Below are 56,307 nucleotides of genomic sequence, written 5' to 3' on the forward strand. Positions count from 1 at the left end.
CAACAACTGGCACATCCAGAACCACGCCCGCTAAGCGCGAGCCTCTCACCCAACATAAAGGATACGAATCATGAAAAAACTCACTCTTCTCGCCGCCGCCGCCCTCGGCCTCTCCTCGCTGACCATGGCCGCCGACAACCAGGACCAGTTCGAGAGCAATAACAACTGGCATATCCAGAACCACGTCGTGGTCGGCCAAGCCGTCGATGCGACCGTCAAGACCGCCGCCCCGGCTGCACAGGCGACCGAAAACGTCGGCGCGGGCGGCCAGGATCTGTTCGAACAGAACAGCAACGGGCGTCACCAGAACAACTCGCGCTGAACAACGCAGGCAGTATCGGCAGGTAAACGGCAGTAGAAACTGTGGACAGGATATAGAGATGAAACACCCGAAAGCCATGGTATTGGCCACGACCCTTCTGCTCTGTTGCGGGGTGGCCGTAGCGGCCGAAAACGTGCGCCCAAGCCATGCCTCGTTCCAGTCCCTGGACGACGGGTCGGCGAGAACGCGCAGCGTTCCGCAAGCAGTACGGCAATTTCTGGATAACGGAGACGATGCATCAATGCACCGCGGGGAGCAAAGCCCGCCGGACCGGAAGCGCTAATTCACCCGACACCGGATTTCGATGCGCGCAGGACAAACCAGAAGGTCGCCACAGGCGGCCTTTTTGCCGCCCAGCTCAAAAAAAAGGATACAGTCTAGACTGTATCCTTTAAAACACACACATCTAACACACGCAATACCGGCGTGTCCCCCACTTGTATATCCAGAGGACAGACTACCGGTTATCTCGGTGCGGATGCTGCGTTGCCGGGCCCCCTGCGTGGGTCCGGACGCTCCGTCGAATGTTACCTGTCATAGATACTATCCATAAGCGCACGATCAGTATTGACATGCATCAAATCGGGGCATCGCCGCCGCTGACATCAGCGATCAGGGCTTGGTGCCATCTTTGGACAGGTAGAAGGCATCGGAAAAGAAAGCGTCGCCCGGCAAGGCACGGCCGGTGGTCAACTCGCGATGGGCCGCTTCCACCATCAGCGGCGAACCGCAAGCATAGACCTCGTAAGCGGACAAATCCGCAAAGTCGTCCAGCACGGCCTGGTGCACAAACCCCGTGCGTCCTTGCCACCCGTCGTCCGGCAAGGCATCGGACAGAACAGGGATGAACCGGAAGCCCGGCACGGCTTCGAGCCATGACTCGGCGAGCTCGCGCAAATAAAGGTCGGCCGGACGCCGCGCTCCCCAGTACAAGGTCATCGGTCGCGTCAGGCCGCTATGAATGGCGTGTTCGATGATGCCCTTGATCGGGGCAAAGCCGGTGCCGCTGGCAAGAAAAACAATGGGTTTGACCGAATTTTCCTGCAGATGGAAACTGCCGAGCGGCCCTTTGAAGCGCATGATTTCGCGCTCCTTCATCGTATTGAAGACGTAGTCTGAAAAATGACCGCCCGGCTGGTGGCGAACATGCAGTTCGATAAAGGCATCGTCGTGCGGCGCATTGGCGATGGAAAAGCTGCGCGCCTTGCCATCCTTCATCAGGATATCGATGTATTGCCCGGCCAGGAACTGCAGGCGCTCGGCCACAGGCAGCTTGAGCTTGAGAATGGCCACATCGTGGATACGCTCGATTTTTTCCACCCGACAGGGCAGGGTCTTGATCGGGATATCCCGGCTGCCGCTCATCTCGTTGGCCTCGAGGACAAGATCGCCCCTGGCCTGCGCCCGACACAGCAAGGCATAGCCCTGAGCCTTATCCTGCTCCGTCAGCGCCTTGCTCGAATAACCATCCAACTGGGCAAAATCCCCGGAGACGACTTTGCAGCGACACGCGCCGCAGGCTCCGTTGCGACAACCGTAGGGCATGCCTATCCCCTGGCGCAAGGCGGCGTCGAGAATGGTTTCCTGTGCCCCGGCGCTGAAGGTGTGTCCGCTGGGAAGGACTTTGACCTGGCTCGTCATGTCGATGTTATACCTTGAATGAGATCGCTAAAATGAAGGCCATGATGCCAACACTACTGATTGTCGGCTGCGGCGATGTCGCTCGCCGCGCCCTGCCCGCGCTGAGTCGCCACTGGCGAATCCTAGCGCTGGTGCGCAAGGAGGCCGAGGCTGCCGATCTACGCACCCGCGGCGTGCTCCCGCTGCGTGGCGATCTCGATTGCCGCGCAAGCCTGGTGCGTCTGGCCGGGCTGGCCGACGCGCTGCTCTACACCGCCCCGCCCAACGGCCATGGGGAGCGCGACACCCGCTTGCGGCGTTTATTATCCGCGCTGGCAAAGGCGAAAAGCATACCACAGCGTTTGATCTATATCAGCACATCCGGCGTTTACGGCGATGCGCACGGGCGTCTCATCGACGAATCCTGCATCGCCCGTCCGGCCAGCGCGCGCGCCGTCAGGCGGCTGGACGCGGAGCATAGCCTGCGCGCTTTTGCCATTCGCCATGGCGTGAGCCTGACGATTCTGCGGGCACCGGGAATCTATGCCATCGACCGCCTGCCGCTGGATGCTGTCGCGGCCCGACGCGGTCTCATCGTCGCCGCACAAGACAGTTACAGCAATCACATTCACGCTGACGATCTCGCCCGCTTATGCGTGCACGCACTGCGCAGGCGCGGCGCAATCCGCATCTTCAATGCCTGCGACAACGAGCCGATGGCGGTAGGCGACTGGTACGATTTGCTGGCCGACGCCTGCGGAGTCGAACGCGCTCCGCGCTTTAGCCGCGCCGAACTGCAAGGCCGCGTTTCGGCTCTGCAATGGTCGTTTCTATCGGAATCGCGCCGCTTGGACAATAGCCGGCTACACAGGGAACTGGGGATGCGGCTAGACTGGCCCTCCGTACGCGACTTCATTGCTGCAGAAGGTGGCCGGCTCGCTAAAGCGATCAAGATTCGGTAAAATCGACGGTTTTGACTTTCCGGCGCAAGCACTCATGGAAAACCCGGCATTTCAACGACATATCCGCAGCTTCGTGTTGCGTCAAGGCCACCTGTCGGCGGCGCAAAAACGCGCGATCGACGACGGGATGCCAAGTTGGGGGCTGGAATACAGCCCGGCCTTGCTCGATCTGGAAGCAAGCTTCGGGCGGAACGCGCCCAAAATACTCGAAATCGGTTTCGGGATGGGCGGAGCCAGCGCCGAGATCGCCGAGCAGAACCCGGAACGGGACTATCTGGGCATCGAAGTCCATAGCCCGGGCGTCGGCAATCTGCTGAAGCTGATTTCCGAAAAGGCGCTGTCCAATATGCGGCTGATCCAGCATGACGCGGTCGAAGTCATCGACAACATGCTACCGCTGGCCAGCCTCGATGGCATTCATATCTTTTTCCCGGACCCCTGGCCCAAAAAGCGCCACCACAAGCGCCGCCTGATTCAGCCGGAATTGATCGCGCGCCTGGCCGCCCGCCTCAAGCCCGGCGCCTATCTGCATGCGGCCACCGACTGGGAGGAATACGCCGTACAGATACTCGACGTCTTCAGCCAGGAAACCTTGCTCGCCAACAGCGTCGCAGAAGGCTTCGCCCCACGCCCGGACTACCGCCCGCTGACCAAGTTCGAACAGCGCGGCATCCGCCTCGGACACGGCGTCTGGGACATCATCTTCAAACGCGTCTGACACGCCTCATGCCAGCCGGAGCAAGCGGAGGATATCCTCCACCGCCTCCTCCGGCTGCAGCGCAGGCTCGTAGCGTCGCACGACCCGCCCCTGCTGATCGATGAGAAACTTGGTGAAATTCCACTTTACCGCCTGGGGATAGGGCGTGTCGCTGCGCGTCAGCCACTGCCATAGCGGCGGCGCGGCGGGACCGTTGACATCGACCTTGGCGAACAGGCGAAAACTCACCTCGTAGCGCTCGCGGCAGAAAGCGGCGATTGCTTCGCCATCCCCCGGCTCCTGCGCGCCGAACTGGTTGCAAGGGAAAGCCAGTACATCGAAGCCGGCCGCGCAAAAGCGGCGTTGCAAGGCTTCCAGACCGGCATATTGCGGCGTATAGCCACAGGCGCTGGCGGTATTGACCACCAGGACCACCCTGCCGCGATAGCGGGCCAGATCCTCGGCCAGCCCATCGATGCGCAAGGCGCTGAAATCGTGCAGCGTAAGCATGGAGAGCCTCCGTCGCGTATACTGTTCAGCCAGGCGCGACGGTCTTGCCGCCGGGCCCACCCATTCATTGCAACCTTACCTTTCCACCGTTCTCATGTTCAATCCTAGCCGACAAGATGCCCGCCGTTTCTTCTTTGACACCTGGGCACGGAGACAGCAGACGCTAAGCGGCCTGGAAGCGGTCGCTTTCGGCGTTATCCTGCAACATCCCGAATATCACGCACTGCTCGATCAAGCCGAGCGCTATCTGGAAAGCGACTGGGCGCCGGAAGACGGGCAGACCAATCCCTTTCTGCATCTTAGCCTGCACATGGCCATCGAGGAGCAGCGATCGATAGACCAACCCTTCGGCATCCGTTCCTTGTATGCGCAGTTGGCCCTGCGCCGCGGCGACGAACATGCGGCGCAGCACGAAATCATGGATTGCCTGGGAGAGATGATCTGGCATGCCCAGCGTTACGGCGGCGGCCCGGACGTCAACCGCTATATCGCCTGCATCCGCGGCAAACTGGGCATGGGTGAGGAAGAAACGCCGCGTGCCCAGCCGCACGATGCGCCCGGTGAGGCCGATTAATCGACGCGATTGACGCGGCGCCCGGCCATGAAGCCTTCGATGCCATCGATCAGGATGCGTGCGAGCCGCTGCATCGCCTCGCGGCTGGCCCAGCCGACGTGCGGCGTCACGATCAGATTCGGCAGATGGGCAGCGAGCAGGGGATTGCCCTTGACCGGCGGTTCCTCCGACAGGACATCGAAGCCGGCCCCGCCAAGCCGGCCGTATTTCAATGCCGCAACCAGTGCCGCCTCGTCAACCAGGCCGCCGCGTGCGGTATTGATCAGAATGGCGCCGCCCTTCATGCGCTGCAGTTCGGATTCACCTATCATGCCGCGCGTGGCGTCGTTCAGCGGACAGTGCAGCGAGATCACATCGCACTCGGACAACACGGTCTCGAAGTCGACATAGCCGCTGCGCGTAGCGGGCGCCCCCTTGCGTTCGCCGAAGCTCACCGTCATGCCAAACGCGCGTGCGCGCGCCGCCAGCGCCTGTCCGATGCCGCCATTGCCGATGATGCCCAGCCGGGCCCCGTTCAGGTCGCGGATCGGAGCGCCGAAATGACAGAACTGTGCCGCGTTCTGCCACACCCCTGCCGCCACGTCGCGCTGGTAGGCCGGCAGATTCCGCATCAAGGCCAGCAGCAGCATGAAGGCGTGTTCGGCAACGGTATCGTCGCCATAGTGCGCGACATTGCATACCGCGATGCCGCGTTCGCGGCAGGCCGCAAGATCGATATGGTTAACACCGGTCGCCGCGACGGCGATCAGCTTCAGTTGCGGCAAGTCCTGCAAGGTCGAGCGATCGAGAGCGACTTTGTTGCTCACGACGATTGAGGCATCGCGGCAGCGTGCGACGATTTCGTCGCGTGCCGTGGCCGCGTGATCCTGCCAGCAATGCTCAAAGCCGGGAACGGGAACCGGGACAGGCAAGCTGTCCCGGTCGAGAAAAACGATGCGTGTTGTCATTTGGCCACTCAGTAGTCGTAGGTAATGATGTCCCGATAAGCGTACCAGGTCGCCATCCCGATCAAGGGCATGAACACGAGCAGAGCGACAAAGTAACTGGCCAAGCCTAGCACGGTCAGTACCACGATCACAAAGGCCCACAGCGACATGGTCGCCAGATTTTGGTATACCGCCTGCACGCTGGTCACCATCGCCGTCACGGCATCGACTTCTTTATCGCGCAGCATCGGAAGCGCGATCACGCTGACGGCGAAGACAAGAAACGCGACGACAAAACCGCTGCCGAAATAGGCAAGCAGAAAGGCCCAGTGACTCAAGCTCAGCGCATTTTCGAGCAGCACATCGAGGCTGGGCACGGCATCGGTATCGTAGAACAGGGCAAAGATCAGCAGCGACAGACGGAACCAGCCGAACACGATGACCGTCAGCAAGACTCCGTACAGCGAGAAGCCGGAAAGATTGCTGCGCCAGGCGACCAGGCTTTTCAGCAACTTGACCTTGCCGCGTCCTTCAAACGCTTCCATCTGCCGCGACAGATCGTACAGCCCTGTGGCCAGAAAAGGGCCGCCGAGCAGGAATGTCATCACCAGGGCCAGTACGATTTCCGGATCATCGTTGTAATACAAGGTCAGCGAGAACCCCATCAGCACGAACAGCACCCCATAGAACAAGGCATCGGCGGGAACGCGGCGCAAATCCCGCTCCGCCAGACGGAACCAGCGCCGGATATGCGCCGGCCCCACCCGATGGATATGAACACGCTGGGGCAAGGGATGAACGATGTCCATGGCCGACTCCCGATATTGTGCGGCGCAGAAAAAGAGTCAAGGTACATTCCCGTTATAGCCATTCACTCGCGAATATTCCTTGAATCATCCGTTGCCAGACGCACGCACGCTGTTACAATCGGCACGTTTTCCCGTGGAGATACAACATGAGTTCGGAACTGATTATCGAAGATCTGGAAGTCGGCGCAGGAGCCGAAGCGGTGGCAGGACAGGACGTCACCGTTCACTACACCGGCTGGCTGACCGATGGCACCAAGTTCGACTCCAGCAAGGACCGTTCCCAACCGTTCAGCTTCCCGCTGGGCGCAGGGCACGTGATCAAGGGCTGGGACCAGGGCGTGCAAGGGATGAAAATCGGCGGCAAGCGCAAGCTGACCATTCCGGCGTCTCTCGGCTACGGTGCACGCGGTGCGGGTGGCGTGATTCCGCCCAATGCGACGCTGGTATTCGAAGTGGAGTTGTTGCAGGTCGGCTGATGCCGGAGACGGGCGGGCATACCGCCCGTCGCTTCAATCGCAGCGTGTCTTCTTGCGCCGCAGGCACAGAAACAGCACCATGCTCAGCAGGATGGCGCTGACGGCGAGCAGGCCGGCCTGACCGCGATGCACCCAGGTCATCAACCAGTCGCGGTTTTCCGCGCCGAGAAAGCCAAGGTAGACCCAGACCGGAACCGAAATGGCTGCCGCCATGCCATCGAGCAGCAGAAAGCGCAAAGGCGACACACGTCGGCTCATGCCGGCGCAAATAAAGATGGGGGATCTCAAGCCGGGCAGAAAGCGGGCGACAAACAGTACGCCGTTGCCATAGCGGGTGAATTTTTCCTGTACCGCGCAAAACCGCTGCGGCGTCAGGATGCGTGAGATGGGGCGAATCTGCATGACCTTGTGGCCAAGCAGGCGCCCGAGGGCGAACATGATGCCATCGCCGATCAGAACGCCGGCCATCCCGACGACAAACATCATCTCGACTTCGGTGTAGCCGAGTCCCGCGATGATGCCCCCGGCGACAAGCGTGATGTCTTCAGGAATCGGAACACCGAAACCGCACAACAGTAGCACCACGAATACGGCTTCGTAGCCATACCCGCTGAAAAAATCGATAAGTATTTGAAGAATATCCATTCTTGGCCAGCCCCCGCTGCCCCCGTTCCGGGTTCAGGTCAAAAGTCTTGTCAGACCGTTGTCCATCACCGTCTGTGCAAGACTATAATATACCACACCTCACGCGACCACTTTCCTGACATGACACGGCCCATAAGGGTAGAGATCGATCTATCCGCCATAAAACACAACTATATTCAATCCCGTAAGCAAACACAGAACCGGCGGGCTCTTGCCGTCATCAAAGCCAATGCCTATGGCCACGGCAGCACCGAAGTCGCGACCGCGCTGGCCGATGTTGCCGACGGTTTCGCCCTGTTGAATCTGGAGGACGCCATCGCCCTGCGCGATGCCGGCATCGAGCAGCCGCTGACTCTGCTCGAAGGTCCGTTCGACGAAGCCGAGACCCGGCTCATGGCCGTTCAGAAAATAGCGGGCGCCATCCATGGCGAACACCAGTTGGAATGGCTGCGACGGCTGGATGCCTCGCATCCGTTCGAAGCCTGGCTCAAGGTCAACAGCGGGATGAACCGGCTCGGTTTCGCCCCGGAGCGCGCAGTCGGGATCGCGCATGCGCTGGCCGCACTTCCGGGCGTCAGATTAAGCACGCTGATGACCCACTTCGCCACTGCCGACGACGAACGCGGCGTGGACGAACAATGGGCATGCTTCGAACCGCTGATCGCCCAGTGCGGGCTGAAAGTCAGCGCCGCCAATTCTGCCGCCATCTTCCGCCACCCGCGCACGCACGGCGATACGGTCCGGCCCGGCATCACTCTGTACGGCTGCTCGCCGTTCGAAGGAACGACAGGGACCGATCTCGGCCTGAAGCCGGCGATGACACTGTCGGCCGACGTGATTGCCGTCCAGTCGCTGCGGCCCGGGGACAAGGTCGGCTACGGCTGCCTGTTCCAGGCGAACGAACCCATGCGCATCGGGATCGTCGCCTGTGGTTATGCCGACGGCTACCCGCGTATCGCCATCGACGGCACGCCGGTCGCCGTGGACGGCAGGGCCTCGCGCACCGTCGGCCGTATCTCGATGGACATGCTCGCCGTCGATCTTAGCCATATCCCGCAAGCCGGCATCGGCAGCAGGGTCGAGTTGTGGGGCCCGGCCGTCCCGCTCGAGCATGTGGCCGCCTGCGCCGGCACGCTCAACTACGAATTGATGTGCGCGGTCGCCCTGCGCGTGCCACGGCTTTACCGTCATTGACAGCGGCGGCGCCCCGATGGGCGCCGCCGGACTCTCTCAGGTCGCCGCCCCTTCGATGGCGCCGGCGATGGTTCGCGCCCATCGCTCGGCCAGCGCCGACTCGTCTGCTTCGACCATCACGCGCACGACAGGTTCAGTGCCGCTCGGGCGCAATACCACGCGTCCGCGCCCGACCAGCGCCGCTTCCGCTTCGGCCAGCGCAGCGCTCGAGGCCGCCTTCCAATCCTGCCCCTGCAGGCGAACATTGATCAATGTCTGCGGGAACGGCTGCCAGTCGCGGCAAGCGCTCGCCAGGTCGCAACCGAGATACGTCAGGCAATTGAGCACCTGCAAGGCGGAGATGATGCCATCGCCCGTGCTGTGACAATCCATGCACAGCAAATGTCCAGACGATTCGCCACCGAGTATCCAGTTATTGGCCAGCAACATTTCCAGCACGTAGCGGTCGCCGACCTTGGCGCGGCCGAACGGGATGCCGAGCTTCTCCAGCGCCAGTTCCATCCCGAGATTGGTCATCACGGTGCCGACCACGCCCCCCTTGAATTCGCCGGACTGCGCGCGCGCCTTCGCGATCACGTACAGCAGCGAATCGCCGTCGTAGACCTGTCCTTTGGCATCGACCATGATCAGACGGTCTCCGTCGCCATCGAGCGCGACACCGTAATCGGCCTCATGCTGCAGCACAGCGGCCTGCAAGGTCTTCGGGTGGGTCGCCCCGGTTTTTTCATTGATATTGAAACCGTCGGGCTCACCACCGATCACCACGACCTCGGCGCCGAGTTCATGGAAGACTTTCGGCGCGATATGGTAGGTGGCGCCGTTTGCGCAATCGACGACCAGCTTCAGCCCCTTGAGATTGCGGTCATTGGGGAAGCTGCTCTTGCAAAATTCGATATAGCGCTCGGCAGCGCCTTCGATCCGGCGCGCCCGTCCGAGTTCGCGCGAGGGGCGGGTTTTCATTTCCGAATCGAGCATCGCTTCGATCTCAAGCTCGATCGCGTCATCCAGCTTGCGGCCGCCCTCGGCGAAAAACTTGATGCCGTTATCGTGAAACGGATTATGCGAGGCCGAAATCACGACCCCGGCCGACAGACGCAGGGCGCGGGTCAGATAGGCGATGCCCGGTGTCGGCAGGGGGCCGGTCAACAGCACGTTGACGCCGGCCGCGGTAAAGCCGGCCTGCAGCGCCGCCTCCAGCATATAGCCCGAGATGCGGGTGTCTTTGCCAATCAGTACCGTCGGTCGCTGGTCGCTATCGTGATCAACCAGAACACGGCCAGCCGCATAGCCTAGCCTCATCACAAAATCGGGAGTGATCGGAAACTGGCCGACTTCGCCGCGGACACCGTCGGTGCCAAAGTATTTTCTTGCCATGTTCTTTCCTGTCTTTTCCGTTATCCGGGGCCTGCGCTCAGGCCGATTTCACCGCATTCCACAGCTGCAGCGCCTGCCGCGTCGCCTTGACGTCGTGCACGCGCACTATATGCGCGCCGCGGCGGACAGCTTCCAACGCGGCGGCGACGCTGGCGCCCAGCCGCTCGGACGGCACGTCCTCATCGCACACGGCACCCAGCATCGTCTTGCGCGACAGCCCGACCAGAAGCGGAATGCCGCCGGCCGCCCGCGCGAGCTCGGGCAAGCCGCGCAGCAGTTGCAGATTATGCTCCAGCGTCTTGCCGAAGCCAAAGCCCGGGTCGATCAGCAAGCGCGCGCGCGCGATTCCGCCCTCTTCGCACAGGGCGACGCGACGCGCGAGGTAGGCGCCGACCTCGTCCACCACGTTGCGGTAGTCGGGGCGCAGCTGCATGGTATCCGGGTTGCCCTGCTTGTGCATCAGGCAGATCGCGGCCGTGGAACCGGCCAGCAGGGCCAGCGCCCCCTCGTCTTCCAGGGCCGAGACATCGTTGATGAGATCGACGCCGATGGGCAAGGCCGCCGCCATTACCGCCCGGCGCCGGGTGTCCAGCGACAGGGGCACGCCCAAGTCCTGCAAACGCTCCAGCAGCGGCAGAACGCGCTCCATCTCTTGCTCCGGGCTCACCAGCGGCGCGTTCGGCCGCGTCGACTCGCCACCGATGTCGATGATATCGGCCCCCTCTGCAACCATCTCGCGCGCATGCTGCAGTGCCTGCTCGATACCGGCGTGCCTGCCGCCATCGGAGAAAGAATCGGGGGTCATATTGAGAATACCCATGACCAGAGGGCGGGAGAGGTCGAGCCGGAAACGGCCGCAATGGAGAATCGTCATGGTTGGGGGGATGCAAATGTGAAACGGGGCGGGCGCCAGGCGCCCGCCCCCTCGACGGATGAAGGACGTGTTACACGGTTTCGTCCGGCGCCGCTGACGGCGCGGCATCCTCTGCGGCCGGCGCATCGGCAACGGGTTCGGCCGGTTTCGCCGCCGTGCGGGAACTGCCGAGCACATGCGCCGCGCGCGGCGGCAGACCGGCCATGATGTCGTTGATCTGATCGGCGTCGATCGTTTCGAGTTCGAGCAGGGCCGCCGTCATCGCCTCCACCTTGTCGCGGTTCTCTTCCAGCAGACGCCGCGCGAGACCGTACTGCTCGTCTATGATGCGGCGGATTTCGATATCGACCTGCTGCAGGGTCGCCTCGGACAGATTCTTATGCGTGGTGATGGAACGGCCGAGGAACACTTCGCCCTCGTTGTCGCCGTAGATCATCGGCCCCAGACGATCGGACATGCCATAGCGCGTCACCATGTCGCGGGCCATCTGCGTGGCACGCTCGAAGTCGTTGGAAGCGCCGGTGGTCATCTGCTGCATGAACAGTTCTTCCGCCACGCGTCCGCCAAACAGGATGGCGATGCGGTCAAGCAGGTAGCCGCGATCGTAGGCAAAGCGGTCCTGTTCCGGCAGTTGCATGGTCACGCCGAGTGCACGGCCGCGAGGAATGATGGTGACCTTGTGCACCGGATCGGACTTCGGCAGCATCTTGGCAACCACTGCGTGCCCCGACTCGTGATAGGCGGTATTGCGCTTTTCCTCTTCGCTCATCACCATCGACTTGCGTTCGGCCCCCATCATGATCTTGTCCTTGGCGGACTCGAAATCTTCCATATCGACCAGGCGCTTGGCACGGCGGGCGGCGAACAGCGCGGCTTCGTTGACCAGGTTCGCCAGATCGGCGCCCGAGAAGCCGGGCGTACCGCGGGCGATGATGCCAGCCTCGACGTCGGCGGCGATCGGGACGCGGCGCATATGCACGGACAAGATCTGCTCGCGGCCGCGGATATCGGGAAGCGGCACCACGACCTGCCGGTCGAAGCGGCCCGGGCGTTGCAGCGCGGGGTCTAGCACGTCGGGGCGGTTGGTCGCAGCGATGACGATCACCGTGGTATTGGTGTCGAAACCGTCCATTTCCACCAGAAGCTGGTTGAGCGTCTGTTCGCGCTCGTCGTTGCCGCCGCCGAGACCGGCTCCACGCTGGCGGCCGACCGCGTCGATTTCATCGATGAAGATGATGCAGGGCGAGCTCTTCTTCGCCTGCTCGAACATGTCGCGCACCCGTGCCGCGCCGACGCCGACGAACATCTCGACGAAGTCGGAACCGGAAATGCTGAAGAAGGGCACCTTGGCCTCGCCGGCGATGGCCTTGGCCAGCAAGGTCTTGCCGGTACCCGGACTGCCGCAGAGCAGAATCCCGCGCGGGATGCGACCGCCGAGGCTCTGGTAGCGGCTCGGGTCGCGCAGATAGTCGACGATCTCCTTCACCTCTTCCTTGGCCTCGTCGCAACCGGCGACGTCGGCAAAGGTGACGGTGTTGGTATCCTGGTCGAGCATGCGCGCCTTGCTCTTGCCGAACGAGAAGGCCCCGCCCTTGCCGCCGCCCTGCATCTGACGCATGAAGAACACCCACACGCCGATCAGCAGCAGCATCGGGAACCAGCTGATGAAAATATTCATCAACAGGCTCGGCTCTTCCTCGGGTTTCGCCGAGAAGCGCACATTATTCTTGATCAGGTCATCCACCAGCTGCGGGTCGTACGGCGCGTAGGTGGCGAAAGTCGAGCCGTCGGAGCGCTTGCCCTTCAGCCACTGGCCGCGCAGCGGATGTCCTTCGATCGTCAGGGATTGAACTTTGCCGGTCTCGACGTCGCTGATGAATTGCGAGTACTCGACCGTGTTCTGCGTCTCCTGACGCTTATTGAACTGATTGAACACCGTCATCAGCACAACCCCGATGATGACCCAGATGGCGATGTTTTTCCCGATATTGTTCACTCGAGCGGACTCCTCTGTGCCCTGACTTCTGGTTTCCCGATTACTTGCATGGATTGTAATACCCGCAGGGATTCATGTCAGCGTCGTCCCTTGCCAAGAAGATAAATTTCACTCGAACGGTCACGCGACGCTTTCGGCTTACGCGTGGCCACTTCAGTAAACAGCTCTCTCATCGCTTTGAGATATGACTGAAACTCACTGCCCTGAAAAACCTTGACGAGAAAATTCCCGCCGACTTTCAGGTGTTCGCGCGCAAAATCCAGCGCCAGTTCCGTCAGATGAAAGCTGCGCGCCTGATCAATAGCACTCATTCCGGAGATATTGGGTGCCATATCGGAAATTACAAGATCCAGTTCGCGCCCGCCGAGCAGTTCGACGAATCGGTCAAGCACCTCCTGCTCGCGAAAATCGCCTTCGATGAAGTCTACACCGGGTACGGGATCCATCGGAAGAATGTCAATGGCGTAGACGCGGCCATTGGAACCGACCAGGCGCGAGGCGACCTGCGACCAGCTGCCCGGGGTGCTGCCTAGATCCGCCAGAATCGTGCCCTGGCGTATCAGTTTGTCTTTATCGTTGATTTCCAGCAATTTATACGCGGCGCGGGCGCGATAGCCGTCCTTTTTCGCCATCTGCACCCAGTGATCGTTGACATGTTCCTGGAGCCAGGCGTTGCTGGATTTAGTGCGCTTCATAGTGATCCCGTGCGGTCGGCGCTGCCCTTGTCAGCATGAAGAGCGCCGGCCGGAATGGCAACCTTTGGGTAAAAGGCTAAAGTTTAGTAGAATCTGTTTTTACTCAGGAATCCGCAATCCCATGAAAATCGAACTCACTCCGGCCGAACGCCAGTATTTGAAGGGTCTCGCCCACGGACTCAAACCGGTCGTCATGATCGGCAACAACGGTCTGAGCGAATCGGTCGTACGCGAAATCGCGATCAGCCTGGACGCTCACGAACTGATCAAGGTCCGGGTGCAGGGCGACGATCGTGCCGTTCGCATCGCCCTGTACGAGCGTATCTGCGACGAACTCGGTGCCGCACCGGTACAGCATATCGGAAAACTGCTGGTACTGTGGCGTCCTTCGGACAAGCAGCGCGTCGTACTGCCCAAGTAAGCGCCGGGCGCGGGCTTTTCCGCCCGCCGCCTCACTCCTTGCGCAGGATGTAGGCCAGCCCGAGCAGGCTTTGCAGCAGGTAGATCAGGCTGGACAGCGTGTGCCAGGTCGCGAAACCGCCTCCGAACAGCCCTTCCGCGGCCTGGTTCATGTGCAGCTTGAGGTTGGCGATGATGGGGCTGACGGCAAAATGATTGATGATGGTGCAGGCCAGCATGGCGACCAGCAACCAGAAGCCGCCCCCCTTCATGCCGCGCACGCCGTCGCGCCACACGCAGGACACCAGCAAGATCACCCCGCAGACCAGACCGACCCAGGCGATCGCCTGAAACAGCCTGCCGGCGACCATGCCGGCGGAAACATGGTCGAGCGCGGAAAACAGGATAGGCGTCACCACGATCCCGATCACCCACAGGCCGCCTATCCACAACGTCCTGGCTACCGCACATAAATTTTCCATCGAGCGTCTCCGGCATGGAACGGGCCTGCGGCCCGCTCAGAGGTAATGGACGTCCAGGACTTCGAATTCGCGGATGCCGCCGGGGGCGAGCACTTCCGCCACATCGCCGGATGACTTGCCGATCAGCGCGCGCGCCACCGGCGAATTGACCGACACCCGCCCTTCCTTGATATTGGCTTCGTCGTCGCCGACGATCTGGTAGGTGACTTCGTCTTCCGTCTCCAGATCCATCAACTCGACCGTAGCGCCGAATACGACACGTCCGTCGGCATCCAGCTCGGCCGGATTGATGATCTGCGCGTTGGACAGCTTGCTTTCCAGATCGGCGATACGACCCTCGACGAACCCTTGCCGCTCCTTGGCGGCATCGTACTCGGCATTTTCGGACAGATCGCCGTGCGAACGGGCTTCGGCGATGGCCTCGATCACCGAAGGGCGCTCAACGCTCTTGAGGCGTTGCAGTTCTTCCCTCAGAAGCTCTGCGCCACGTACGGTCAACGGGACTTTGATCATTCGATATTCTCCACTGGCGGTAGGCCCGCCCTCATCAAAAACACAAGCCGCCGTACGGGACGGCGGCTTGGCTGTTGCTTGGCTCAATGACTGATTGTAACGGCAAATCCGCCCGTGTTCAAAGGGAAGGCAACGTCGCGTGCAGCTCTTGCAGACTGTACACATCGAATGCATCCCGATGCTGCATCCCCATGCACACCGCCTTGGCCCCGGCCAGAGTGGTGTATTGCGGGATGCGCGCCTGCAGCGCGCTACGCCGGATCGAGTGGCTGTCCTGCACCGCCTGGCGCTTCTCGTCGACGGTATTGACCACCAGCGCGATCTCGCCGTTCTTGATCATGTCGACGATGTGCGGACGTCCCTCCGCCACCTTGTTCACGCGCTGCACGACGATCCCGGCCTCAGCCAGATCGCGCGCCGTACCGCGCGTGGCACACAGACCGAAGCCGAGCTGCTGCAATTCGCGCGCCACGTCGATGGCTCCCTCCTTGTCGCTGTCACGCACCGACAGGAAGACCTTGCCGATCTTGGGCATCCGGTCGCCCGCCGCCAGCTGGCTCTTGACATAGGCTTCGCCGAAGCTTCGACCCACTCCCATCACTTCGCCGGTCGACTTCATCTCCGGGCCCAGGATCGTGTCGACGCCCGGGAATTTGATGAAGGGGAATACGGCTTCCTTGACCGAGAAATACGGCGGCACCACTTCCTTGCGATACCCCTGCTCGGCGAGCGAGATGCCGGCCATGGCCCGCGCCGCGATGCTGGCGAGCGAGGAGCCGGTTGCCTTCGACACGAAGGGCACGGTACGACTCGCGCGCGGATTCACCTCCAGCACGTAGATCACATCGCGCTGCACCGCGAACTGGACGTTCATCAGGCCGATCACCTTCAGCGCACGCGCCATGGCGATGGTCTGACGCCGTATCTCGTCCTGGATATCGGCGGCCAGGCTGTACGGCGGCAATGAGCAGGCAGAGTCGCCGGAATGCACGCCGGCCTGTTCGATATGCTGCATGATGCCGCCGATGATGACTTCGCTGCCATCCGATACGCAATCGACATCGACTTCGATCGCATCGTTGAGGAAGCGGTCCAGCAGGACCGGACTATCGTTGGAAACCTTGACCGCTTCACGCATATAGCGCTCGAGATCGGAAGGCTCATGCACGATTTCCATCGCACGTCCGCCCAGCACATACGACGGGCGCACCACCAGCGGATAACCGATCTCGCCAGCCAGAGTCATCGCCTCGCCCGGCGTGCGCGCGGTGCGGTTGGGCGGCTGGCGCAGGCCCAGGTCGTGCAGGACTTTCTGGAAGCGCTCGCGATCCTCGGCCGCATCGATCATGTCCGGGCTGGTGCCGATGATGGGCACACCGTTGGCCTCGAGCGCGCGCGCCAGCTTGAGGGGGGTCTGCCCGCCATACTGGACGATCACGCCGAACGGCTGTTCGACGTGTACGATTTCCAGCACGTCCTCTAGCGTCAACGGCTCGAAGTACAGGCGGTCGGAGGTATCGTAGTCGGTGGATACCGTCTCGGGGTTGCAGTTGACCATGATCGTCTCGAAACCCGACTCGCGCAGACTCAGCGCGGCATGGACGCAGCAATAGTCGAACTCGATGCCCTGCCCGATGCGGTTCGGTCCGCCGCCGAGCACCATGACCTTCTTGCGCGAGGTCGGCATGGCCTCGCACTCTTCGTCGTAGCTGGAATACAGATAGGCGGTCGAGGTGGCAAATTCGGCGGCGCAGGTGTCGACGCGCTTGTAGACAGGACGCACGTTCAACGCCCAGCGCCGCGCGCGCACCGCGGCCTGGTCGACCCCCATGAGCATGCCCAGGCGACGGTCGGAAAAACCCTTGCGCTTGAGCGCGAACATCTCGTCGCGCGAGAGCCCGTCCGGAGTGCGGCCGGCCAGTCGCGCCTCGTCCTGCAGCAGGTCTTCGATCTGGGCGAGGAACCAGGGGTCGATGCTGGAAATCTCGAAAATCTCCTGCAGCGACATACCGCTGCGGAAGGCATCCGCCACATACAGGATGCGCTGCGGCCCGGGGGTACCCAATTCGTGGCGGACCGTCCCGGCATCTCCATTCTGCGGATCCAGCCCGGACAGGCCGGTTTCCAGGCCGCGCAGCGCTTTCTGCAGCGACTCTTGCAGATTGCGGCCGATCGCCATCACTTCGCCGACCGACTTCATCTGCGTCGTCAACCGATCGTCGGCCTGCGGGAATTTCTCGAATGCGAAACGCGGAATCTTGGTAACGACGTAATCGATGGAAGGCTCGAACGAGGACGGCACCAGCCCGCCGGTGATTTCGTTGCGCAGTTCATCCAGCGTGTAGCCGACAGCCAGCTTGGCCGCCACCTTGGCGATGGGGAAGCCGGTTGCCTTGGAAGCCAGCGCCGACGAACGCGACACGCGCGGGTTCATCTCGATGACGATCATTTCGCCGTTCTCGGGGTTAACCGCGAACTGGACATTGGAACCGCCGGTATCGACGCCGATCTCGCGCAAGACCGCGATAGAGGCGTTGCGCATCAGCTGGTATTCCTTGTCGGTCAAGGTCTGCGCAGGCGCCATGGTGATCGAGTCGCCGGTATGCACCCCCATCGGATCGAAGTTCTCGATCGAACAGATGATGATGCAGTTGTCGTTGCGGTCGCGCACGACTTCCATCTCGAACTCTTTCCAGCCAAGCACCGATTGTTCGATCAGCAGCTCGTGCGTGGGAGAGGCTTCGAAACCGCGTTCGCAGATGGCGACGAATTCTTCGCGATTGTAGGCGATGCCGCCCCCCGAACCGCCCATGGTGAAGCTGGGACGAATCAGGGTCGGATACGCCACCTCCAACTGCGCCGACAGCGCTTCTTCCATGCTGTGCGCGATAAAGGATTTAGGGCAGTTCAAGCCGATCTTGGCCATGGCTTCTTTGAAGCGGCCGCGGTCTTCCGCCTTGTCGATGGCATCTTCACTGGCGCCGATCAGCTCTACGCCGTACTGCTCGAGCACGCCATGACGCGCGAGATCGAGCGCGCAATTCAGCGCAGTCTGCCCGCCCATCGTCGGCAGGATCGCATCCGGGCGTTCCTTGGCGATGATTTTTTCCAGCACCTGCCAGTTGATGGGCTCGATATAGGTTACATCGGCCATGTCCGGGTCGGTCATGATGGTCGCCGGATTGGAATTGACCAGCACGACCTTATAGCCTTCTTCGCGCAGGGCCTTGCAAGCCTGTGCGCCGGAGTAATCGAATTCGCACGCCTGGCCGATCACGATGGGACCGGCGCCGATAATCAGGATACTTTGTATGTCAGTACGTTTTGGCATCGTTCTGCCTCGATAATGTTCGCAATGATTTCATTTCAGACTGGCCAGCGCGAGTCTGGCTCCGAAGCCGAGAAACAGGGTGCCCACGCCGCCGCTCATCGCCGCCGCCAGCCGGCGCCGGCGCCTGAACGCGCTGGCGAGACGGTGGCCGCACAGAATCAGCAGGCTCAGGTACAGGGCGCTGAAAAACTGCAGGATCAGCCCCAGAGCGAGAAAAGTCACTCCGGGATGCGCATACGCCGGGTCGACGAACTGCACGAAAAACGACACGCAAAACAGAATCGCTTTCGGGTTCATCAAGCTGATCGAGAGTGCCCGCAGATATGGGCGGTCGCCGTTGCTGTCCGCCACCGCTTCCTCCGCACCATGCCTCCAGCGCCGCCAGGCCCCTTTGAGCATCGCAACGCCAAGCCAGGCCAGATAACCGCCCCCGGCGTACTTGATCACCGCAAACAGTGGCGGATACGACTTCAGCAGCGATGCCGCGCCGACAGCGGTCAGCGTCAGCAACACGAAGTCGCCGCTGAACACGCCGCAGGCGCCGGCAAATCCCTGGCGCACGCCACGCCGGGCCGCGACCGACAGCACGTACAGCGAATTCGGTCCCGGCAGCAGCACCACGATGATCACGCCCAACAGATAGGTCGGCAGATCGCTTATGCCCAACATGGCAGACTCCCCGTCAATGCCTACACCGCCATCGAGGCGATGAAGCGATCGAACAGATAGGCGACATCGTGCGGCCCCGGACTCGCCTCCGGGTGCCCCTGGAAGCTGAAGGCCGGACGGTCGGTCAAGGCAATGCCCTGTACCGTGCCATCGAACAGGCTGCGATGCGTCACGCGCGCCGTCGCGGGCAGGCTCGTCTCGTCCACCTGGAAGCCGTGGTTCTGGCTGGTGATCATCACCCGGCCGCTGTCCAGATCCTGCACCGGGTGATTCGCGCCGTGATGGCCGAATTTCATCTTGCTGGTCTTGCCGCCGGCGGCCAGACCGAGCAATTGATGACCGAGGCAAATGCCGAACAGGGGCACACGCGCCGCCAGCAGATCGCGGATTGCGGCAATGGCATAGTCGCACGGTTCCGGATCGCCAGGACCATTGGACAGGAATACGCCGTCGGGTTTGAGAGCAAGCACGTCGGCGGCCGGCGTGGTGGCGGGCACCACGGTCAGGCGGCAGCCGCGTTCGGCCAGCATGCGCAGGATATTGCGCTTGACGCCGAAATCGTAGGCAACGACATGAAAACGGGTCTCGACCTGGGTCCGGTACCCCTCGCCCAGTTTCCACTCGCGCTCGGTCCACGGGTAGGCGCTTTCGCAGCTCACCACGCGCGCGAGATCCTGCCCCGCCATCGAACCGAAACCGCGCGCCAGCTCCAGCGCACGGGACTCGTCGATGTCGCCGGCCATGATGCAACCGGCCTGGGCGCCTTTCTCGCGCAGCAGGCGGGTCAGCTTGCGGGTGTCGATGCCGGCGATGGCAACGACCTTGTTGGCGAGCAGGTACTCGGGCAGGGACTGTTCGGCGCGGAAATTGCTGTGCAGGACGGGCAGATCGCGAATCACCAGGCCAGATGCGAAAACGGCGCCGGATTCGGTATCTTCCGAATTCGCGCCGACGTTACCGATATGGGGATAGGTCAGGGTTACGATCTGACGGGTATAGGAGGGATCGGTCACTATTTCCTGATAGCCGGTCATGGCGGTATTGAATACCACCTCACCGACCGTATGGCCGCTGGCTCCAATGGAGAGCCCCCTGAAAAGGGTCCCGTCGGCCAAGACTAGAATCGCTGCTTCGGATGACACTGGCTTTGACTCCTGTTTACTTATTTTTGCTGGCGTAGATGCGAATAACGGGGCCTGCGCTTTCGCGCACGCCCCGTTTGGTTAAACCTTCGCATGATAACCCGTTTGTCGGATTACGGCAATAGTCGCACCCGATGACTTACACAAATGCGACATATGCATGCAATATGCGACATTACTCCCGCCCGGCCCGGGCGGTCAAGCGGCAGGAAAAAACACCTCGACCCGCAGGCCGCCCAAGTCCGCGGCGCCAGCCGCCTCGCCGAGGGTCACCGTGGCGCCGATGCGGCGCGCGATAGTGTCTACGATAGAAAGACCGAGGCCGCAGCCGGACTGCTCGCTGCCGAGCACGCGATAGAACGGGTCGCGCACGCGCTCGCGCTCATGCGGCGCAATCCCCGGCCCGCTGTCGTCGATGCGCAGAGTCACCCCGCTCTCGGTCACGGCCAGCGACAGATCGATGCGCCCGCGTTCCGGGGTATAACGGATCGCGTTATCGAGCAGATTCTTCAGCAAGGTATATAAATCGAGCGGGGTCGCGGCGACCTGTCCGTCCGCCTCGCCGCAGACGCCGAGATCGATCGATTTCTGCTGCGCCAGCGGCATCAGTTCTTCCAGCACAAGCCGGAAAGAGGATTGCAGGGAAACCGGGGCCACGGCCACGGTCGCCTGACCTTGGGCGCGTGCGAGCGCCAGCATCTGGTCGAGCAAGGTCCGCGTCCGCCCCAGACCCGCGCGCAACTCGCTCAGCCGCTCGCCGGCGACGGTCGGCAGCGGGGTGCCCGCCAGGTTTTCCGCCTGCAGCGACAGCGCAGTCAGCGGCGTGCGCAATTCATGCGCCGCATCGGCAACAAAGCGCCTCTGCTCGCCGACCGAGCGCTCGACACGAGCCAGCAGTCTGTTGATCGCCACCACGAAAGGCTGAACCTCACTCGGCAGACGCTCTGCGGCCACCGGCCCCAGATCCTGTTCCGAGCGGCGGTCGAGATCGGCCGCCAGTCGCCTCATAGGCCGGAACATGCGCCCGACCAAGCCACCGACCAGCAGCAACAACAGCGGAAACAGCACTCCCAGCGGCAGCAAGGTCCGCATGGCGCTATCGCGTGCGATCTCGTCACGGACGGTGGCCGGCTGCGCCACGGCGAGACGCGAGCCATCCACCGTGCCCACATAGACGCGCCAGGCTTCATGCCGGACCCGCACCGTGTGCAAGCCATCGGGCAAGTCGGCGGCAAGCGCCAGCCCCCCCTCTGCTGGGGTCGGCAGCGGCTGGACCACCAGCCGTGCATCGGCATCGCCGGAATCCGAGCGATAATGCAGACGGCTCGCAGAGGCCGGCAGATTCGACACCAGCTCCGCCACCTCGCGCAAGTGATCGTCCTGCATCTCGTTGGCTTCGCGCCACGCGGTGTGAAAGGAAATCGCGCCGGCCACGACGGCAATGACCAGAATCGTCAGCGACAGGTACAGGGACAAGCGAAATTGCAGCGAATGCCCTACCCTTCCCGATCGACCATCCATCCCACCCCCCTGACATTCTTTATCGCGTCGCTGCCCAGCTTCTTGCGCAGACCGTGAATCAGAAATTCGACCGCATTGCTCTCGACCTCCTCGTTCCAGCCGTAGATGCGCTCTTCAAGCTGGCTGCGGGACAGAATGGCTCCCGGCCGGATCAACAGCGCCTGCAGCAGGGCGAACTCGCGCCCGCTCAGCCTGACCGGACCGTGCGCGCCGCCCGCTTCACGCGTCGCCGGGTCCAGCGTCAGGGTCCCGTTGCCAAGCATCGCGCGTGCCACGCCGCCCTTGCGCCTCAGCAGAGCGCGCATCCTCGCCAGCAGCTCGCCCATATCGAAAGGCTTGAGCACATAGTCGTCGGCTCCCAGGTCGAGGCCGTTGATCCGGGCTTCAATCGCATCGCGCGCCGTAATCACCAGCACCGGCACCGGATCGTCCCCGGCGCGCATTGCGCCGAGCACCTCCATGCCATCCAGCCCTGGCAAGCCGAGATCCAGCAATACCAGGTCATAGCGCTGGGCACGGAAAGCCTGCAATGCGACGATGCCGTCTCGTGCGCGATCGACGGCGTAGGCCTCCATGCGCAGGGCCAGCTCGACCGCGTCGCCTATCATCGCGTCGTCTTCCACCAGCAATACCCGCATCAACATCTCCCTCTTGCACCCGGCACGCTTCAGCCCTTCTTCGCGATCGAACCATCCACCGGGTTGAAATAGAGCTCCGCCTCCCTGCCACGCCGATCCCGCGCGCAGACCTCATAGCAGACGCCGGTTTCACGGAACAGCTTGATCGTATAGCCGGCCTGGCGCAATGACAGCTTCATCCGGCTCTCCACCGGCGACGACTGTTCCGATTCGCGATCCGGCGCCGTGGACGCCAGGCTCAGGCCGGATGCTCCGAGCAGGACAAGTGAAGCAATGATGCGGCTTATCGAACGCATGATTTTCTTTCTCAGCGGAAAACATGACGCTCAGGATAAGGCAGCAGTCTTAGGCAAGACTTAGCGCCAGCCATCCGCCGCGACCGCAGATCACGACGGCAGCAAGCGCCAGCTCGCACCGGTCGGGCTGTCCGGCCGCCCCAGCATCAGCAGCAGGGGTTTGAGCGCCGGATAGCGCTCGGGCGGGCTGTCCGCACGCCCCGCCATCCGCACCGGCGCCCCCGGCTGCCAGCGCCCGTCGCCAGCGAGCGCCAGCGGACCCGCCAGCGTCCCCAGATGCAGCGCGAGTCCGGTTCCGTCTGCGCTGGCTTCCAGCGCATAGCGGCCGAAGGGCATCTCCGTGCTCAGCGCAGAACTGGCCGCCATCCACTCCAGATGGGCTCCGCCGTCGAAACGCCCCCCCTCCCACGCCAGGCGCCGTACATCCACGTCAAGGTCGCCGCCGAGACCCGCATTGCGCCAGGCCGGGTCAAGCCCGGCCAACGCGGCAACCGGCAGCTGCAACGACACCTTTTCCAGCAGCAGGGCATTACGCCCGAATTCGATGCGGGCGCCGTTGCCGGCTCCCGCGTTCAACTGCCACGCCAGCCGGCCGCGCCATAATGCGCGCCCCTGCCAAGACCAGGCGAGTCGAGCCAGAGGCAGCACCTGGCCATCCTCCCCCATGAAGGCCGGCGTGGCGCCCCCCTCCCAGACGCTTCCCTCCGCCGCCAGCAAGCGCCAGCGCCCGTGGCTCGCGCGAGCAAGAGAAGCATCCAGCCAACTCGCGGGCAGGTTCGCCAGCCCCGCCAGCGACAGCAGCAGCAGCCCCGGCAACAGCAGATAACCCGCCCTCACGCCTCGGCACCGCCATGGACGAAGACGGCGCGAACGCTGACCTGTCCGGGCGCGGCATCGGATTCGACATGAAATGCGGTCAGCCGCAAGTGGTAACGCTCCGACAGGATAGCCGCGCAGCGCAACCAGTCGTCAAAGACGACTTTTCCCTGCAGCACGACCCCATGTTCGCCCTCGGGGAGCAGTGTGGTCCGATCGAGCGCCAGTCCGGCATCGATGGCGCCTTGCCGCAGCAAGGCCATCAGTTCGGAAGCCGCCAGCGGAGGACGCAAGGGTTGCTCGCGCAAGGAGGCGGCTTCGCGCGTCAGCGACTGCAACCAGACGACTTGCGCCTGCCGCATCCGCACACTCTCGTCGAGACGACGCTCGGTGGCCGACAACGGCACCCAGACCAGATTGCAGAAGCCGGCAACGGCGAGCAGGACGGCCATGACCGTCAGCAAACCCCGCTCGCGCCGGCTGCGTTGCAGCCAGAACAGTCTCGCGGCCTGTTTCAAAGATGTACGCATTCAGGGCTCCCTGATGATCTGTATCTCCATCGCATCGGCACCCAGCGGACGCGTCTGCAGGACATAGCGGCGTTGCGCCAGACGCTCGCGCCATGCGGCAAGCTCGGAGACGGCCGGAGGTACGACGCGCAGCGTCAGACGTCCGTCATGGTAGTCGATGGTTTGCGCGCGCACGCCGCCGCCGGACGCGGCCAGGGCACCCATCGCTTCCAGCGCATCGTCCCTTGCCGGCAGGCCGCGAGCCAGGCGCAGCCGGTCGACCGCAAGCAGCGCACGGCGCGCGAGCTGATCCGTGGCCACCGCCCCCCCGACCAGCCCCCGGGCGAGCTCGCCCGCTTGCGAAGCCAGGCGCGCGCTCTGCCAGCCGAGCCAGGCCGTACGCACTCCGGCACCGGCCACCACGAGCAGCAGGGTCAGCGCCAGGATCCGCGCAGCGCGGCGCAACGGGGCATGCCACACGCCCCAGCCAGGTCGCGGCGCGAGCTCGCCACGCGCAAAATCGCCGCTTTGCGTCGCTGCCGCATGCCGCCAATCGCGCTCGGGCAACGGGCTCAGCGCCCCTTGCCAATCCGCAAGCGCGGCGGCTTCGCTCATGAGCTCCAGCGCCTCCGCCCCGCAGGCCCGTACGGCATGTGGGGCGTCGTTGCGCAGCAAGCGTGTCAACAAGGGTAAAGCCAGTTCGCCCGCCGGCACGAAATGCGCCGCCAGCTCGCCGCAACGGACGATGTAGCCATGACGCGTTGCGGCAACGGACCAGTCGCCCGCCGGGGGCAGGGGAAGCAGGCATTCCTCGGGCAACACCCGTTCAACCGCTCGCCCCATGGCACGCAAGGTCGCCAACGCGCGGCGCACTCCGGCCGCCTCGGTCGCGGCCAGCTCGCGCTGTCCGTCTGCCGCGATGGAACCGGCCAGGTACAGATTGGCGGAAGGCTCGTTGAGCAGGCGCTCCTCCAGTGCGAAGCCAAGCAGCGCGCCCGAACTCTGCCGCGTCGAGGCAGGCAAGGCGGCACGGGCGAACAGGGTACGACCGGCCGGCAACACCAGTTCATGCACCCGGGCGTCCGGCCAGTCGCCGACGGCTCCCTGCCCGCTTCTTGCGGGCTCGCCATCGCTGGCCAGAAGCGTCCAGTCGAGAACGGGGACAGCGTCGGGCCAGCCGTCGTCAAAAAACAGTCGCAGCGTTATCATGATTCTCCACAGTCAGCACCGGCGGCGCACCCTCCTCGCGCCAGCGCAGACGGGTATGCGCACCGTCGACTTGCAACAGCGCGCGGGTCCGCAACACCACCTTGCCCTGCCGCACGTCGCAATCCAGCCCGAAATAAGCCGACCCGACACCCAGCCACTGCCCGAGCGTCGTGACGGTAGCCACGCTCCTCAGCCGGCTCTGCACATCGGCAACATCGCGAAAATAATTGACCTTGCGTTGCGCCTGCAGCAACTCGAGATCGCCGGAACCCAGTTCGGGCAGCAGCGCCCGCAGCAACAACGGCGGCGCCGTATTGATATTGATGAACTTCACTTCGGCCGGCAACGCCGCAACATAGGGGGCCAGTCGTGCCCTCACCTCCGGGGTATAGCCCTCGACCCAGGCCAGCATCCCGATACGCTCAAGCAGATGCGCCGTCACCGGGGCGGCGGACAGCGGCGCCTTCGACCCTTCCGGCGGCAGCCGCAGGCGCATCCAGCGCAGCAGGGAGTCGGCCAGCGACGGCGCGAGCCCGAGGCCCGCCAGCAGGCGGCGATATTGTTCCACCCTCAGCGGATCGGCCGTATCGCCGCCGTGCGCGAGGGCGTTGATATTGAAGCGCGCCTGCATGTCGTACAACTGGCCGCGCAGGCGAACCCCCTCGGCATCGGTCGGGGGCAACGGCGAAGCCCATAACTGCCCCAGATAAACCGCACTGGACGACTGGTTGTTATAAGCCAGCATGGACAACGCCCATTCGATGCCGGACTCGGTGACCAGAGCGACCTGGGCCCGCTGCCTGTCGGTTTCGACCTGACGCCACCACAGGCCCTGCTGCCACATCACCAGCGCTGCGGCGCTGACCGCCAGCGCCACCACCAGCAGCGCCATGACGACCGCCATCCCTTTCTGTCGCCGCTTCATGGCAGATTCCACAGCCGCCGGATCGGCGCCTCGCCGGGCAGCCTGGCCGTCATTTCCAGCACGCGCGGCACGGCAGCGCTAGCCAGGAGAGGCGGCCAGGACTCCACCCAGCGTCCGTCGCTCAACAGCAGGCGCCAGCGCACGCTGGCGCCCGGGTCCAGCAAACGCCAGCCGGCCTGCTTGTCGATATCTGCGGGCGCGGCGGCCGACCAGCGCACACCGTCGGCGCCGCCGCGGTAGCGTATCCATTCCACGCCATCCGGATAACGCACGGAAAACACCAGCAGGTCGAGCCTGCCGCCGCCATCCGGCGTCAGACGCAAAACCGGGGCCGCTCCGGCCACGGGCGCAACCTGCGGGGCCAGGCGCCCGATATCGCCCTCCACGCGCCGGAAAGCGCGCGCGAGCCCCACCCATTGCCGCGAAACCTCGACCAGGCGCTCGCGCGTCATCAATAGCGCGCTGAAGGCGCGGTAGCCGAGCACCGAGAGGATGGCCATCAGACTCATCGCCACCAGAATCTCGATCAGGGTCATGCCAGCCTGGCGCCGATCGCGGACGCGCCTCATGGATTCACTTCCTGTTTCAGATAGCCGGTCATTTCCGCCAGAACATAGCGTTGCGCCTGCGGCGCGAGTACACGCACGACCACCTTGCGAAAGGAGGGGTTAGGCGTCGGACTGACAACGCGCTCCCAGCGCCAGCGCCGTCCATCCTCCTCCGCTTCGCCCGCATCCGTGCCCACCGCAGGCCAGACATGGGCGGCACGCAGCAGGACCAGACGGTTTTGCGCGACCCAAGCGGCCAGCATGCGCGAGCGCAAGGCGGCGCTGTTATCGGCAGCGACACCGCTCGCGCGCAGCAAGGCCGCCAGCGCCACCGCCATGATAGCCAGCGCCACCAGCACTTCGAACAGGGTGAAGCCCCGTGTGCGGCGCGTCACGTCCCCTCCCGTTCGACCCGACCCAAGGGCGTCAGACGCAACACGCGCATCCGGTCGCCCGCATGCAAGGTCAGGCGCAGGGCGACACTGCGTCCCTCCAGCCATAAGGGGCTGACACCGGGCAAGGGCTCCGCCCGTACCGCTTGCGGCCAGTCGCGGTCGGCGAAGAAGGGCTCGCCTGTCGGCTGCCAGCGCCCGTGCGCATCCTGGCGGCGAAAACCATAACCGCCTGCCGTCCACACCAGCCCCAGGGTGTCGCCCATTTCGTCGGCATCCACCGCCTGTTCCAGTACGCGCGCAAAACGCTCGCTTTCGTCGTCGGCCAGGCGTTGCGTGTTCGGCGCCAGCGACAGGCTGACAACACTGGCCATGATGCCGATGATGAACAGCACCACCATGACCTCTAGCAGCGTGAAGCCGCGGTCGCGCCCAGGCACGGCTCATGTGCCCCAGTTGCCGATCACCGACGAGGCGGCGGCGGACGCATCGCCATCGCTATGCGCCCCCAGGCTCCAGACATCGATCTCGCCATGGGTGCCGGGATTGGCGTAGCGATACGGGTTTCCCCAGGGATCGACCGGCACCCGCTCGATATAGCCGCCGGGCTTCCAGTTTTTCGGCTCGGGCGGCAGCGAAGGCTTTTCCACCAGGGCGGCCAGGCCCTGTTCGGCACTCGGATACTGCGCATTGTCGAGACGGTAGAGCTTCAGCGCTTGCATGAGGGTATTGATATCCTGTTTGGCGGCGACCGCCCGCGCCTCGTCGGGGCGCCCCATCACCCGCGGCACCACCAGCGCGGCCAGTACGCCGAGGATGACGATGACCACCATGATTTCGATCAGGGTAAAACCGCGCTCGCGCGCTTGCCGTTCTGTGTGCATCACAACTCCAGCAGGGTTAGCGAACCATTTGGTTCATATCCAGAATGGGCAGCATGATGGCCAGAACAATCACCATCACCACGCCTCCCATCAGCAGTATCAACAGCGGCTCCATCAACGTGGTCAGGGTGGCCAACCGCCGCTCGACCTCCTGCTGCTGCTGCGCGGCGGCCCGTTCCAGCATCGTCGCCAGCGTGCCGCTCGCCTCGCCGCTGCCGATCAGATGGATCAGGACCGGCGGGAACTGCTTGCTCGAGCCGAGGGCCCGCCCCAGGCTGCTGCCTTCCCGCACGCGCACCATGGCCTCGTCCAGTCCATCGCGCATCGGCACCATGCCAAGCAGGCTGCGTGCCGTCTCCATTGCGGTCAGCAGCGGCACGCCGCTGCTGACCAGTATCGCCAGCGTACTGGCCATGCGCGCGGTATTGAGCGCGCGCAGCAGGCGCCCGAGCACGGGCAGCGCAAGCAGGCGCCGATGCAGGCGCAGGCGCGGACCGGGCCGGGCCAGTACACGGCGTGCGGCGGCGCCGCTCAGCAACAGGCCGAGCAGCAGGGCCAGCCCCCATTGCCGCAGAAAATCGCTGCACGCCATCAGGGCGCGCGTAAGCCAGGGCAGGGTCTGATGCGTATCGCGAAAGACGCCGACCACCTGCGGAACCACATAGGTCATCAGTCCGGACACCACGAGCAAGGCAACCAGCGACACCACGGCCGGGTAGGCCAGCGCAAGCAGAACCTTCTGCCGCGTGGCCTGACTGTACTCGAGGTAATCAGCCAGCCGCGCCAGCACCAGATCGAGATGCCCGCTACGCTCGCCGGCTTCGACCAGCGCCAAATACAAGGCGCCGAACACGCGCGGCATGCCGGCCAGCGCCTGGGCGAAGCTCTTGCCGGCGAGAATGTCGTCGCGCAGGGCCGCGAGCACCTGTCGCGTGCGCGCCTGCTCCGACTGCTCCGTCACCGCCGCGAGCGCGCGCTCCAGAGGCAGCCCGGCACTGACCAGCGTCGCCAGCTGGCGCGTCAACAGCACCAGCTCCGCAGTGGACAGCCCGCGGCGCAAGCCCCCCTGTCCGCCGCCGGCAAGTACGGGCTTGACCTCGACCGGCCACAGTCCACGCTCGCGCAACTGGGCGCGCATGGCACGCGCGGAATCGGCGTCGCCCATCCCCTTGACCTCGCGCCCGGCAGCGTCCTGCGCCAGATAGCGAAAGCTCGCCACGATCAATTGCTCCGCGTCACGCGCAGGATTTCCTCCAGCGCGGTCTCGCCGGCATCGACCCAGCGCATGCCGTCTTCGCGCAGCATGCGCATGCCGCCGGACAGGGCCTGCTCGCGCAGCGCCTGTTCCGAGGCACGCTCATGCGTGAGATGCGCGAGTTGTTCGTCGAAAACCATCAACTCATAAATACCGTAACGTCCGCGATAACCGGTATGCGCGCATTCGGGACAACCGTGGGGACGATAGTGAGTCGCCCCCTCGCGGGTCGTCGCCGGATAGGGCCGCTTGCACAGCGGGCACAGCCGGCGCACCAGGCGTTGCGCCATGACACCGAGCAAGGATGACGCCAGCAGGAAGGGCTCGACCCCCATGTCGACCAGCCGCGTCACCGCGCTGGCCGCATCGTTGGTATGCAATGTCGCCAGCACCAAATGTCCGGTCAGTGAGGCTTGAACCGCGATTTGCGCGGTCTCGAGATCGCGGATCTCACCGATCATGATGACATCCGGGTCCTGCCGCAGAATGGCGCGCAAGGCTTTGGCGAATGACATGTCGATACGGCTGTTGACCTGGGTTTGTCCGACGCCGTCGAGGTGATACTCGACGGGGTCTTCCACTGTCATGATATTGGTTCGCGCCGCATCGAGCCGCGACAGCGCCGCGTAGAGCGTAGTGGTCTTGCCGGAACCGGTCGGACCGGTCACCAGCAGGATTCCGTGCGGCTGCCGGATCAGCCGGTCCACGGCCTGCAGGGTATCATCGGCCATTCCCAGCGTAGACAAGTCGAGACGCACCGCCTCCTTGTCCAGCAGCCGCAGCACCACGCGTTCGCCATGACTCGTCGGCAAGGTCGAGACGCGGACATCGACCGGGCGACCGCCCAGCCGCAGCGAAATGCGGCCATCCTGCGGAATGCGTTTCTCGGCGATATCGAGATTGGCCATGATCTTGATACGCGACACCATCGCCGCATGCAGCGCGCGATGCGGACTCACCACATCGTGCAAGGTGCCATCGAGGCGGAAACGTACCAGCGAACGATCTTCGAACGCTTCGATATGGATATCGGACGCCTGCTCGCGCAATGCCTGCATCAGCAGCGCATTGATCATGCGGATGATGGGCGCGTCATCCTCGGCCTCCAGCAAATCTTCGACCGCCGGTAGCGCATCCATCATCTGGCTCAAATCGATATCCTGCCCGATATCGTCGACCATGCCGGCGGCGCCGTCGCGATCGGAATAGAGCTCGGACAGACGACGTTCGAACGCTTCCGGTGCCAGCACCTCCAGGCCCGACGGCGTGCCGTGCAGACGCAACACCTCGGCCCAGGCGCTATCCGACGCGCCCTCGCGCAGCAACAGCACGCGCGCGGCCCCGTCACCCTGCAACATGACTCCGTTATTGCGGGCGAAGGCGAACGGCAGCAGCGGCGATGTCATGGCGCGACGGCTCCGGGTGCCAGCGGCGCGGGGGTCGGCGCCGGCACTGTCGTCGGCGCAGGGGCCAGCGGCGCCGGCATCGAGGGGGTCAGCAGGGTGCGCAGACCGCCGGGCATGGCATTGCGCACCGCGGCCGGATCGAAAGGCAGCTTGCTGGTCGCGGCCCTGTTGCTCTCGCCGATGATGTACTGATAGCGATCGGTCGCGATGGTCATCGCACCGAGGTCGTCGCGCACGATGGTCGGACGCAGGAAAACCAGCAGGTTGGTTTTGGTATGGGTACGGTTCTGATGCTTGAACAACCAGCCAAGCCAGGGGATGTCGCCAAGCAGCGGCACCTTGTCCTCGCTCACGCTGTCATTGTCCTGGATCAGCCCGCCGATCGCGATGACCCCGCCGTCATCGACGGTGACCGTGGTGTCTATGGTGCGGTAGTTGGTCGTCGGCCCGGCCGAGTTGCTCGCCGTACCGGCGGCGATCGCTGCCGCCTCCTGGTAGATGTGCATGCGAATGGCCCCGCCCTCGGAAATCTGCGGCGTGATATCGAGCCGGTATCCGATGCGCTGGCGCGAATACGTATTGAACGGCGTCGCCGTGCTGGTGCTGGAGCTGGTCGCATATTGCCCGGTCAGGATCGGCACCTCCTGCCCGACCTGTATCGTCGCCGGCTGATTGTCGGTCGCCATGATGTTGGGGTTCGCCAGCAGATTGCCCTGCGCCTCGTTTTCCAGCAGGCTCGCCAGGGCGGCCATATTCAGCACGGTACCGATGCCGGGGATGGTGATGGTCCCTTTGGAGATGCCGATATTCAGACCGCTGCTGCTGCTCAGAGTGGTATAGCCGGTTGTGCTCCCATTGATGGTGCCCAGCGAAGGCGAGGTTTGCCCGGTCCAGTTGGTCCCCCCCACGATGCTGACCCCGCTCGATCCCAGCCCCCCGAGTGCCTGCCATTGCATGCCCAGATCGACGATGCGCGTGGCCGACACCTCCATCACCAGCGTCTCGACATAGACCTGGGCGCGGCGACGATCGAGCAGATCGATCACATTGCGCAGATTGGCATACATCGCGTCCGGCACATTGAGGATCAGCGCATTGTTGGCACTGTCGGCCTGAATCAGCGAACCGGCCGAACCGGCCGCCACTTCGGCCACCGCCGTGGTCGCCGCGCCGGTGGCCGCACCGCCCGCGCCGGCGGTGGACGAGGCTGAGGACGAACCGGACGACATGTTTCCGTTCGATGAGCCGGTGGACGATGAATTCTGTCCCGCGCCAGCCGCCGAGGTCGGCAAGGATGCGCTGCGCGACACGGTGGTCGGCAGTTGCCCGGCATCAGACGCGAGCAGCGAGCGCAGGGCCTGCGCCACCCGCACCGCATCGGCATTTTTCAGGTAAATCACGCGCACATTCGCCCCGGCCTGCCCGGGCTGGTCTATCAGCTTGAGCAGGGACTTGACCTTGCCGACCTTGCTCGGGGTATCGGCGCGCACGAGCAGCAGATTGGCGCGGCCGTCGGCAACGATATTCACCTTGCCGCTGCCGCTGCCATCGCCGGCAGAGCTATCCTGCATCAGCTTGTTGAGGATGCTTGCCAACTCGATCGCCGAACCGTACTGGACCGGGATCACCGCCGTGTCGCCCTCGATCGCGCTATCGACGGTTTCGAGGATGGATTCGATGCGATTGAGGTTGTCGGCATAGTCGGTCACCACCAGCGCATTGCCCTGGGCGAAGACCGAAACCACATTATTGGGCGACACGATAGGGCGAATCACCGGCAGCAACTGGGTGGCATTGCCGTTTTTCAGGATGAAGACCTTGGTGATGAGCCGGTCGCCATCGTTTCGGTGCGGACTCCCCATGCCGGCATGCAGCTTGGCATCCGCCTCGGGGACGATCTTGATCACGCCGCGCCCGCTGACCGCCGAGAAGCCTTGCAGGCGCAGCGAGGACAGCATGATCTGATAGGCAAGTTCCTGCGGCACGGGATGCGCGGACACGATATTGACCGTTCCCTTGACGCGAGGATCGAGGATGAAGTTCTTCCCGGTGATCTGACCGATGGCGCGCACCACGGTTTCGATATCGGCGTTGACGAAATTGAGCATGACCGGCTCTGCTGCGACGGTTCGGGCCAGGCAGGCCAGTACCAGCGCGGCGGCGAGGCAGGACAAAGTGCGGCGATGAATTCGGATCATGGGGTCCCTGGTGCAGGCAGAGGGGGGGGCGGTTGCAAAATATCGGACGACGACATCGAACCGGGGGCGGGGGCGCCGGGGGGAGAGGCAGTCGCGCTGCGCGCGGCGAGCAGGGACAGCAGTCGTTCGCCGTCGGCGGACGACATCACGGCGCCGTCCGCGGTCACCCGCTTGAGCGTCCACCCCCCGGCCGTCGTCGCACCGACGACAAGCGACGTCTCATGCCCGCCCTCGTCCACGATGACGAAGCCGGGTGATGCGCCTTGCGGTGCATACACGCCGACCACGCTCAGGGGCGGCGGCGTCTCCTGCCGACGCACGACCTCCCCGAACCAGTGCTGCGCGGTGATGCGGGCGACGGCGGCACGCGGGGCCGGTGCCGTCAGCGACCACCGCACGAAAGGGGCCGGTGCCAGCAACCACGACATGGCGGCGCCCAGGCAGACCAGTGCCGCGGCACCGGCTAGCAAAGGGAGCATGAATGCGATCCGGCCGGCCGAAACGCCGCCGTTCACCATCAACCTCGCTCTCCACCGCCACGGTTGCGACATTTCGTTCCTTTTTCTGAGCGAGCTTCAAGCATAAGAAGACTGACGCGGTAACGACAAGTGGCCCTTGGACCAGTAAGTAGCCGGCGACAGCCCCGGCGCGTTCGTCTCCCCGCCGCGCCGACCGCGCGCAGGGATCCGTATTTACAGTTCTAGCGGATATTAAAGCCAGGTATACATGAGAAACAAGGGAAGCCGGTCGAACGGGGTGGGAAACAAGCCGCAGAAAACGCCCTGCCGGCGCCCGCAGGCGCCGGCAGGGACGGTCAGAACTGCGCTTCGTCCAGCGCCATAACGCTGGCGGCGCCATCGGTAATGGCCGCGGCCAGCCCATGCGTGCGCGGCAGCAAGTGCTCGCCGTAAAAGCGGGCGATCATCAATTTGGTACGCAGGAAAGCGACATCGTCGTCGCCGTCGCTCAGACGCTGCGAGGCAACCAGCGCCGCACGCCCCATCTGCCAGCCGCCGAGCACCAGGCCCATCAGGTGCAGGAAAGGCACCGCCCCCGCCGCGGGCAACTGCGGATCGTCGCCGTAATTGGCCAGGATGAAGTCGACGCAGCGACCGGCATGGGCTGCAGCCAGCCCCAGATTGTTCGCCAGCGACGCCAGTCCTATCGCATGCAGCTTCTCGACGGTGACGACCACCTCGGTCAGCAGCGTGCGCGCGGTGCGCCCGTGCTCGCTCGCGATCTTGCGTCCGATCAGATCGAGCGCCTGAATGCCGGTCGTGCCCTCATAGATCGACGTGATACGCGAATCGCGGAAATACTGGGCCACGCCCGCGTCTTCGATATAGCCGCTACCGCCGTGAATCTGCATCGCCAGCGACGTGATTTCAGTGGCTTGTTCGGTATTCCACCCCTTGACGATGGGAATGAGAAAATTCAGCAACGACTGATTGCGCGCGCGTTCGCTCTCGACCGGATGCCGCGCCGCGCGGTCCAGCGCCGCCGCCGCGTAGCAGGCCAGGGCGCGTTGAGCCTCGATCTGGGCGCGCATGGTCAATAGCATGCGCCGCACATCGGGGTGACGAATGATGGGTACGCTGTCCGGCGAATCGAGGCCGATGCCGCGGCACTGCACCCGCTCGCGCGCATACTCGACCGCCTTCTGGTAGGCGCGCTCGGAAACCGCCATCCCTTCGACCCCCACGCCGAGACGCGCGTGATTCATCATGGTGAACATATAGGCGAGCCCCTTGTGCGCCTCGCCCACGAGGTAGCCGATCGCGCCGCCGCCGTCACCGTAGCTGAGTACGGCAGTAGGGCTGCCGTGGATGCCGAGTTTGTGCTCCAGCGACACGCAACGCACATCGTTGCGCTCGCCGAGGCTGCCGTCGGCATCGACCAGGAATTTGGGCACCAGAAACAGCGAGATGCCTTTCACTCCGGGCGGAGCATCCGGCAAGCGCGCGAGCACCAGATGCACGATGTTGGCGGCCATGTCGTGGTCGCCCCAGGTGATGAAGATTTTCTGCCCGCTGATACGATAGCGGCCTTCGGCATCCGGCGTCGCCTTGCAGCGCACTTGCGCCAGATCCGATCCGGCCTGCGGCTCGGTCAGGTCCATCGTACCGGTCCATTCGCCGCTGGCCATGCGCGGCAGATAAAGCGCGCGCAGTTCTTCCGAAGCGTGGTGGTGCAGCGTCTCGATGGCACCGAGAGTCAGCATCGGCGCCAGAGAAAAAGCCAGATTGGACGAGCACCACATTTCTTCGGCGGCCAGGGCCACCAGTGCCGGCAAGCCCTGCCCGCCATATTCGGCCGGTGCGCGAAGCCCCACCCAGCCGGCGTCGACATACTCCTTCCACGCCGCCTTGAACTCGGGCGGAGCCGTCACGCCGGATGCATCCCAGCGCGAACCCTTGTCCCCGGCCACATTGGTCGGGGCAAGCACGCCTTCGGCGAACTTGGCTGCCTCCTCCAGAATGGCGTCCACCAGATCAACCGAGCAATCCTCATACCCGGGCAGCGAGCAGACCGCAGCCAGATCGGCCAGTTCGTTGAGGGCAAAACGGATATCCTTCAGCGGTGCGTGGTAAATCATCGATTTCTCCTTGCAGCATCGTGATATGAAACCAATCCGGTCCGGCGCAGATAAAAAAAGGGCGGCCCCGAGGCCGCCCTGCTTTCATGCCTGGCCGAGTTCCGCCATTAATTCCGGCACAATCGTAAACAGGTCCCCGACGATCCCGTAGTCGGCCACCTGGAAAATCGGCGCGTCTTCGTCCTTGTTGATGGCGACGATCACCTTGGAATCCTTCATTCCAGCCACGTGCTGGATGGCGCCGGAAATGCCCAGGGCTAAGTACAGTTCAGGTGCGACCACCTTGCCGGTCTGGCCGACCTGATAGTCGTTGGGCGCATAACCGGCGTCGACCGCCGCCCGCGTCGCGCCGATGGCGGCGCCCAGACGATCGGCCAGGGGGTCGAGCACGGCGTGGAACTGCTCGGCAGATCCAAGCGCACGCCCCCCCGAAACGATGACCCGTGCATTGGCGAGCTCGGGGCGATCGAGTTTGATCAGCGCTTCGGACACAAATTCGGACACGCCACTGTCGCCGCCCGCCGCAACCGGCTCCAGTATGGCCGCGCCCGTACCGGACGGCGCATCAAAGGCGGTGGTGCGTACCGAAATCACCTTGACCGGATCGGAGGACTGCACGGTCGCCATGACGTTGCCGGCATAGATCGGGTGCACGAAGGTATCGGCGGCTTCGACCGCGACCACATCCGAGATTTGCGCCACGTCGAGCAAGGCGGCAACGCGCGGCAAGAAATTTTTCCCGAAGGTCGTGGCCGGAGCCAGGATATGGCTATAACCAGCGGCCAGACTCACGGCCAGAGCGGCCAGGTTCTCGGCCAGTCCGTGAGCATAAATGGCGGCATCGGCCACCCGCACCCGTGCGACGCCCTCGACGGCCGCAGCGGCGCGGGCCACGTCCTGGCAATCCAGCCCGGCGACCAGTACATCGACCTCACCGCCGATGGCGCGAGCCGCGGCAACGGTATTGAGGGTGCTCGCCTTGAGGTTCAGGTTGTCGTGTTCTGCGATAACGAGAATAGCCATGTCATAGCACCTTTGCTTCGTTCTTGAGTTTGGCCACCAGCTCGGCGGCAGTTGCGACCTTGATGCCGGCTTTGCGCGGCGACGGCTCGGCCAACTTCAGGGTCTTCAGCCGCGGCGCGATATCGACGCCCAGCTCGGCGACGGTCAGCTTCTCCAGCGGTTTCTTCTTGGCTGCCATGATGTTCGGCAGTTTGACGAAACGCGGTTCGTTCAAACGCAGATCGGCGGTCACCACCGCCGGCAGCGTCAGCTTGACCGTCTGCGCGCCGCCGTCGACTTCGCGCGTTACCGTCACGCTGTCGCTCAGCTCGACCCTGGACGCGGCCGATCCCAGCCCCCAGCCCAACAGGGCAGAGACCATCTGTCCGGTCTGGTTGGCATCGTCGTCGATCGCCTGCTTGCCCAGCAGCAATAGCCCCGGCTGCTCGCGGCGCGCAACGGCCGCCAGCAGCTTGGCCACGGCCAGGGGCTGCAACTCGGCATCGGTTTCAACATGAACGGCACGGTCGGCCCCCATCGCCAGCGCGGTGCGCAACGTTTCCTCGCACTGCTTGACGCCGAGCGATACGGCAACGATTTCGGCAACCTTGCCCGCTTCTTTCAGTCGTACGGCCTCTTCGACGGCGATCTCATCGAACGGATTCATCGACATTTTTACGTTGGCAATATCAACGTCGGAGCCATCGGACTTAACCCGGACTTGCACGTTGTAATCGACAACGCGCTTTACAGCGACTAGAACTTTCATATTCCTCCAGCGAGCATCTCTGGGTTATCAAATAGGGCGGCATATTGCCGATGCGACAGCTGAAAGCCTGCTCCCAGGCCCCCAGGACGGCACGCACCCCAGGCCAACAAACGTTTGATTGAAGTATGACATGCACATCATCGCAAATTAAACACTAGACTGTGATAGTACGATATTTCCCAACGGTTTGCATTGCACAAGGTCCAGGTGCAGTGCCGCGCTTGATTAACGTCACATAACAGGAAACCCGGACATGACCGTATTCTTCGAAGACATCCAGCTTGGCGACAGCGCCCAGTATGCCAAGACCATCACCGAGGCCGACATTCTGCTTTTCGCCGCGGTCTCGGGCGACAACAATTCCGTCCATTTGAACCAGGAATACGCGGAAACCACGCCATTCAAGGGACGCATCGCCCACGGCATGCTCACTGCCAGCCTGATATCGACGGTGCTCGGCACGCGTCTGCCCGGCGAAGGTGCGATCTACCTGTCGCAGTCGACGCGCTTCAAGGCGCCGGTGCGCATCGGTCAGACCGTCACCGCCCGCGTCACGGTCAAAGAGCTCGACGCGGCCCGCAAGCGCGTCACCTTCCAGACCGAATGCCGCGTCGGCGAGCAGGTCGTACTGGAAGGCGAATCCCTGGTCATCGCACCCTCGCGCCCGCAGTGACCGCCAGAGCGTGCCGCCCCAGCGCCCAGGCGACATGCTCGCGCACGACAGCGTCCGGGTCCTCGCTCCGCGCCTCCAGCGCCGCAACGACTTCGGCGCTGGTCGGCGCATTGCCGAGGCCGACCGCCAGATTGCGCAGCCACTTGCCATAGCCGATGCGATAAATCGCACTGCCGGCGAGCCGCTCGTGAAAATCGGCCTCGCTCCAGGCGAAAAGCTCAACCAGCCGCGAGCGGTCCAGTCCGTTGCGCACCGCAAAATCGGCTTCGGCGGTATCGACGGCGAAGCGGTTCCACGGACAGTGCAGCTGGCAGTCGTCGCAACCATAGACCCGGTTACCGATGAGACTGCGCCATTCGAGCGGGATGGAGCCGTCCAGTTCGATGGTCAGGTAAGAAATGCAGCGGCGGGCGTCGACCTGATAAGGCGCGACGATGGCCCCGGTCGGACAGACGTCGAGACAGCGCCGACACTGGCCGCAGTGCCCGCTCGTCGCCTCGTCCGGCGGCAAGGGCAAATCCGTGAACAGCTCACCGAGAAAGAACAGCGATCCCTGATCACGCGTCAACAGCAGGGTATGCTTGCCTCGCCAGCCCAGGCCTGACTGCGCCGCCAGCGCGACCTCCGCCACCGGCGCGCTGTCGGTAAACACGCGGTGCCCGAATTCGCCGACGGCGCCGGCGATGCGCCGTGCCAGCTGCTGCAGGCGCGCGCGCAACACTTTGTGATAGTCGCGCCCGAGCGCATAGCGCGAGATATAGGCGCTTGTCCCCTCTTCCAGCACGCTGCGCGCATCGCGCGCCCCGCCCGGCCAATAATTCATGCGCGCCGTTATAATGGTAAGCGTGCCGGGAAGCAGCTGCCGCGGTTCGACCCGTTTATGCCCATGGCGCTGCATATACTCCATTTCACCGTGATAGCCGGCTGCCAGCCAGGCATCGAGCTCGCGCGCCGCCTCGGCGGGTAGCTCGGCACGGCTGATGCGGGCATCGGCAAAACCCAGTTCGCGCGCCCAGGCTTTGATTTGGCTCGCCAGTTCCGGATAATCCGGTTTTTGAAAGGAATTCTCGTTCATGGGTATCGATGATAGCAGCGAATGCAGCGGGCGCTTGCCGGACGAAGCGGCGACCCGGGCGCTGGGCGCCGCCCTCGCCCTCGCCATCGCACCCGGCATGTCCATCCGCCTGCAAGGCGATCTCGGCGCCGGCAAGACCACGCTGACCCGCGCCCTTCTTGCCGAATGCGGTTACGCCGGCAAGGTGAAGAGCCCGACATATACCCTGGTTGAAAGTTACTCTCTGCCCGCGATGACGGTCCACCATTTCGACCTCTACCGTTTCGCCGACCCGCAAGAGTGGGATGACTCCGGATTCAGCGACTATTTCGCACCGGACACGCTCTGCCTGATCGAATGGCCGGATAAAGCCGGAACCCTGCTGCCGGCGGCCGATATCGAATTACGACTTGAGGTCGAAGGCGAAGGCCGGTGTTACCATATCAAAGCATTAACAGAAACAGGACTCGCATGTCTGAAACGCCTTTCGACCCAGGCCGTCGGCAACTGCTGAATCTCGCCGCCGCCACTTTCCTGCTATCGGTCAGCCGCGCGGGGATGGCCGCCGACGACACGCAGATCGTCGCCGTGCGCGTGTGGCCCTCGTCGACCTATACCCGCGTCACGCTGGAAACCAGCGACGCCATAAAATTCAAGCAATTCACCGTCACCGGCCCGGACCGGCTGGTCATCGACCTCGAAGGCGTGCGCCTCAACGGCATTCTCAAAGAGATCAACGCCCAGATCAGTTCGGCAGACCCCTTCATCAAGACCGCGCGCGCCGGCCAGTTCAACCCCGACACCGTGCGCCTGGTGCTGGAGCTGAAAAACGCGGTGCGCCCACAGCTGTTCACACTGGCTCCGGTTGCCGGTTTCCGCAACCGGCTGGTGATCGACCTTTATCCGGTCGCGGCGCAGGATGACCCGCTGCTCAGCTTGTTGGAGGATTACAACAAGGGCAAGCTGCGCGAACCCGATGTGCAGACACGACCGAAAACCGATCGCAGCCGGCCCATCCTGGTCATGATCGACCCCGGCCACGGCGGGGAAGACCCTGGCGCGACCGGACCGAGCGGCACCCACGAGAAGAACGTGGTGCTGCAGATCGGGCATCTTCTGCGCGACAAAATCAACGACAGCGGCAAGATGCGGGCCTTCATGACCCGCGAGGACGATGTTTTCATTCCGCTCGGCGTCCGCGTCGCCAAGGCGCGCAAACTGAACGCCGACCTGTTCATCTCAATCCACGCCGACGCCTTCCTGACGCCGGCGGCCCGCGGCGCATCGGTCTTCGCCCTGTCGGAGCAGGGGGCCACCAGTACGGCAGCCCGCTATCTGGCCAAAACGCAGAACGATTCGGACCTGATCGGCGGCGTCAAGATCGCCACCCGCGACCGCTATCTCGCACACACCCTGTTCGATCTGACACAGACGGCAACCATCAACGACAGCCTGAAGCTTGGGCGTGCGGTGCTCGGACAGGTTGGCAATCTGAACAGGCTGCACAAGGGGCGGGTGGAGCAAGCGGGGTTTGCCGTGCTCAAGGCGCCGGACATTCCGTCCATCCTGGTCGAGACCGCCTTCATCAGCAACCCGGAAGAGGAACAGCGACTGCTTGACAGCGACTTCCAGCAAAAAATGGCAGAAGCGATTTTCTCGGGGGTAAGGACCTACTTCGCCCAGGGTGCGCCGATCGCGAACGCCTGAAGCTCAGACGCCCGACTCTTCGCTGTCGGGCGAATCTTCACTCGCGGGGACGCGAAAGCTCTCGCTGGCCCAAGCCCCAAGGTCGATAGTCTTGCAGCGCTCGCTGCAGAAGGGCCGAAAGGCGCTGGCCGGCTCCCAGCGCACGCTTGCGCCGCAGGTGGGACAGGTTACGGTAAGAACGCGAGGCGGCATGGGAATCAGAATTTGCAGTGCGTAAGGGAAAAATCGACATCGGCCTCGGTCTGGCGCGGTCGCGACTCGCCAGTGACCGCATTGATAAAGCGGATGTTCAGTGCATATTTGTTCGCCGACAGCTCCGGTAGAACGTTCAGGCTCTCATCGTAGCCGACGCGAATCAGCTGAACCACCTTGCCGCCCGACATCTGCTGAAAAGCGCCATTGCGCGCTACATAGTGGTGGGTCTTGCCGCTATCGCGCAGCATCTGCAGCAGAATTCGCGTTGCCGCCGACGTCGGCATCAACGGAGCCGCCCAGCGCATCAGGTCGACGCGGCGTTCCTCCGACGTTTTCTGCTGCCACAAGTGATAAGACGGCAGATCGAACTGACAGGTCCCGCCCGGAATCACGGTGCGCTGCTTGATCGCCATCAGCCACTCGTTCTCGCGAAGATGCTGGCCAAACTTGCCGGTCAGTGACAGCAAGCCGGTGGCCGTTTCCTCGATATCGTCCAGCACCCCTTCCAGGGTATCTTCCGCCACATTGGGGTTATCCCGCAGCGCCTCGAGTATCTGCTTCTGCCTCTCCAGCTCCTGCAGCAGGTCGGCTTTCAAATCGGCGCGCGATGCGGTCTCGAGCAATTCGAACAACACCTGCAAGGCAGCATGGTGCTCGAAACGGTCTTCCCTCTCGATGAAAAAAGCCAGGCGTGCGTAGAGCTGCTCCAGGCGGAGCAGTATCCGGGTTCGTTCGGTGACAGGAAATTCGAAGCTGATCACAGCACGGCGCCCCTTCTTCGGTGGCTTTGATTCAAGACAGACACCCCGACTTATCGAGGATTGCATGATAATAACGATGTTTCCGCTCAACTTGAAGTCTCATCGCGCTAATTGTTCCGTTATTATCGATAATATCATCCGCGCGCGCGTTTCTTTGCTCGCGCGTGCACTGTGCCGCCATGATGGCGCGCACCGCCGCTTCGTCCAGCCCGCTGCGACGCATGACGCGCTCGATCTGGAGCTCCTCCCGACAATCGACCACGAGGCTGCGCCAGAGCAAGGGCAGGTAGCCGCCGCTTTCGAACAGCAGTGGCACCGCCAGCATCACATAGGGCGCATTCGCTGCCGCCACCCGGCGCAGGCTCTCATGCTCGATCATCGGGTGCAAGATCGCCTCCAGCCGCTGGCGACAAGCGGGATCGCCGAACACCAGCGCGCGCATCACGGCGCGGTCCAGGGCGCCGTCGGCGCCACGCACCGACTCGCCGAACGCATCGACAATAGCAGGCATCGCCGCACCGCCGCCCGCGGTCAGCTCATGCGCAATCACGTCGGTGTCAACGACCGGCACGCCGAGATCGGCAAAACACTCGGCTACGGCGCTCTTGCCCGAACCGATACCGCCGGTCAGGCCGACCAGTTTCGGGATTTTCGCCTTCATTGTCGACTCGCTATCCATACCAGTACCACGACATTATTGCATCGCCCCACACCCAGGCCAACCACCCGGCCACAGCAAGAAAAGGGCCAAAGGGCATCGGCTGCCCCAATTTCAGCTGCGAACGCACCATGAGCAGGCCGCCGACCACGACCCCCGCCATCGACGACAGCAGGATGACGAGTGGCAAGGCGTGCCAGCCCAGCCAGGCGCCAAGCGCCGCCAGCAATTTGAAATCGCCATATCCCAGCCCCTCGCGCCCGGTCGCGAGGCGGAAGCCCCAGTACACGAGCCACAGGACCGCATACCCGGCCGCCGCCCCGGTCACCGCCTCGTATAGCGGCACCCGCGCGAGAAAAGGATTCAGCAGCAGCCCCGCCCACAGCAGTGGCAGCGTCAGCGCATCGGGCAGCACCTGCTCGCGCCAGTCTATCGCCGCCAGGGCCAGCAGTACGGCGCTCAAGATCCAGCCGGCGCACAGTTCTAGCGGCATGGGCGCGCGCCAGGCGACAACGACGAAAGCCAGGGCAGCCAACAGCTCGATCAACGGATAACGCCAGGAAATGGCAACGCCGCAATAGGCGCAACGGCCGCGCAGCAGCAAGAAGCTCAGCACGGGAACAATCTGCCACGCTCGCAGGCGCTCGCGACACTGCGGGCAATGCGAAGGCGGCCACGCAAGGTTGTAGCGCGCATTCGCCTCCCCCATGCGCGGCAGGCGATACACGACCACGTTGAGGAAACTGCCCGCCATGAGACCGAGCACGGCGGCCAGCAACAGCCGCAACGGCATAGAGAGCGCCAGCGCTGCGATTTCCATTCAGTTCACCACCTGTCCGATCTCGAAAACCGGCAAATACAATGCCAGCACCAGCGCGCCAAGCACGCCTCCCAACACAGCCATCAGCGCCGGCTCCAACAGTCGCGTCAAGGTCGCCAGCGCGATGCCCGCTTCCTCGTCGAAGTGGTCGGCCACGGTTTCGAGCATGCCCTCCAGCGTCCCCGACTCTTCACCGACAACGGTCAGCTGCACGAACACAGGAGCGAAAACACCGCTCGAGCGCATGGCCTCGTGCAGAGCCCTGCCATGGGACACCTCGTCCACCATCGCCCCCCCCGCCCGCGCAAAAACCGCGTTGCCACACGCGGCGGCGGCACACCCCAGCGCGACGTCCAGCGACACCCCGGCTCCCAGCAGAGCGGACAAGGTGCGGGCGAGATCGGCCTGAGCCGTCACCGCCAGCACCGGTCCGAGCAGCGGCACGCGAAGAATGACACGATCGCGCCACAGGCGCAAAACCGCGCTGCGTCGCAGAAGGACGGGCCACCCCGTAGCCGCTCCAAGAACGAAGGCCGGCAGCAGCCAGCCGACATGCAGCAAGCAGTCGGAGACGCGCAGCGCAAGGCGCGTGGGTGCAGGCAGGCGGGCACCGAAACTCGCGTACAGATCCGTGAACGCGGGCACCGCATATAAAAGTATGACCGCGCTCATTCCCACGGCGACCAGCAGGGTCAAGGTCGGGTACAAGGCGGCAGCCCACAGCCTGGCGCGCACAGCCTGCACCTGTTCCAGCCGCCGCGCCAAACGGGCGAGCATGTGATCGAGCAGCCCCCCGGCCTCACCCGCCGCTATCATCTGGCAGTAGACGGCATCAAACTGATGCGGGTGGCGGGACAGGGCGCGTGCCAGCGGCAAACCGGCCAGCAGATCCTCGCGAATCGCATCGAACAAGCGCACGGCCCCCGGCTTGCGCCTCCCACGGGCCACGATATCGAAAGCGGCCAGCAGTGAGACCCCGGCCCGCAATAGCGTGGCCAGTTCGCGCGTGACCTGCACCAGCTCGCGCCGCCCGAGCCTCGGCGCGGCGGGAATGACGCGCACCAGCTCAACGATCGCGATGCCCTGCCCCTTCAAGCGGGCTCGCGCCACCGCCGCGCTTGATGCGCGTAGCTCGCCACCGCGGCCATCCCGCGAGCGCCAGCGCCAGAACCGCTCCCCCGCCATCATCCGCCCTCCTGCTACAGTGCTGCCATGGCTTCCGCCTGCGACGTCACACCCTGTCTGACTTTTTCGCGCGCCGCGTCCGCCAGATCGAGCATGCCTTCCCGACGGGCCTGGGCGGCCAGTTCGTCCACCGCGGAACCGGACATGACGAGCCGGCCCAGATTCCAGGACATCGGCATCAACTCGAAAACACCGACCCGCCCGCAATAGCCGGTTCCATGACAGAGCGAGCACCCCACGGCGATGAACGTCCCGCCTCCGACGCCGGAGGGCGGCATCTCGCGGCGGCGGCAGTGCGGACACAGCCGCCGCAACAGGCGTTGCGCGACCACCAGCGACAGCGTCCCGACCAGACTGAACGGAGCGACCCCCATATCGAGCAACCTGGCCAGGCTGCCCGGTGCATCCCGCGTATGCAGGGTCGCCAGGACGAGGTGTCCGGTATGCGCAGCCTTGATCGCGATATCCGCCGTCTCCAGATCGCGGATCTCGCCGACCATCATCACATCGGGGTCCTGGCGCAGAAACGCGCGCAAGGCAACGGCGAAGCTCAATCCCGCCTTGTCGTTGACGGCAACCTGGGCCACGCCGGGAAGCGGAATTTCGACCGGATCTTCCACCGTCGCGATTTTTCGCTCCGGTGCGTTCAACACTTGCAGCAGGCTGTAGAGCGTTACGGTCTTGCCGCTCCCGGTCGGCCCGGTCACCAGCACGAGGCCGCTGCGGCGGCGGATCGCCGCCAGCAGCGTATCGCGTTGCGCCGGTTCCAGCCCGAGCCGGGACACGTCGAGCATTTCCGAGCTCGTCCCTTGCAGTCGCAAGGCCACGCTCTCGCCATACAGGGTCGGCAGGGTGCTGACCCTGACGTCCAGCACTTGCCCGTCGCCCCGGCTCAATCGCATGCGCCCGTCTTGCGGTATCCGCCTTTCCGCGATGTCGAGACCGGCGAGCACTTTCACTCGGGTGATGACGCCCACGGCCAGCGATGCGGCGGGCGCCGGAAGCGGGTGCAGCACGCCGTCGATACGACAGCGGACGCGATAGCCGTCGGCCAGGGGTTCGAGATGCAGATCGGACGCCTGCCGCTCCACCGCCTGCTGGACGACCTGGCGCAAAAAACGGACAGCCGGTGCTTCCATCTCGTCTCCCCGCCCCGAAAGCCAGAGCCAGGGAAAACCATAGCCTTGTGCGACACGCCTGGCCAGAGGCGGTGGCGAGCCCATGAAAAAGGGCTGCCGAGGCAGCCCTTTCAACTGGCGGATGAATCCGTCGCCAATGCTTAGAACGAGTGGGTCATGCTGACGCCAACGGTGCGGATCGTGGTATCCGACGTATTGCCCGAGCTGTCGGCAGTCGCCGCAGTCGAGTTCGCGCCGAACTTGATGTTGCCGTAAGACACGCCGACGGTGGTGCGCTTGGACAGCAGGTAATCCACGCCCGCTACGTATTGGCGATAGCCGCTGTTGTTGATGGTGCCGGACAGGTTGTCCTTTTGGTCCCAGCCCTTGGCATAAGACAGTTTCGGACGGAAGCTGCCGTAGGTGTAAGCCACGGTCACGGCCGCTTCGCGCGTCTTCAACTGACGCGCTGCCGCGTTGACCGCATTGCCGTTCACCACGATGCTGCTGCTGTCGCCGGAGAAGCCGTCTTCCCAGTCGTAGCCCGTCGCGGCCTGGTAGCCGACGGCGGCAAACAGCTTGTCGTCGTTGTAGCCGACTTCAAGGCGATGAACATGCGCAGCGGCATTGTTCGAGGTTGCGCCGGACGAGGTCTGACCCGGGTTGCTTTCGTGCTGATAAGCGTAGTGACCGAAGAAGTTGTGGTTGCTGTAGTTCAGGCCCAGTTCGCTGATGTTGGATGCATCGCCGCTGCTGGTCTTGTTCTCGCCGAAACCATAACCGATATTGCCATCGAAGCCATACAGCGTCGGGCTGTCGTAGCGTACCGAATTCTTCAGACGCTGGCCGGTACGGGTGAACACGCCCAGACCGTTGGCGCCGCTGGACAGGGTGTTATCCACGGAGGCGGTGCTGGTCGCCGTATGACGCGCCTTGATGCCGCTGTCGTTGTAGTTCCATTGGTCAACCGTGCCCAGGTCTTCCAGCGAGTTGTTCACGTTACCCAGGCGGATCTTGCCGAGGGTGTTGCTTTGCAGACCGACGAAACTCTCGCGCGAAGCGAAGGTATCGGATCCTGTGCCGTCCATATGCAGGCGGCTTTCGACTTGCCAGATGCTGGACAGGCCGTTGCCCAGGTTTTCGTTACCCTTGAAACCCAGGATGGAAGTGTAGTCATCGACACGGGACTGCGAGCTGCCCTTGGTCGTGTTGTCGTTTTGCAGGCCGGCGTTCAGGGTGCCGTAGATGGTCACATCGGCCATGGCGGCCATCGGAAGCGCCAGCAGTGCGGAGGCGATCAGTGTTTTGTTCATCGTGTCATTCCTTTCGAAAAATGAGGCGTCCGCGATCGCCGTCAATGGTCGGCGCGGACTGTTCTAACCACGATCACCTGTGGTTTATGACCCCGACTATAGGACGGTTGTTGCGAAATTACAAAATGGATAGTTAAAAAAGAGACACTATGAGTGAATGAGTCTTTACCGCAATACCGATAACACAATGAAAACAAAGGAATTATTACGAAATCGCCGCGTTGCGGTGATGCAACACAACAACATTTGACAGATCAATTGTTGTAATTACGCTAAATAACGAGTCTTAACATAGCTATTTTTGGCATAAAAACAACACACGGCGACCCGAGGAAGGCCCCCTGATCGGACGATATCCCGAGAGAAACGCGGCATGAACGGAACGGGGCTGCCGCAGCAGCCCCGTTTTCAAGGACCAATGAATGGCGTTCAGAAGTTATGACTGAGTCCGAGCGCCAAAGTTCTCAGCGTCGTGTTTTTTCCTTCGTCCGCCGCATCGGCCGTGGCGACAGAGGCGTTCTTGTCGAAGCGGATCACTCCCGCACTCACCCCCACCGTGGTGCGCCGGGATAGCTGGTAGTCGACGCCGGCGACAAGCTGGCGATAGCCGCTCTCGGTCAGGCGACCGGCGAAGCGGTCTTCCTGATTCCAGCCGCGCGCAAGTGACAGCTTCGGCCGGAACGCCCCGATGGCATAGCTGGCAGTCAGCGCCGCTTCGCGCGTCCGAAGATCGCGCTGCGAAGCAGAGTAAGTCTGATCGCCGATCAGGCGCACTCCGGACTTCGAGCCGGACAGGCCGTCGCTCCAGTCGTAACCGAGGCCGCGCTGGAGGCCTGCCACCACCAGCAAGCCCGAATCGTCGTATCCGGCCTCGATGCGGTGGACATTGGCAACACGGGAAACGCTATTGGCCGCCTCGCCGGGATTCGCCTCTCGCATGTATCCGTAACGGCCGAAAAACACACCGTGGCGGTAAGCGGCCCCCAGCGCGACCACATCCGACGCCCTGCCTGTCGCGGTCTTGTTCTCTCCAAAACCGTACGTCACGTTAGCGCTGAAACCGGCGAGCTCCGGCGAGTCGTAGCGGATGGCGTTTTTCAGCCTCTGCGCGGTACGCGTAAAAATGCCGAGACCGTTTGCCCCGAATGACATGGTATTGGGGGCGGCGCCCCCAGCCCTGTCGTAACGGCTCTGCAACGAGGTGGAGTAGGACCATGGATCGACCTGCCCCATATCATTCAGAGCCGAGTCCAGGTAGCCGACGCGCACGCTCCCCATGCTGGCGCTCTTCAAGCCGACAAATGTCTGCCGCGTCGCGAACCCCTCGCTGTCCTTGCCATCGGCATGAACCCTGTTTTCGACCTGCCAGATGGCTTTCAAACCGTCGCCAAGCCCCTCCTCGCCCTTGAAGCCGACGATGGAAGTGTAATCCTCGACCCGCCCCTGCTTCTCGCCATTGCTGAGCATGTCGCTTTGCACACCCGCTTTGAGCTGCCCGTAGAGAACGACATCAGCCAGAGCGAACAGCGGACACGCCATCATGGCGGCCACGATAATTTTTTTACCCATCGCTATCTTCCTTTATAAAACCGGGTTACCGGCCTCCAAGCCAAAAAACGGACATGAAGTGCATTCCCACGGCATTTACGTGAGATGGAAGCGAATATAGCGATCGAGTTTTGTCGCGACAAAGCTGCGCGGTTGCGCGCCGATTATAAACAACAGCAATGATATTGATGGTATTTATAAGATATTGTTTTTAATGGCATCGCAAACAAAAACAACATGTATCAAATAAACCACAAATTGACATATATCTCTTACAAATAAAAACATGGAAATAAATATTAGAAACAACGAGAAAATTAAGTTTTCAGATGGGATAGGACAAGGACAATAAGCAAGAGGGCCTGCCATTGCGGCGAAAACGGAAGAAACACGAAACGCCGTAGCGCACGCGCCACGGCGGGATCAGCACGCTCGGAAGCGGACCCATGCCGCCAGAGCGCGCTCGCGGCCGAACTTCAAATCGACTCGTGGCAACGGGTAGTCGCGGCCGAGCACGATACCGGCCTCGTCCAGTACGGCAGCGGGGGCCTCCCAGGGGCGATGCAGGTAAGCAGCGGGCAGCGCGGCCAACTCGGGCAGCCACTGCCGCACATAATCACCGTCTGCATCAAAGCGCTCCCCCTGCAGCACCGGATTGAACACGCGAAAATACGGCGCGGCATCGGCGCCGCAACCGGCGGTCCACTGCCAGCCCAGAGTATTGCACGCCAGATCCGCGTCGAGCAGCGTCTCGCGAAACCAGTCCGCTCCCGCCTGCCACGGCAGCAGCAGACTCTTGGTCAGCACGGACGCCACGAGCATACGCACACGGTTATGCATCCAGCCGCTTTGCCACAGCTCCCTCATCCCGGCGTCGACGATCGGAATACCGGTTGCCCCGCATTGCCAGGCAGCGAGATCGCCGTCGTCGTCACGCCAGGGGAAGGCGGCAAAGCGCGCATCCAGGGCCTCGCGTGCGGTATGCGGAAAATGGACTAGCAGATGATGGGCGAACTCGCGCCAGTACAGTTGACGCTCGAACGCTTCTGCGCCGGACCCGCCAGGCGCAGCGCGGCACGCTTGCAACACCTGCCGGGGACCGATTTCACCAAAGTGCAGGTAAGGCGACAGGCGCGACGTACCCGAGCGCACAGGGTAATCGCGCAAAACGGAATAGTCGGCAAGCCCGCAGGCCAGAAAATCGCTCAACGCCCGAAGCGCCCCCGCCTCGCCCGGACGCCAGCGCTGAGCGAACCCTGCATCCCAGCCCCGGTGCGGCAGCAAATCGAGAACATCGACATGTGTTCCGGCGACAAAGGCCGGGAGCATGTCGGGAGCGGCTTCGGGCAAGGCAGGCGCCGTCGCTGCGCGGCAGGCCTTCCAGAATGGCGTGAACAACCGGTACGGCTCCCCCTTGCCCGTTGCGATGACCCCGGGTTCGTGCAGCAGGCTGGCATTGAAACTCGCGACCTCGACCCCGGCAGCAGCCAGTCTGGATTGCACGTGCCGGTCACGTGCCACGATATCCGGGTCATACAAGCGATTCCAGTACACGGCAGTGGCTGCTACGTCGCGACACAGATCGAGCAGCGTTTGCCGCGCCGGACCGCGAAGCACGAGCAAGCCGCTCGCTCGTGCGCGCAAGCTCTCGTCCAGGGCCGACAGCGCATGATGCAGCCACCAGCGGCTGGCAGCGCCCGGAGCCGAATCGCCTTCTTCCTCGGACGAGTCGATGTAGACGGGAACAACCCGCTCGTAGCGGCGACAGGCCGCCAGCAAGGCGGGATTATCGGTCAGCCGGAGATCGCGGCGAAACCAGAGCAGGCAGCAGGAACCGCGTTCAGGGCTGGACATATCGGGGCTCCGGTGGAGAAACGGCAAGCAAACGCGGAGCAACGCTCAACGCGGCGCTGGAAACATCAGCGGCCCCGGCGTCAACTCTCGACGCAGGCGCTCGACAGTACGCGGCCCGAAACCCGGCACCTGGCGCAACTCGTCCAGTGTCCTGAACGGGCCATGCCGCAAGCGGTACTCCACGATGGCGCGCGCCCTGGCCGGGCCTATTCCCTTGACCGACTGCAGCTCCCGCTGCGAAGCCGCATTGAGATCGACCGCCGCCAGAGTGGGCATCGAGAACAGCAGCAAGAGAAGGAAAAACAGCGCTTTCATGTCGCCCCCCCGCGGCCGCCAGCCGCAGGCGCAGCCGGCGTCAGGGGCGATGCAGTATCAATTCGAGCACTATCTTGCTACCGATATAGGCAAGCATCAAGGCCGCGAAGCCGGCCAGCGTCCAGCGTATGGCCACCCGGCCGCGCCAGCCGCGCAGACGGCGGCCGAGCAGCAACAGGCCGAACAACAGCCACGACATCACGCCAAACACGGTCTTGTGCGTGAACATGGCCGGCTTGCCGAACAACTCTTCGGAAAAGACGGATCCGCTGACCAGGCTGACACTCAGCAGAGAGAAACCGACGGCGATCACCTGGAACATCATTTTTTCAAGCGACAGCAACGGAGGCAGGCGCCGCACCAGCGTCGAGCCGCGCTTGTCGTGCAGCGCGCGTTCCAGCGCCAGCATCAACAAGGCGATCAGCACCGCAATCGCAAACAGGCTGTAGGCCAGCACCGACACCAGAATATGCAACACCAGCGCCGGGCTGCCTGGATCATGCAGGATGTGATCGCCGGGAAAGAACTGGGCAAAAGCCAGACTGAGCATGGCCAGCGGCATCATGAACAGCTGCAAACCATCGAGTCGGTAGAAAAAACTGCATGTCCAGTAGATCACCAACATCAGCCACACCACCAGCGCCAGCACCCGTCCGACGCCAACGGACAGGACCGCGCCCTGCGCGAACGGCGCCAGCACGGCCAGGGCATGCAACAGCAACAGGCCGCCGAGCAACAGGTACTCGCGGCGCAGATTGCGCGTAGAGGCCGACTCGTCCTGCCAATGCAGCAGTACATGCCTCGAAAGTACCCCATAGGCCAGAATCAGCACGAGGGTCAGCAGGGGAAGAAAACCGTTCATCGAATATTTTTGCTGTTCGTTGGCGGGCGCGCGCCCGGCGTGTCGTGTAAAATGGATAGTTTGAAAGTCTACACCAACCTGCTCATTGTTGGCAGGCAGAAGGACGGCAAATGCTTGATAACCTTACCAACCGCCTGTCCGGCGTCATCAAGACGCTGCGCGGTCAGGCGCGTCTGAGCGAAACCAATATACAGGACGCGATGCGCGAGGTGCGCATGGCATTGCTGGAAGCCGACGTGGCACTGCCTGTCGTCAAGACCTTCATCGCCCAGGTGAAGGAACGCGCACTGGGGCAGGAAGTCATCGGCAGCCTGACTCCGGGCCAGGCACTGGTCGGCGTGGTCAACGACGAACTGACGCGGCTGATGGGGGCCCAGAACGACGCACTCAATCTGGCCGCAGTGCCGCCGGCCATCGTACTGATGGCTGGCCTGCAGGGCGCGGGCAAGACCACGACCGTCGGCAAGCTGGCCAAGCGCCTGAAAGAAACCCAGAAGAAAAAAGTTCTGGTCGTTTCCGCCGACGTATACCGCCCTGCCGCCATCGAGCAGTTGAAGCTTCTGGCGGAACAGGTCGGGGTCGAGTGGTTCCCGTCCGACGGCAGCCAGAAGCCGCTGGTGATCGCCGAAGCGGCGCTGGACTACGCGCGCCGGCACTTCTTCGACGTACTGATGGTCGATACCGCGGGTCGACTCGCCATCGACGACGCGATGATGCAGGAGATCAAGTCGCTGCATGCCGCGCTCAATCCGGTGGAAACCCTGTTCGTGGTCGATGCCATGCAGGGGCAGGATGCGGTCAACACGGCTCAGGCATTCAACGAGACCCTGCCGCTCACCGGCGTCGTCCTGACCAAGATGGACGGCGACTCGCGCGGCGGCGCGGCGCTTTCGGTGCGCCACGTCACCGGCAAGCCGATCAAGTTCATCGGTACCGGCGAGAAGCTGAACGGGCTCGAGCCGTTCCATCCGGATCGCATGGCCAGCCGCATTCTCGGCATGGGCGACGTCCTGTCGCTGATCGAAGACGTACAGAAGGGCATCGATCAGGACGAAGCCGCGCGCATGGCCAAGAAGCTCAAGGCGGGCAAGGGCTTCGATCTGGAAGATTTCAAGGCGCAGATCCTGCAGATGCGCAATATGGGCGGCATGGCCAGCTTGCTGGAAAAAATGCCGGGGCAGATGGCCGAAGCCGCCAAAGGCATAAAAGGCGATGAAGCGGAGAAAACCATGCGCCGGCTGGAGGCAATCATCAACTCGATGACGCCGCAGGAACGTCGCAAGCCCGAGATTCTCAAGGCCAGCCGCAAACGACGTATCGCCGCCGGTGCCGGCGTGACGGTGCAAGAAGTGAATAAATTGCTGACCCAGTTCGAGCAAACGCAAAAGATGATGAAACAGTTCTCCAAGGGCGGGATGATGAAAATGATGCGCGGCATGAAGGGCATGATGCCCGGCATGTGACAACGGCCGCCCAGCCTATTTTGTAACCGCCGTAGATCGGCATTCGTTTGGAAGCAATCCGTCATGACTCTGTCTACCTTGACCGCACTCAGCCCGCTGGACGGTCGCTATTCCGCCCAGGTTGAAGCGCTGCGAAACATATTCTCCGAATACGGCTTGATGAAAGCCCGCATCCGCGTCGAGCTGGAATGGCTCAAGATGCTTGCGGCAGAGCCGGCCATCGGCGAAGTCAAGGCGTTTTCGGATGCAACGATCCGGGAAATCGACGACATCATCGCCAACTTCAGCGTCGAACACGCAACCGAGGTCAAGGCGATCGAAGCGCGTACCAACCACGACGTCAAGGCGATCGAATACTGGTTGAAAGAACGGCTCTCGGGCAATCCCGAAGTCATGGCCGCCAGCGAGTTCATCCACTTCGCCTGCACCTCGGAAGACATCAACAACCTGTCGCACGCGCTGATGCTGAAAACCGCGCGCAATACCGTGCTGCTGCCGACGCTGGACGAGGTTGCTGCCCGCCTTACGCAGCTGGCGCACGAACTGGCGGACGTGGCGATGATGAGCCGCACCCACGGCCAGCCGGCGACTCCGTCGACGCTGGGCAAAGAACTGGCCAACGTTGTGTACCGCCTCAAGCGCCAGCACGAACAACTGGTCCGCCAGGAGCTGCTTGGCAAGATCAACGGCGCGGTCGGCAACTACAACGCTCACCTGGTCGCCTATCCCGAAGTGGATTGGGAAAGCGTGTGCAGCCGCTTCGTCGCCGGCCTCGGCCTGAGCTTCAACCCCTATACCATCCAGATCGAACCGCACGACTACATGGCCGAGCTGTTCCAGACCATGATCCGTGCCAATACCATCCTCATCGATCTGAACCGCGACGTATGGGGATACATCTCGCTCGGCTACTTCAAGCAGCGGGTAAACAAGAACGAAGTCGGCAGTTCGACCATGCCGCACAAGGTCAACCCCATCGATTTCGAAAACTCGGAAGGCAACCTCGGCATGGCCAATGCCATGCTGGCCCACCTGGCCGAGAAACTCCCGTTGTCCCGCTGGCAGCGCGATCTGACCGACTCCACCGTGCTGCGCAATATGGGGGTCGCCTTCGGCTACACCCTGCTCGGCCTCAAGGCGGGCCTCAAAGGCCTGAACAAGCTGCAGGCCAACCCGGCCGCGCTGGCGGACGACCTCGGCCACAGCTGGGAACTGCTGGCCGAGCCGATCCAGACCGTCATGCGCCGCTATGCGATTGCCAATCCGTACGAGCAATTGAAGGAACTGACGCGCGGCAAGGATGGGATCACACGCGATACGCTGGCGGCGTTCATCCGCAATCTGGAAATCCCGGAACACGAAAAGACCCGCCTGCTGGAGCTGACTCCGGCCGCCTACACCGGCAAGGCCGCCGAGCTCGCCCGTCGCATCTGAGCCGAACAAGCGGCTCGCGCCAGGGACGAAAAGCCCGGTTTCATTGCGAAACCGGGCTTTTTCACACCTACGGCCTTTCAGCCGTAGAGATGATGCAACAACGCGTCGATCTTGATGGTCGCGAAGTGACAGAAAGTATCCGAAACGGCGTAAGGCAGAACGATCATGTCGCGGTGCCGCATCGCGCCGCAGGTATAGACCACATTCGGAACGTAGCCCTCCCGCAGCGAGGGCTCGGGCCGCACCAGCGGCTCATGCGAACGCGCAATCACCTTGGACGGATCGTGCTTGTCGAGCAGCACGGCACCGATCGAGTATTTGCGCACCGGCCCCACGCCATGAGTGAACAGCAGCCAGCCTTCGTGCAGCTCGATGGGCGAACCGCAGTTGCCGATTTGCACGAACTCCCAGGGAAACTCCGGCCGCATGATCGCCTGCCCATCCTCCCATACATGCAGATCGTCCGAATACAACAGGTAGAGATTCTCGTTATCCTGGCGGCCTATCATCGCGTAATGGCCATCGATCTTGCGCGGGAAAAGCGCCATTCCCTTGTTCTGTGCGGCGCGGCCACTCAGCGGCCGCATATGGAAAGAGACAAAATCCCGGGTTTCGATCAATTCGGATCGAATCGCCTTGCCGCTGTAAGCGGTATAGGTCGCATAGTAGGTCGTCTCGCCCTCGCCGTCCTCGAAAGCGACGAAACGCGCATCCTCGATCCCGTTCGACTGCGCCGCCGTCACCGGAAACAGGACGCGCTCGCTGATCGCCTCTTCCGGCCGGAACATCACATCGACTTCCTCCCCCAGGGGGTCGGCCACCCGCTTGCTCACATAGGGGATGGAGGCCAGCCGCGGCGTAGGCTCGATCGAGATGTCGCCCGCGGCCGAAACGGTGCCGGATCGAAAGGTCAGAGATGAGACATGCCCCTCCCCGACCGCACGCAGGCTCAGCACAAAGCGCAGCCCCCCCTCCCCCACCCCGGACTGATCGGGGTCGGGAACGATGCTCGGATTGAACAGCGCCGCAGCTTCAAACGAGTATTCGTGCAGGAAATACGCACCGATCAGTTGACGCTGTACCGAAGTAAAGACGGTGTGTGCGGTGAAGGTATCCTCCATCTCGTGCGCGCGCGCCTCGAATGTTTCCAGTAAATTGCGATGCCGCCCCTGAAAATTCTCGAGCACCTCGGCCAATTGCCGCTCGGCAGCGTCGGCGGCAAGTGCCAATACATGCTCGACAATATGGTTGGCACGGTTGATATCGGTGGCCTGCAACTCCCTGGGTTCCGGTGCCAATTTGAAGGAACGCACGATGACCCGCGCCGGATCGGGACGCAGGGACAAGGGCTGGTGCTGCAACAGAGGATGTTTTGACACGATGGCCTCCCGGCTCTGGACGCAGGACGATTAACGCAAAGACTGGCGCCGGCGCACGGGACGCGAGGCCATGCGCATTTCCAGCAAGGCGAGCAGATAGGAAACGACCGACTCGCCGCCGCGATTTTCGTTCGGCCGATCGGCATGCAAACCGTCGCGACAACTACCGTTGTCAAGATCGACCAGAGGCACGGCCAGATCGTTGCCGCCGAGGAACCAGGCAAAGGCCTGCCCGGCCGCCACCGTCCAGTCGCTGTGATGCCTAGCGCGCTTGGCGGCCAGGCAGGCCGATATCGTCGCAGCGGCTTCCAGCGGCTGTTGATCGAAGGGCTTGGGCAGCATCCTCTTGTCGCCGAAAGTGTCCGAGCCGACCGGACGAAAGAAACCGGCGCTGGCGGTCTGCATTTTTATCAGCCAGCTCAAGGTGCGCAGACCGGCATCCACATACGCGGGGTGGGAAAGGCGCAAACCGGTGGCAATCAGCGCTTGCGGCAAGCGGGCATTGTCATATGACAGCCCGTCCTCGAACCACACCCAATCCGGCATCTCGGCAAAGGCCAGCAGGGCGAGCAGCCGGTCGGCCAGCAGACGCTGCATGCCTTGCGCCGCCGCATCGGCCGGAGCCGTCGCGCAGTATGCGTCCAGGCCAAGCAATGTCAGCGCCCAGGCGCGCGGCGAGGTGAACCCTTCCACCGGTGGCAACGCTTCACGCATCAACGCCGCCGCCCAACGGCGACGGGATGCGCTGACATCGTCGCGCGCGCACACGCCCAGCGCCCACAGGGTACGGCCAT

Annotated in this window: 58 protein-coding genes (1 of these 58 only partly in view); 12 read left to right on the forward strand and 46 right to left on the reverse strand. The window is 63.3% G+C overall.

Translation table 11 applies throughout. From position 1 onward, the window contains the following. Positions 1-70 precede the first annotated feature (70 nt). Complete coding sequence (locus G520_RS0119545; protein ID WP_028537125.1) at positions 71-322, forward strand: hypothetical protein; 252 nt, start codon at positions 71-73, stop codon at positions 320-322. Between the two features lie 612 nt (positions 323-934). Here the strand turns inward: G520_RS0119545 and G520_RS0119555 are convergent. Further along, on the reverse strand, positions 935-1,963 hold the full coding sequence (locus G520_RS0119555) for a CDP-6-deoxy-delta-3,4-glucoseen reductase (RefSeq protein WP_028537127.1): 1,029 nt from the start codon (positions 1,961-1,963) through the stop codon (positions 935-937). A 41-nt stretch (positions 1,964-2,004) separates the two neighbouring features. Here G520_RS0119555 and G520_RS23560 point away from each other — a divergent pair, with 41 nt between their 5' ends. Both G520_RS23560 and trmB read left to right on the forward strand, forming a co-directional pair. Further along, positions 2,005-2,904 (forward strand): SDR family oxidoreductase, encoded by a 900-nt coding sequence (locus G520_RS23560; RefSeq protein ID WP_248620859.1) that lies wholly within the window; start codon positions 2,005-2,007, stop codon positions 2,902-2,904. Positions 2,905-2,938: 34 nt separating this feature from the next. Further along, the gene (trmB, locus tag G520_RS0119565; protein WP_028537128.1) at positions 2,939-3,622 is read left to right on the forward strand and encodes a tRNA (guanosine(46)-N7)-methyltransferase TrmB; all 684 of its coding nucleotides are present in this window, start codon (positions 2,939-2,941) and stop codon (positions 3,620-3,622) included. A gap of 6 nt (positions 3,623-3,628) precedes the next feature. On the opposite strand, the gene G520_RS0119570 is transcribed toward trmB, so the two are convergent. After that, on the reverse strand, positions 3,629-4,111 hold the full coding sequence (locus G520_RS0119570) for a glutathione peroxidase (protein ID WP_028537129.1): 483 nt from the start codon (positions 4,109-4,111) through the stop codon (positions 3,629-3,631). Positions 4,112-4,205: 94 nt separating this feature from the next. Between G520_RS0119570 and G520_RS0119575 the strand changes: the two genes are divergently transcribed. Beyond that, a complete protein-coding gene (locus G520_RS0119575; protein ID WP_028537130.1) occupies positions 4,206-4,685 on the forward strand; it encodes a DUF1841 family protein in 480 nt (159 codons plus the stop codon). Here the strand turns inward: G520_RS0119575 and G520_RS0119580 are convergent. Both G520_RS0119580 and G520_RS0119585 read right to left on the reverse strand, forming a co-directional pair. Next, the gene (locus G520_RS0119580; RefSeq protein WP_028537131.1) at positions 4,682-5,632 is read right to left on the reverse strand and encodes a D-2-hydroxyacid dehydrogenase; all 951 of its coding nucleotides are present in this window, start codon (positions 5,630-5,632) and stop codon (positions 4,682-4,684) included. The genes G520_RS0119575 and G520_RS0119580 overlap by 4 nt on opposite strands. Before the next feature lie 8 nt (positions 5,633-5,640). After that, a complete protein-coding gene (locus tag G520_RS0119585; protein WP_028537132.1) occupies positions 5,641-6,420 on the reverse strand; it encodes a DUF2189 domain-containing protein in 780 nt (259 codons plus the stop codon). 146 nt (positions 6,421-6,566) lie between these two features. Here G520_RS0119585 and G520_RS0119590 point away from each other — a divergent pair, with 146 nt between their 5' ends. Continuing rightward, positions 6,567-6,896: an FKBP-type peptidyl-prolyl cis-trans isomerase gene (locus tag G520_RS0119590; protein WP_028537133.1), complete on the forward strand. Its 330-nt coding sequence runs from the start codon at positions 6,567-6,569 to the stop codon at positions 6,894-6,896. Positions 6,897-6,929: 33 nt separating this feature from the next. Here the strand turns inward: G520_RS0119590 and G520_RS0119595 are convergent, their stop codons facing one another. After that, the gene (locus G520_RS0119595; protein ID WP_028537134.1) at positions 6,930-7,541 is read right to left on the reverse strand and encodes a DedA family protein; all 612 of its coding nucleotides are present in this window, start codon (positions 7,539-7,541) and stop codon (positions 6,930-6,932) included. Positions 7,542-7,661: 120 nt separating this feature from the next. Here G520_RS0119595 and alr point away from each other — a divergent pair, with 120 nt between their 5' ends. Further along, entirely contained in the window at positions 7,662-8,735 is a 1,074-nt protein-coding gene (alr, locus tag G520_RS0119600) for an alanine racemase (protein WP_028537135.1), read from the forward strand. A gap of 36 nt (positions 8,736-8,771) precedes the next feature. On the opposite strand, the gene glmM is transcribed toward alr, so the two are convergent. The 4 genes from glmM to G520_RS0119620 all read right to left on the reverse strand — a co-directional run bounded on the left by glmM (position 8,772) and on the right by G520_RS0119620 (position 13,674). Further along, complete coding sequence (gene glmM, locus G520_RS0119605) at positions 8,772-10,109, reverse strand: phosphoglucosamine mutase (RefSeq protein WP_028537136.1); 1,338 nt, start codon at positions 10,107-10,109, stop codon at positions 8,772-8,774. A gap of 37 nt (positions 10,110-10,146) precedes the next feature. Continuing rightward, positions 10,147-10,983: a dihydropteroate synthase gene (gene folP, locus G520_RS0119610; RefSeq protein ID WP_028537137.1), complete on the reverse strand. Its 837-nt coding sequence runs from the start codon at positions 10,981-10,983 to the stop codon at positions 10,147-10,149. A 70-nt stretch (positions 10,984-11,053) separates the two neighbouring features. Further along, entirely contained in the window at positions 11,054-12,979 is a 1,926-nt protein-coding gene (gene ftsH, locus G520_RS0119615) for an ATP-dependent zinc metalloprotease FtsH (protein WP_028537138.1), read from the reverse strand. Between the two features lie 77 nt (positions 12,980-13,056). After that, complete coding sequence (locus tag G520_RS0119620; RefSeq protein WP_028537139.1) at positions 13,057-13,674, reverse strand: RlmE family RNA methyltransferase; 618 nt, start codon at positions 13,672-13,674, stop codon at positions 13,057-13,059. 121 nt (positions 13,675-13,795) lie between these two features. Here G520_RS0119620 and yhbY point away from each other — a divergent pair, with 121 nt between their 5' ends. Next, positions 13,796-14,095 (forward strand): ribosome assembly RNA-binding protein YhbY, encoded by a 300-nt coding sequence (gene yhbY / locus G520_RS0119625; protein ID WP_028537140.1) that lies wholly within the window; start codon positions 13,796-13,798, stop codon positions 14,093-14,095. Between the two features lie 31 nt (positions 14,096-14,126). Here yhbY and G520_RS0119630 read toward each other — a convergent pair whose 3' ends face one another. From G520_RS0119630 to G520_RS0119740, 23 genes are all read right to left on the reverse strand, one after another. Then, a complete protein-coding gene (locus tag G520_RS0119630) occupies positions 14,127-14,555 on the reverse strand; it encodes a DUF4149 domain-containing protein (protein ID WP_028537141.1) in 429 nt (142 codons plus the stop codon). 36 nt (positions 14,556-14,591) lie between these two features. Then, positions 14,592-15,068 (reverse strand): transcription elongation factor GreA, encoded by a 477-nt coding sequence (gene greA / locus G520_RS0119635; protein ID WP_028537142.1) that lies wholly within the window; start codon positions 15,066-15,068, stop codon positions 14,592-14,594. Between the two features lie 118 nt (positions 15,069-15,186). Next, positions 15,187-18,399: a carbamoyl-phosphate synthase large subunit gene (gene carB / locus G520_RS0119640; protein ID WP_028537143.1), complete on the reverse strand. Its 3,213-nt coding sequence runs from the start codon at positions 18,397-18,399 to the stop codon at positions 15,187-15,189. A gap of 30 nt (positions 18,400-18,429) precedes the next feature. After that, on the reverse strand, positions 18,430-19,068 hold the full coding sequence (gene leuE / locus G520_RS0119645; protein WP_028537144.1) for a leucine efflux protein LeuE: 639 nt from the start codon (positions 19,066-19,068) through the stop codon (positions 18,430-18,432). Positions 19,069-19,088: 20 nt separating this feature from the next. Continuing rightward, positions 19,089-20,210 carry a glutamine-hydrolyzing carbamoyl-phosphate synthase small subunit gene (carA, locus tag G520_RS0119650; protein ID WP_028537145.1) on the reverse strand — a complete coding sequence of 374 codons (1,122 nt, stop codon included), beginning with the start codon at positions 20,208-20,210 and terminating at the stop codon, positions 19,089-19,091. A 198-nt stretch (positions 20,211-20,408) separates the two neighbouring features. Next, positions 20,409-21,731, reverse strand: coding sequence for an ATP-binding protein (locus G520_RS0119655; protein WP_028537146.1), 1,323 nt, complete (start codon positions 21,729-21,731; stop codon positions 20,409-20,411). Continuing rightward, positions 21,707-22,369, reverse strand: coding sequence for a response regulator (locus G520_RS0119660; RefSeq protein ID WP_028537147.1), 663 nt, complete (start codon positions 22,367-22,369; stop codon positions 21,707-21,709). Before G520_RS0119660 ends, G520_RS0119655 begins: the two co-directional genes overlap by 25 nt. A gap of 29 nt (positions 22,370-22,398) precedes the next feature. Further along, positions 22,399-22,665, reverse strand: a complete 267-nt coding sequence (locus G520_RS0119665) for a PepSY domain-containing protein (protein WP_028537148.1) — start codon at positions 22,663-22,665, stop codon at positions 22,399-22,401. Positions 22,666-22,755: 90 nt separating this feature from the next. Then, positions 22,756-23,502, reverse strand: coding sequence for a type II secretion system protein N (gene gspN, locus G520_RS24155; protein ID WP_051229538.1), 747 nt, complete (start codon positions 23,500-23,502; stop codon positions 22,756-22,758). After that, positions 23,499-24,011 (reverse strand): type II secretion system protein GspM, encoded by a 513-nt coding sequence (gspM, locus tag G520_RS0119675; RefSeq protein ID WP_028537149.1) that lies wholly within the window; start codon positions 24,009-24,011, stop codon positions 23,499-23,501. The genes gspN and gspM overlap by 4 nt, the downstream gene beginning before the upstream one ends. Beyond that, positions 24,012-25,199: a type II secretion system protein GspL gene (gspL, locus tag G520_RS0119680; RefSeq protein WP_028537150.1), complete on the reverse strand. Its 1,188-nt coding sequence runs from the start codon at positions 25,197-25,199 to the stop codon at positions 24,012-24,014. After that, positions 25,174-26,124, reverse strand: a complete 951-nt coding sequence (gene gspK / locus G520_RS24160) for a type II secretion system minor pseudopilin GspK (RefSeq protein ID WP_028537151.1) — start codon at positions 26,122-26,124, stop codon at positions 25,174-25,176. Before gspK ends, gspL begins: the two co-directional genes overlap by 26 nt. Then, positions 26,121-26,693: a prepilin-type N-terminal cleavage/methylation domain-containing protein gene (locus tag G520_RS0119690; protein WP_028537152.1), complete on the reverse strand. Its 573-nt coding sequence runs from the start codon at positions 26,691-26,693 to the stop codon at positions 26,121-26,123. Before G520_RS0119690 ends, gspK begins: the two co-directional genes overlap by 4 nt. Continuing rightward, positions 26,690-27,067, reverse strand: a complete 378-nt coding sequence (gspI, locus tag G520_RS0119695) for a type II secretion system minor pseudopilin GspI (protein WP_028537153.1) — start codon at positions 27,065-27,067, stop codon at positions 26,690-26,692. The genes G520_RS0119690 and gspI overlap by 4 nt, the downstream gene beginning before the upstream one ends. Then, a complete protein-coding gene (locus tag G520_RS0119700) occupies positions 27,064-27,504 on the reverse strand; it encodes a prepilin-type N-terminal cleavage/methylation domain-containing protein (RefSeq protein WP_028537154.1) in 441 nt (146 codons plus the stop codon). The genes gspI and G520_RS0119700 overlap by 4 nt, the downstream gene beginning before the upstream one ends. Positions 27,505-27,507: 3 nt before the next feature. After that, positions 27,508-27,948 (reverse strand): type II secretion system major pseudopilin GspG, encoded by a 441-nt coding sequence (gene gspG / locus G520_RS0119705; protein WP_028537155.1) that lies wholly within the window; start codon positions 27,946-27,948, stop codon positions 27,508-27,510. Positions 27,949-27,964: 16 nt separating this feature from the next. Next, positions 27,965-29,167: a type II secretion system inner membrane protein GspF gene (gspF, locus tag G520_RS0119710; RefSeq protein ID WP_028537156.1), complete on the reverse strand. Its 1,203-nt coding sequence runs from the start codon at positions 29,165-29,167 to the stop codon at positions 27,965-27,967. Between the two features lie 2 nt (positions 29,168-29,169). Further along, on the reverse strand, positions 29,170-30,609 hold the full coding sequence (gene gspE / locus G520_RS0119715; RefSeq protein ID WP_028537157.1) for a type II secretion system ATPase GspE: 1,440 nt from the start codon (positions 30,607-30,609) through the stop codon (positions 29,170-29,172). Continuing rightward, positions 30,606-32,807, reverse strand: a complete 2,202-nt coding sequence (gene gspD, locus G520_RS23575) for a type II secretion system secretin GspD (RefSeq protein WP_051229539.1) — start codon at positions 32,805-32,807, stop codon at positions 30,606-30,608. Before gspD ends, gspE begins: the two co-directional genes overlap by 4 nt. Next, entirely contained in the window at positions 32,804-33,286 is a 483-nt protein-coding gene (locus tag G520_RS0119725) for a hypothetical protein (RefSeq protein WP_156877023.1), read from the reverse strand. The genes gspD and G520_RS0119725 overlap by 4 nt, the downstream gene beginning before the upstream one ends. Before the next feature lie 335 nt (positions 33,287-33,621). Next, the gene (locus G520_RS0119730) at positions 33,622-35,403 is read right to left on the reverse strand and encodes an acyl-CoA dehydrogenase (protein WP_028537159.1); all 1,782 of its coding nucleotides are present in this window, start codon (positions 35,401-35,403) and stop codon (positions 33,622-33,624) included. 84 nt (positions 35,404-35,487) lie between these two features. Then, positions 35,488-36,426, reverse strand: coding sequence for an electron transfer flavoprotein subunit alpha/FixB family protein (locus G520_RS0119735; protein WP_028537160.1), 939 nt, complete (start codon positions 36,424-36,426; stop codon positions 35,488-35,490). Position 36,427: 1 nt separating this feature from the next. Further along, positions 36,428-37,174: an electron transfer flavoprotein subunit beta/FixA family protein gene (locus G520_RS0119740; RefSeq protein WP_028537161.1), complete on the reverse strand. Its 747-nt coding sequence runs from the start codon at positions 37,172-37,174 to the stop codon at positions 36,428-36,430. Between the two features lie 253 nt (positions 37,175-37,427). Between G520_RS0119740 and G520_RS0119745 the strand changes: the two genes are divergently transcribed. Then, positions 37,428-37,847, forward strand: a complete 420-nt coding sequence (locus G520_RS0119745) for a MaoC family dehydratase (protein ID WP_028537162.1) — start codon at positions 37,428-37,430, stop codon at positions 37,845-37,847. On the opposite strand, the gene queG is transcribed toward G520_RS0119745, so the two are convergent. Next, entirely contained in the window at positions 37,822-38,922 is a 1,101-nt protein-coding gene (queG, locus tag G520_RS0119750; protein WP_028537163.1) for a tRNA epoxyqueuosine(34) reductase QueG, read from the reverse strand. The two genes, G520_RS0119745 and queG, sit on opposite strands and share 26 nt — an antisense overlap. On the opposite strand from queG, the gene tsaE reads away from it, so the two are divergent. Next, complete coding sequence (gene tsaE, locus G520_RS0119755; RefSeq protein WP_028537164.1) at positions 38,921-39,415, forward strand: tRNA (adenosine(37)-N6)-threonylcarbamoyltransferase complex ATPase subunit type 1 TsaE; 495 nt, start codon at positions 38,921-38,923, stop codon at positions 39,413-39,415. The two genes, queG and tsaE, sit on opposite strands and share 2 nt — an antisense overlap. Beyond that, positions 39,373-40,608, forward strand: coding sequence for an N-acetylmuramoyl-L-alanine amidase (locus G520_RS0119760; RefSeq protein WP_028537165.1), 1,236 nt, complete (start codon positions 39,373-39,375; stop codon positions 40,606-40,608). The genes tsaE and G520_RS0119760 overlap by 43 nt, the downstream gene beginning before the upstream one ends. 3 nt (positions 40,609-40,611) lie before the next feature. Here G520_RS0119760 and yacG read toward each other — a convergent pair whose 3' ends face one another. The 11 genes from yacG to G520_RS0119810 all read right to left on the reverse strand — a co-directional run bounded on the left by yacG (position 40,612) and on the right by G520_RS0119810 (position 51,237). Further along, positions 40,612-40,800 carry a DNA gyrase inhibitor YacG gene (gene yacG, locus G520_RS24665; RefSeq protein ID WP_084637722.1) on the reverse strand — a complete coding sequence of 63 codons (189 nt, stop codon included), beginning with the start codon at positions 40,798-40,800 and terminating at the stop codon, positions 40,612-40,614. 5 nt (positions 40,801-40,805) lie between these two features. Continuing rightward, the gene (gene zapD, locus G520_RS0119765) at positions 40,806-41,564 is read right to left on the reverse strand and encodes a cell division protein ZapD (RefSeq protein ID WP_028537166.1); all 759 of its coding nucleotides are present in this window, start codon (positions 41,562-41,564) and stop codon (positions 40,806-40,808) included. Between the two features lie 31 nt (positions 41,565-41,595). After that, positions 41,596-42,225, reverse strand: a complete 630-nt coding sequence (coaE, locus tag G520_RS0119770) for a dephospho-CoA kinase (protein WP_028537167.1) — start codon at positions 42,223-42,225, stop codon at positions 41,596-41,598. Positions 42,226-42,235: 10 nt separating this feature from the next. Further along, positions 42,236-43,042, reverse strand: coding sequence for a prepilin peptidase (locus tag G520_RS0119775; protein WP_028537168.1), 807 nt, complete (start codon positions 43,040-43,042; stop codon positions 42,236-42,238). Then, positions 43,043-44,230, reverse strand: a complete 1,188-nt coding sequence (locus G520_RS0119780; RefSeq protein ID WP_028537169.1) for a type II secretion system F family protein — start codon at positions 44,228-44,230, stop codon at positions 43,043-43,045. It lies immediately after the preceding gene. 11 nt (positions 44,231-44,241) lie between these two features. Further along, positions 44,242-45,366, reverse strand: a complete 1,125-nt coding sequence (locus G520_RS23580; RefSeq protein WP_051229540.1) for a GspE/PulE family protein — start codon at positions 45,364-45,366, stop codon at positions 44,242-44,244. 140 nt (positions 45,367-45,506) lie between these two features. Then, the gene (locus tag G520_RS0119790) at positions 45,507-46,658 is read right to left on the reverse strand and encodes a porin (RefSeq protein ID WP_028537170.1); all 1,152 of its coding nucleotides are present in this window, start codon (positions 46,656-46,658) and stop codon (positions 45,507-45,509) included. A gap of 429 nt (positions 46,659-47,087) precedes the next feature. Next, the gene (locus G520_RS0119795; protein ID WP_028537171.1) at positions 47,088-48,227 is read right to left on the reverse strand and encodes a porin; all 1,140 of its coding nucleotides are present in this window, start codon (positions 48,225-48,227) and stop codon (positions 47,088-47,090) included. A gap of 402 nt (positions 48,228-48,629) precedes the next feature. Next, positions 48,630-50,060, reverse strand: coding sequence for a cryptochrome/photolyase family protein (locus G520_RS0119800; protein WP_028537172.1), 1,431 nt, complete (start codon positions 50,058-50,060; stop codon positions 48,630-48,632). A gap of 45 nt (positions 50,061-50,105) precedes the next feature. After that, positions 50,106-50,375: a ComEA family DNA-binding protein gene (locus tag G520_RS23585; protein ID WP_036666642.1), complete on the reverse strand. Its 270-nt coding sequence runs from the start codon at positions 50,373-50,375 to the stop codon at positions 50,106-50,108. Between the two features lie 40 nt (positions 50,376-50,415). Further along, a complete protein-coding gene (locus tag G520_RS0119810; protein ID WP_028537173.1) occupies positions 50,416-51,237 on the reverse strand; it encodes a cytochrome C assembly family protein in 822 nt (273 codons plus the stop codon). Positions 51,238-51,347: 110 nt separating this feature from the next. Between G520_RS0119810 and ffh the strand changes: the two genes are divergently transcribed. Then, positions 51,348-52,700 (forward strand): signal recognition particle protein, encoded by a 1,353-nt coding sequence (gene ffh / locus G520_RS0119815; RefSeq protein WP_028537174.1) that lies wholly within the window; start codon positions 51,348-51,350, stop codon positions 52,698-52,700. Positions 52,701-52,763: 63 nt separating this feature from the next. Continuing rightward, positions 52,764-54,134 carry an adenylosuccinate lyase gene (gene purB, locus G520_RS0119820; RefSeq protein ID WP_028537175.1) on the forward strand — a complete coding sequence of 457 codons (1,371 nt, stop codon included), beginning with the start codon at positions 52,764-52,766 and terminating at the stop codon, positions 54,132-54,134. A 77-nt stretch (positions 54,135-54,211) separates the two neighbouring features. Here purB and G520_RS0119825 read toward each other — a convergent pair whose 3' ends face one another. Further along, positions 54,212-55,513: a glycoside hydrolase family 130 protein gene (locus G520_RS0119825; protein ID WP_028537176.1), complete on the reverse strand. Its 1,302-nt coding sequence runs from the start codon at positions 55,511-55,513 to the stop codon at positions 54,212-54,214. A 30-nt stretch (positions 55,514-55,543) separates the two neighbouring features. Then, positions 55,544-56,307, reverse strand: partial view of a glycosyltransferase family 4 protein gene (locus G520_RS0119830; protein ID WP_084637724.1) — the 3' end only. It continues 1,699 nt past the right edge of the window; only the last 764 of its 2,463 coding nucleotides appear in the window; its start codon lies off the right edge, out of view; its stop codon occupies positions 55,544-55,546.

Source organism: Paludibacterium yongneupense DSM 18731, assembly GCF_000422925.1.
GTDB lineage: Bacteria > Pseudomonadota > Gammaproteobacteria > Burkholderiales > Chromobacteriaceae > Paludibacterium > Paludibacterium yongneupense.

Bases quoted from the DNA above. Each gene is read 5' to 3' on its own strand.
- G520_RS0119545 (WP_028537125.1), top strand. From the start codon at position 71: ATGAAAAAACTCACTCTTCTCGCCGCCGCCGCCCTCGGCCTCTCCTCG.
- G520_RS0119555 (WP_028537127.1), bottom strand. From the start codon at position 1,963: ATGACGAGCCAGGTCAAAGTCCTTCCCAGCGGACACACCTTCAGCGCC.
- G520_RS23560 (WP_248620859.1), top strand. From the start codon at position 2,005: ATGATGCCAACACTACTGATTGTCGGCTGCGGCGATGTCGCTCGCCGC.
- trmB (WP_028537128.1), top strand. From the start codon at position 2,939: ATGGAAAACCCGGCATTTCAACGACATATCCGCAGCTTCGTGTTGCGT.
- G520_RS0119570 (WP_028537129.1), bottom strand. From the start codon at position 4,111: ATGCTTACGCTGCACGATTTCAGCGCCTTGCGCATCGATGGGCTGGCC.
- G520_RS0119575 (WP_028537130.1), top strand. From the start codon at position 4,206: ATGTTCAATCCTAGCCGACAAGATGCCCGCCGTTTCTTCTTTGACACC.
- G520_RS0119580 (WP_028537131.1), bottom strand. From the start codon at position 5,632: ATGACAACACGCATCGTTTTTCTCGACCGGGACAGCTTGCCTGTCCCG.
- G520_RS0119585 (WP_028537132.1), bottom strand. From the start codon at position 6,420: ATGGACATCGTTCATCCCTTGCCCCAGCGTGTTCATATCCATCGGGTG.
- G520_RS0119590 (WP_028537133.1), top strand. From the start codon at position 6,567: ATGAGTTCGGAACTGATTATCGAAGATCTGGAAGTCGGCGCAGGAGCC.
- G520_RS0119595 (WP_028537134.1), bottom strand. From the start codon at position 7,541: ATGGATATTCTTCAAATACTTATCGATTTTTTCAGCGGGTATGGCTAC.
- alr (WP_028537135.1), top strand. From the start codon at position 7,662: ATGACACGGCCCATAAGGGTAGAGATCGATCTATCCGCCATAAAACAC.
- glmM (WP_028537136.1), bottom strand. From the start codon at position 10,109: ATGGCAAGAAAATACTTTGGCACCGACGGTGTCCGCGGCGAAGTCGGC.
- folP (WP_028537137.1), bottom strand. From the start codon at position 10,983: ATGACGATTCTCCATTGCGGCCGTTTCCGGCTCGACCTCTCCCGCCCT.
- G520_RS0119620 (WP_028537139.1), bottom strand. From the start codon at position 13,674: ATGAAGCGCACTAAATCCAGCAACGCCTGGCTCCAGGAACATGTCAAC.
- yhbY (WP_028537140.1), top strand. From the start codon at position 13,796: ATGAAAATCGAACTCACTCCGGCCGAACGCCAGTATTTGAAGGGTCTC.
- G520_RS0119630 (WP_028537141.1), bottom strand. From the start codon at position 14,555: ATGGAAAATTTATGTGCGGTAGCCAGGACGTTGTGGATAGGCGGCCTG.
- greA (WP_028537142.1), bottom strand. From the start codon at position 15,068: ATGATCAAAGTCCCGTTGACCGTACGTGGCGCAGAGCTTCTGAGGGAA.
- carB (WP_028537143.1), bottom strand. From the start codon at position 18,399: ATGCCAAAACGTACTGACATACAAAGTATCCTGATTATCGGCGCCGGT.
- leuE (WP_028537144.1), bottom strand. From the start codon at position 19,068: ATGTTGGGCATAAGCGATCTGCCGACCTATCTGTTGGGCGTGATCATC.
- G520_RS0119655 (WP_028537146.1), bottom strand. From the start codon at position 21,731: ATGGATGGTCGATCGGGAAGGGTAGGGCATTCGCTGCAATTTCGCTTG.
- G520_RS0119660 (WP_028537147.1), bottom strand. From the start codon at position 22,369: ATGCGGGTATTGCTGGTGGAAGACGACGCGATGATAGGCGACGCGGTC.
- G520_RS0119665 (WP_028537148.1), bottom strand. From the start codon at position 22,665: ATGCGTTCGATAAGCCGCATCATTGCTTCACTTGTCCTGCTCGGAGCA.
- gspM (WP_028537149.1), bottom strand. From the start codon at position 24,011: ATGCGTACATCTTTGAAACAGGCCGCGAGACTGTTCTGGCTGCAACGC.
- gspL (WP_028537150.1), bottom strand. From the start codon at position 25,199: ATGATAACGCTGCGACTGTTTTTTGACGACGGCTGGCCCGACGCTGTC.
- gspK (WP_028537151.1), bottom strand. From the start codon at position 26,124: ATGAAGCGGCGACAGAAAGGGATGGCGGTCGTCATGGCGCTGCTGGTG.
- G520_RS0119690 (WP_028537152.1), bottom strand. From the start codon at position 26,693: ATGAGGCGCGTCCGCGATCGGCGCCAGGCTGGCATGACCCTGATCGAG.
- gspG (WP_028537155.1), bottom strand. From the start codon at position 27,948: ATGCACACAGAACGGCAAGCGCGCGAGCGCGGTTTTACCCTGATCGAA.
- gspE (WP_028537157.1), bottom strand. From the start codon at position 30,609: ATGACATCGCCGCTGCTGCCGTTCGCCTTCGCCCGCAATAACGGAGTC.
- gspD (WP_051229539.1), bottom strand. From the start codon at position 32,807: ATGATCCGAATTCATCGCCGCACTTTGTCCTGCCTCGCCGCCGCGCTG.
- G520_RS0119725 (WP_156877023.1), bottom strand. From the start codon at position 33,286: ATGCTCCCTTTGCTAGCCGGTGCCGCGGCACTGGTCTGCCTGGGCGCC.
- G520_RS0119730 (WP_028537159.1), bottom strand. From the start codon at position 35,403: ATGATTTACCACGCACCGCTGAAGGATATCCGTTTTGCCCTCAACGAA.
- G520_RS0119735 (WP_028537160.1), bottom strand. From the start codon at position 36,426: ATGGCTATTCTCGTTATCGCAGAACACGACAACCTGAACCTCAAGGCG.
- G520_RS0119740 (WP_028537161.1), bottom strand. From the start codon at position 37,174: ATGAAAGTTCTAGTCGCTGTAAAGCGCGTTGTCGATTACAACGTGCAA.
- G520_RS0119745 (WP_028537162.1), top strand. From the start codon at position 37,428: ATGACCGTATTCTTCGAAGACATCCAGCTTGGCGACAGCGCCCAGTAT.
- tsaE (WP_028537164.1), top strand. From the start codon at position 38,921: ATGGGTATCGATGATAGCAGCGAATGCAGCGGGCGCTTGCCGGACGAA.
- queG (WP_028537163.1), bottom strand. From the start codon at position 38,922: ATGAACGAGAATTCCTTTCAAAAACCGGATTATCCGGAACTGGCGAGC.
- G520_RS0119760 (WP_028537165.1), top strand. From the start codon at position 39,373: ATGTCTGAAACGCCTTTCGACCCAGGCCGTCGGCAACTGCTGAATCTC.
- yacG (WP_084637722.1), bottom strand. From the start codon at position 40,800: ATGCCGCCTCGCGTTCTTACCGTAACCTGTCCCACCTGCGGCGCAAGC.
- coaE (WP_028537167.1), bottom strand. From the start codon at position 42,225: ATGAAGGCGAAAATCCCGAAACTGGTCGGCCTGACCGGCGGTATCGGT.
- G520_RS0119775 (WP_028537168.1), bottom strand. From the start codon at position 43,042: ATGGAAATCGCAGCGCTGGCGCTCTCTATGCCGTTGCGGCTGTTGCTG.
- G520_RS0119780 (WP_028537169.1), bottom strand. From the start codon at position 44,230: ATGATGGCGGGGGAGCGGTTCTGGCGCTGGCGCTCGCGGGATGGCCGC.
- G520_RS23580 (WP_051229540.1), bottom strand. From the start codon at position 45,366: ATGGAAGCACCGGCTGTCCGTTTTTTGCGCCAGGTCGTCCAGCAGGCG.
- G520_RS0119790 (WP_028537170.1), bottom strand. From the start codon at position 46,658: ATGAACAAAACACTGATCGCCTCCGCACTGCTGGCGCTTCCGATGGCC.
- G520_RS0119795 (WP_028537171.1), bottom strand. From the start codon at position 48,227: ATGGGTAAAAAAATTATCGTGGCCGCCATGATGGCGTGTCCGCTGTTC.
- G520_RS0119800 (WP_028537172.1), bottom strand. From the start codon at position 50,060: ATGTCCAGCCCTGAACGCGGTTCCTGCTGCCTGCTCTGGTTTCGCCGC.
- G520_RS23585 (WP_036666642.1), bottom strand. From the start codon at position 50,375: ATGAAAGCGCTGTTTTTCCTTCTCTTGCTGCTGTTCTCGATGCCCACT.
- G520_RS0119810 (WP_028537173.1), bottom strand. From the start codon at position 51,237: ATGAACGGTTTTCTTCCCCTGCTGACCCTCGTGCTGATTCTGGCCTAT.
- ffh (WP_028537174.1), top strand. From the start codon at position 51,348: ATGCTTGATAACCTTACCAACCGCCTGTCCGGCGTCATCAAGACGCTG.
- purB (WP_028537175.1), top strand. From the start codon at position 52,764: ATGACTCTGTCTACCTTGACCGCACTCAGCCCGCTGGACGGTCGCTAT.